We start from the raw sequence: 56390 nt of genomic DNA, 5'->3' as shown, positions 1-56390 counted from the left end.
AAATCTTTTTTGTTGCAGAAGAGGATAGAGAAATGGTTTGCGGAGAAACATCCGTCTCTTTGGGAGCCAACCTATTCCAGAGTTACATTTTCGCATAGGGCCTATGCAGAAGCGCTCGCGATTGGAGATTTTCAAGAACAGATTATGCAGGAAGTTATGAAAATGCCCAACATTGAAGCTCAATGGAACAGTCAAAAAGTGGAAGAGCAGATTTTACAACTCCTTCAAAGTGCCCCGGTTCCAAAGGTTTAAGGAGAATTTTTTCGCCTTATCTCCCTTTGTCTCATCGGCATACTATCTATAAGATCAAAAATAAGGATGGGTGCTACGGTAAAACGTTCTTTTAGTTTTATTCCTCCATCTTTGCCAAACAACAAGACTCCCTGAAAATCTTTATAAGGGATACCTTCTGGGTTGATAGCAATTACTTTTAAGTCCTTATCGCGGATAACTTCTCCATCGAACACCAAAATCACCAACTCTCTGGCTTTAATGTCCTCCTCAAAAGTACTTAAGAGTGCCAGTTGTTCTTTGGTGTTCACAAGATCTCCCTCGGATTCCATAAGGAGTAATAGGCGATTTTTCCAACGGAAGTCATTCAGGTCCTGTCCTTCTAATGTGGAGCTCATAAACAGAAAAATAAGTACATAAAACAGTATGCGGTACATCCCGGAAATATTTTAGCGCTTTCCTAAAGGTATAAAAAAAGGCCATCTATTTCAGATGGCCTTCTATGATAAGAATAAATTCATTTTAGATCTTGTCGAACATTTTGTGCATCTTCTGCTGCTCTTCTTCAGCCAGAACAGGATCTACCAGGATACGGCCACTGTGCTCGTCAGTGATGATCTTTTTCCTGGAAGCGATCTCAACCTGTACCTGAGGTGGTATTGTAAAGAAAGATCCCCCGGAGGCACCCCTTTCAATAGGCACCACGGCTAGTCCGTTTTTTACATTTACCCGAATTCTTTTATAGGCCTTAACTAAACGATCTTCTATTTGTTTTTCATAAATATCGGACTGTTCCAAGAGGGCCTTTTCTTCTTTTTCGGTTTCGGCAAGGATCGCATCTAATTCACTCTTTTTATGTTTAAGGTGCGATTCCCTTTCAGATAATCTTTCCTTGGTTTCTGCGATCACCTCTTTTTTCTGTTCGATCTGAACTTTGAATTCCTTGATATTTTTCTCAGCCAGTTGAATTTCCAATTCCTGGAATTCCACTTCCTTGGCAAGGGAGTTAAATTCCCGACTGTTTCTAACGTTCTTCTGCTGGTCAGCGTATTTCTTGATCAGGACCTTTGCCTCGTCAATAAGATTTTTCTTGGCGGTGATCTCGTAGTTGATGGTTTCCAAATCGGTCTTTAACTTATCCATTCTGGTTTTAAGTCCTAAAACATCGTCTTCGAGGTCTTCCACCTCTAAAGGCAATTCGCCGCGAACATTTCGGATCTCATCTACCCTAGAATCAATTAGTTGGAGATCGTACAAGGCTCTTAATTTATCCTCTACTGTAGCTTCTTTCTTTGCTGCCATATATTAAAAGTACTTAATGGGATTTGTTATGCTTTCTGATAAAGCGACTGCAAAATTAGGGATTTTTTTTGTAAGATAATCTACCAATAGGTTTTTTGTGTATTGTTCTGATTCATAATGTCCTATATCCGCAATGATCATCTTATTTTCAGCCTCGAAGAACTGGTGGTATTTTATATCGGCAGTCACGAATATATCTGCTCCCTGGGCCTTAGCCGCAGCTATGGCAAAAGCTCCACTGCCGCCAAGTACGGCAACTTTTTTAATTGGTTTCTTGAGCAAGTCAGAATGACGGATACAGGAAAGGTGCATGCTTTTTTTAAGATGTTGCAGGAAAGCTTCCTCCTCTTTAGGAGTAGCCAAATTTCCTATCATCCCCATTCCCAAATGCTGATGCTCATTGACAAGGCTGGTAAGTTCATACGCTACCTCTTCATAGGGGTGACTCCCAAACAAGGCTTTTAACATAGTACTTCTGAGTCTTTTTGGAAAGGTCATGTGCAATTGTACTTCCTCTTCAAAATGTGTTTCCTCCAACTTGCCAATTGCAGGTTGAGCCCCACTTTCTGGTCTGAAACTGCCTATTCCCTCCAGGGTAAAACTACAATGGCTGTAGTTTCCTATGCTACCACCACCGGCCGCAAAAAGGGCTCCTTTTACCTGTTCTATCGCATTTTTGGGGATATAGCTGGTTAATTTTAGGAGGGTCTCGGTTTTTGGAATTAATATTTGTGGTTCCAAAATGCCCAGCACCTCGCATATTTTGCCATTGACTCCTTCGGTTACATTGTCTAAGGCAGTATGCATGCTGTAAATGTTTATCCCGTGTTGGATGGCTTTGGCCACAACACGTTCCACATAGGTTTTTCCTGTGATCTTGGTAAGTCCCTTAAAAATTATTGGGTGAAAGCTAATGATAAGGTTGTAGTTTTTGGCGATGGCTTCGTCTACCACATTTTCCAAGGTATCTAGTGTAACTAGTATTCCTGTGACTTTTGCCTCCGGCGAACCAACCAATAGCCCTACATTGTCAAAGCCCTCGGCATTTGCCAAAGGCGCCAGTTCTTCCAGCAGATCCGCAACATCTTGTACAATCATTTTAAAAATCCCAAGGTTCAAAGATAAAATATTATATTTTCGTTCCGATGCAAGTCCTTAGAAAATTAGTATTTCCATTTTCCCTGCTGTATGCCTTGGTGGTTTATCTGCGGAATGTGTGTTATGATTATGGGATATTTTCTTCTAAAACCTTTAAAACACCCATTATTTGTGTGGGTAATCTCAGCACCGGGGGTACCGGTAAAACGCCCATGATAGAATGGCTCTTAGAGCAGATGTCCCCGCTTGGGAAAGTGGCAGTATTGAGCAGAGGCTACAAACGAGGGTCTACTGGCTTTCTCCGTGTAACGCCTGAACTAAATGCGGAGGAAGTAGGCGATGAACCTTTACAGATCTCTAAAAAATTTCCTGAGAATTTTGTGGCTGTAGATGCCAATAGGCAGCGGGGGATAGCCAAAATAGAGCATCAAATTTCTCCAAGGTATATTCTTTTGGACGATGCCTATCAGCATAGGAAGGTAATGGCGAGTATGTATATTTTGTTGACTGCTTTTAACGATCTATACATAGATGATTGGTATTTACCCACAGGTAATCTGCGGGATCACAAAAAAGAGGCCCGCAGAGCTCATGTGATCATCGTAACTAAATGTCCTCTTACCTTGAGCAAAGAGGTCCAGGCAGCGATAAAAAAGCGCTTAAAACCCTTAACCGGGCAACAACTCTTGTTCTGTGGATTTGAATATGAACAAAAGGCATATGGCCTAAAAGGCACTATAAACCTGAAAGATCTGGGGGATAACATTTTATTGGTAACAGGGATTGCAAATCCGGATCCCTTACTTCAGTTTTTGAGTGCACAGCATATTACCTATTCGCATCGGAGATTTCCGGATCATCATTTTTTTACGATGAAAGAATACGAAGAACTTTCTTTATTTCCTGTAATTCTGACTACAGAAAAGGATTTTACCAGAATGGGGGGAAGGCTGCCGAACGCTTATTTTATTAGTGTAAAACACGTATTTCTGGGCAATGGGAAAGATCTGCTCAATAAGGCGATCAAAAATTTATGAAGCCGATTTCTTTTGTTTGTGTTCAAAGAAATTCTCTCCTAATTTTTGATAGAACACCTCTGGTTTAAATGGTTTGGTTACTACATCATTACAACCGGCAGCATAGAAAGTTTCAAGGCTGTCATCCAAGGAGATAGCAGTTAGCGCTATAATGGGCGTTTCCCTGTCAAATTTGCGGATCTCAATGGTAGCTTCCACACCACTTATACCAGGCATATGTATGTCCATTAAAATGCCGTCGTACTGATTTCTGTTCGCGTGGTCTATGGCTTCCAGGCCGTTTTCAGCAATATCACAACTTACCCCGCGTTTATTGAGCATTTTTTTGGTGATGACCTGGTTGATCTTGTTGTCTTCAACCACCAGTACATGTAATCCATTTAGATCGTATTCTTTCTGTTCCATTTCAAAAGGTATATCATCTACTATATCGTCCTTAGACTTCAACACCAGTTCAAAGAAGAAAGAACTTCCCTTGCCTTCCTGACTACGCAATTGGATTTCACTGTCGAAAAGACCTAATAAGCTCTTTACAATGGTAAGTCCAAGTCCGGTACCCCCGTATTCACGATTGATCTGTATAGACCCTTGCTCAAAGCTGTCGAAGATATGTTGTTGTTGTTCATGAGAGATCCCAATTCCCGTATCTTTTACCTCAAAGTAGAGAGTAACATTCTCTTCTTCTTTTTTAACCAGTTTAGCGATCATGGTAACTTCTCCATTTTTGGTGAACTTGATGGAGTTTCCGATAAGATTGATAAATATCTGAGATAGTTTTAACGGATCACTCATCAAATGCTGAGGAATCTCATCGTCATAGTTGAGTGTAATTTTAGTCTTATTCTGTTTCGCACTTTGTTGCAAGGAATCGATCACTTCACTAAGGATCTTTTTCAGGTAAAAATCTATGCTGGAAGGCTCTAATTTATCGGCATCAATTTTATTGATCTGTAATATGTCATTAATGAAATTCAGCAGATAGTCGCCCGAAAACTTCAGGGATTTAAGATGTTCCTTCTGATTTGCACTCGGATTCTCTTCGAGCAGCAAGTGAGTGAGTCCTGTAACGGCATAGAGGGGTGTTCTAAGCTCATGACTTACCGTAGACAAAAAGTTGGTCTTGGCCTCCATGGCCTGTACGGCAGCATCCCTGGCAGCTTGTAATTCCTTATTTTTGGTTTGCAGCAGGTCATTGGTTTTTAATTTGATCTGGTTATTTCTGTAAAGAGAAACGGCCAGTAAAGAAATAATGGTCAGGAATGCGGAAGTTAAGATCGCGGTAATTTCAGATCTGTTCGCAGATTCGCTTAAAGCCGCAATACGTTCATCTTGCCTGTTGATCTCGGTCTTGGCCTCCTCCATAGCCAGTTTATCGGCCTTGTTGGTTTCTGCTTTCACCTTATCCAGGGTAAAGATGGAGTCTTTAATTTCAACAATACTTTCCTTGTACTTTAGTGCCAGTTTATAATTTTGGCGCAGTTCATTAGCCTTCGCCAGGTATTCTGTAGCCTGAAGTAATTCGATACTAAAGTTATTGGCCTTGGCCAGTGCAATAGCGCTTAAACCATTTTTTATGCTTTCCTCATAATCTTCTGTGCGAATATTTAGATCCGCCAGTCCCAGATGGGCTCTGGCAGTCAAATAGGCCTTTTCTATATCGTCTGTATTAACAATGAGGGAGTTAAAGCTTACTGCTGCCTTTTCGTAATCCTCAATGTTTATAAAAATAAGACCCTCTAAAAGCAGCATGTTATTCAGAAGGTTTCTGTCATTACTTAGGGTCTTGGCTTCCTCCAAACTTTTAATCGCTTGAAAATTAAGATCCGAATTATACAGCAGTCTTGCATTCACGTATTTATAGAAACCCTCTCCGGAAGGGTATGATTTATAGTCCTCTAAGAGTTTTGAGGCCCGAGCCAGGAAAAATTCCGCATTAGTGGTATCACCCCTCTGTAGATTTAATAGGGCGAACCGGTTATAGGTGTCAATAGTACCCTTTTCATTCAGGCTGTTTTCTGATAATTTTCTTGCTTCATCGAGGATGTCTAATGCCTTGTCTATCTTACCCTCGTTCTTGTAGGTGGTGTATTCCTTAAAATACTGCGCTAACTTCTCGTCTATGGTCTCTGAGCCTTGCGACCATAGGGGGTTTGCAAACCAAAAAAGCCCTAGCAGGGCTAATAAGTAAATACGATTATGATGTGGTTTTAAAAATATCAAAGGTATTTTTTATGTTCCAACATTTGTATTACATCAATAAGTCGGCTGCTGTACCCCGTTTCATTGTCATACCATCCAATCACCTTCACCATTTTACCAAGTACAGAAGTCATCTGAGAATCAAACGTACAGGAATAGTAACTATTGTTTATATCTACAGAAACTATAGGGTCTTTCGTAAAAAAAAGTACGTTTTTTAGCTCATTTTCAGCAACCTTCTCAAAAGTATCATTAATTTCCTTAATGGTGGTATCTTTTTTTAAGTTGAGGGTAATGTCTGTTAATGAGCCATTTGGAACAGGAACGCGTATCCCGCAACCTCCAATAACACCAGCTAAATCCGGGAAGATATGTGTAAGCGCCTTGGCGGCACCTGTGGTTGTAGGAATAATGGATTGGCTCGCAGCCCGGGCTCGCCTCAGATCCCTGTGTGGCCTGTCGTGCAGGCTCTGATCTGAGGTGTAGGAATGTACGGTTGTGATGTAGGCCTGTTCTACCCCCCAATGTTCATGCAACACCTTAATCATAGGGGCTGCATTATTTGTGGTGCAGGAGGCATTGGAGATGATGTGGTCTGAGGCAGTGAGGATGTCCTCATTTACACCAAAAACGATCATTTTGATGTCCTCATCACTTGGAGGAACAGTAAGCAGTACCTTTTTAGCTCCATTCTTTAAATGGTGTTCCAGGGACGAAACCGACTTAAATTTTCCGGTAGCTTCCACCACTACGTCTACCTTGCCCAAGCGCCAGTCAATGTCCTTTGGATGCTCCTGATGCTGCATTTCAATGACTTTCTTATTGACCACAATGGCATTTTCCAGATAACCTACCTCCTGTTGAAAAGGACCATGTATACTGTCGTACTTTAAGAGATGAGAAAGGGTTCTGGCGTCTGCAAGATCGTTGATGGCTGTGACCCTAATATAGGGATGTCCCTGTAGTAGTCGGAAGAGGGTTCTGCCTATACGACCAAATCCATTGATGCCAATATTTATTGTTCTCATAGGCCGTTAATACCAACTGTTCTGAAAAACCTAAGGTATGTATGAAAAAGATAGGTTTGTGATTGCTAAAGGATGTGTTTATGTGCTTTGTAAGATGAGCGAACAAGCGCTCCACTTTCTACATGTCTAAAGCCCATTTCCAGTCCCAGGGTTTCGTATTTTTTGAATTGTTCGGGGGTAATAAACTCCTTAACAGGCAAGTGTTTTTTTGAAGGTTGAAGGTACTGTCCTATGGTTACTACATCTACCTTGGCCTTTCGCAGATCGCACATGGTCTCTATGACCTCTTCCTCTAGTTCACCCAGGCCAAGCATAATTCCAGATTTTGTTCTGTTCACCCCTGCTTCTTTTAAGTATTCTAAAACGCCTAAACTTCGCTCATATTTGGCCTGAATACGAACTTCTCTGGTTAATCTCTTTACGGTTTCCATATTGTGAGACACCACTTCAGGAGCTACTTTTACGATCCTGTCCAGGTGTTTTTCTATTCCCTGAAAATCAGGGATAAGTGTCTCCAGGGTAGTCTCCGGGTTCATTCGTCTGATAGCCTTCACAGTTTCAGCCCAGATTATAGAACCCATGTCCTTTAGGTCATCTCTGTCTACCGAGGTAACCACTGCGTGTTTTATTCCCATGATCTTGATAGATCTGGCCACCTTTTCGGGTTCTTCCCAATCTACTTGTTCAGGTCGCCCGGTTTTAACTCCGCAAAAACCGCAAGAGCGGGTACAAACATTTCCCAGAATCATAAAGGTTGCTGTGCCTTCCCCCCAACATTCACCCATGTTGGGACAACTCCCGGAGGTACAGATAGTATGAAGATCGTACTTATCTACCAGGCTGCGCAATTGAGTATATCTTTTACCCGTAGGAAGCTTCACTCTCAGCCACTTGGGTTTTCCCTTTGGTATCGTTGTACTGGTTACAGTTTCTGGGTTCATAGAAATATTTTAAACAAATATACAAACAAAATTAATCCTAAAATTTGGGCTGTAGGCCAACTTCTCACTGCGCTTTAATGATTTCTGCAAGAAGCTTTTTAGCCCTGAGAATTTTAACTTTGATATTATTGATTGGCTCCCCCAATTCTTCAGCAATGGCCGCGTAGGAAAGTTCCCTGAAATAACGAAGGTTGATGACCTCCTGATAATGAGGCTTTAATTTCTTTATGTGTGCAAGAAGATTTGCGAGGTTCTGTTCTATTATTAACTGATCTTCGGCGGTAGGGGCATCATCCAGAAGCTTTTTAATGACCTCCTGATCTCTCGGTGAATTGTGTTCGAGGACATTTCTCCTTTTTTTTCTGATCAGGTCAACATGAAGGTTTTTAGAAATTGTAAATAGCCAGGTTTTGAATTCATACGCATCGTCATAACTTTGAATTTTATCGAATGCTCGTGAGAAGGTCTGTATGGTGATATCTTCTGCATCATTCTCATTCTTGGTGCGTCCAAGCTGAAAGCCATACACTTCATTCCAATAGGTATCCAGGAGATTACTAAAGGCAATCTGATTCCCTGCTTTGGCTTTTTCTATGGTTTCCTTCATTGAGTGGGATGAGGTTTCCAAAATGTGTTGCTGACTAAGGTAAGCGAATAGGTTTGTTCTGGATGGTAACTAACCGATGATTTCTTTCTGACAATCTTGTTCTTCCGGAAGTTTTCCACACATTCCACAAGGTTCTCCATTTTTATTTAAGAACGGACTTTGACTGGCACAGGTACCCGCAAATTTACCGTCTTTCTGAGTCCAGATCTTAACGGCGATCCCAGCAAATGCAATTGCTAGCAGCCCTATGGTCAATAAAACTAACTTCATGTTACAACTTTGTACAAAGATATAAAAAATAAGCCCCAACAAAGGGGCTTATAAATATTATCTGGGAGTATGTGTTTAATATGAAATGTTGGCGACAATGTTTTGCACCGTTGGACTATCATTGCCTCCCGTAGGCTCAATGGTGATATAACTTATGGCATTCTTTCCATAGGGTAGTGGCAACAAACGGTCCCTATCTTCAATTTTCTTGATGATACCTAAATTGACCATTTCCCCATTTACCTCTGCCCACATTTGATATACCTTATCTTGGGGAAGGTTTGGCAGACTTCGCACATTGATGTAGGATAATTTCTTAACGGGATTTACGTAAGCCACGGCTTTAAGGTCTTTTGCTTTCTCATTGCCGTTTACATAAAACTTCTTGGTCTGCGGATTATTCAGCACAATAAACTGATTTCTCACATCTTCCAATTGCTGCTTCATATCGGCTTCCAGGTTCTGGATCCGGTTGTTTACAATGGTATTTTCATTCTTCAGATTCTTGTTCTGATCCCAGAAAAAGTAAGAGGAACCGGCAAAAAGAAAGGCAGCAACACTTGCCGCAACTGCGAATCTTCTGAATTTTTTCCTGCCGAGGTCCTGAGATCTAATCCTTTGCAAGATCTTAGCTTTTAGTCCTTCAGGAGACCTCATCGTATGCAGGCGTGCAAAAATCTCCAGATTTTCCTGAAGTTCTTCAAAGTTTTTCCTCACTTCGGGATACATTACGATGTACCGTTCTACCCGGGCTGTTTCTTCCCCTGTTGTGGCACCTAAAAGGTATTTCTCCAAAAGGTCCGATTCTAAAAATGATATTATCTTGTCTTTCATGATACTAATGTTAATAGGGCTAACAGCGCGAGGGAAGATCCATAAATTTTCTTGAGTTCCCGTAATCCTATTTTTAATCTGGATTTTATGGTGCCCAAAGGAATATCTAATTCTTCACTGGCCTCTTGCTGAGTCATTCCCTGAAAGAAAAGTGCATCTAAGACTATTTGATACTTACTTTCAATCTTGTCAAGGTTCTCTTGAATGTCCATGAGCTCAGGCCTTATACTGTCCACTCCAATTTTATATACGTTAGAATTGTCAATTTGGATTTCCTTATCGGTTTTGGTTTTAACGCTTCGCAATTTGTCTATGGCCGTATTTCTGGTGATACGGAACAACCATGTAAAGAGTTTGGCTTTAGAAGGATCATAGGTATCAGATTTTTTCCAGATCTTCACAAAGCTTTCCTGTACAATGTCCTGGGCTAATTCTTCATCCTTTACCACCTTATAGGCAACTCCAAACAGGGTGTCGCCATAATGGTCATACAAAAGGGATATAGCCTTGTCATTGCGTTCTTGCAATAATTCAACAATATGTTTTTCAAGAAGTATGCTCATGATTGGATCGAGATATTAAAAAATACCCCCGGGGCATCCAAAAATATCATTTGTTGCGTATATAGTGGAAACGCTAATTTATAAAATTGATTCTTAAATTAACGTGATCTTACATTTAATTAGATAAATGTGCAACTGGTTATTGCGCATTTAGTTTTTGGTTAGTTTGGTTTGAAAATACCCTCGGACGCTCAAAGTTCGGGGGTAATTTTTTACTGGCTGAAGAGCAGGGTGAAAAGTGAAATTCCGTATGGAATGGTCTATAAGGATTTTCCCTTTTAAAGAATGTTTACCTCAGGTACGATGGGGATCCCAAAGGTTTTTTGGACCTTTTCCTGAATTTGTTCCGCAAGCTGCAGTATTTCAGCGCCCGTTGCCTCCCCGTAATTTACCAATACCAGCGCCTGGTGTTCATGTACGCCTGCGTCTCCTTTTCGGTAGCCTTTAAAGCCACAAGAATCGATCATCCATGCGGCAGGAACCTTGACATGCTTTTCTGAGACCTTGTAGGAAGGCATATCTGGATACTTTAACTGAAGTTTTTCATAGGTGGAAGTAGTAATGACAGGATTCTTAAAAAAGCTCCCGCTGTTACCCAGGATGGCAGGATCCGGAAGTTTTTGCTGTCTGATCCTTATAACAGCCCTTGAAATGTCTTGTATGGTAGGATGCAATACGCCGGAATTTCTTAATTCAGCGGCTATAGTGCCATATTCCGTGCGAAGCGTATGATTTTGGGTGCTTAATCTAAAACTTACCGAGCAGATCACGTATTTCCCCTTGCCCGCCTGTTTAAAATATGAATCTCTGTATCCAAATTGGCATTCTTCAAGAGAAAAGGTTTGAAGATGCTGAGTAGCCAACTCCATTGCCTCACAAGAAACGAAATGATCTTTTAATTCAACTCCGTAGGCGCCAATGTTTTGAATGGGGGCACTGCCAACGCTCCCCGGAATCAAGGAGAGATTTTCCAGCCCGCCAAAGCCGTGTTCTAGGCTCCAAAGTACCAATTCGTGCCAATTCTCACCCGCCATCACGCGAATTTCAATATGGTCTTCTTCTCTTTCTACAATCTCCTTTCCTTTCAGACTTATGAGGATGACCAGCGCATCCAAATCTCCTGTAAGTAACATATTACTCCCTCCACCCAGGATTAGCTTTTTTGGATAGGATCTTTGTTGCATTACCCAGCTTAATTCGTCTAGCGTCTTAACCTCTGCAAAATAACGGGCTTTGGCATTTATGCCAAAGGTATTATAGGGCTGTAAGGAAACATGTTCTTTAATTATCACGCCTTAGAATAAGTATTAAGTGCCTGTTTTAAAATCGCAACCGCGCTAATGAGTTGCTCTTTTTCCAGCACATAGGCTATCCGAATCTGATTTTTCCCCAATCCTTCGGTAGCATAAAATCCTGCTGCTGGAGCTACCATGACGGTTTTACCATTCACTTCAAATTTTTCTAACAGCCATTGGGCAAAATGGTCTGCATCTTTAATAGGAAGTTCAACTATACAATAAAAAGCCCCTTGTGGATTACCAACCTTGATCCCGGGGATCTTAGCGAGCTCCTCTAAGAGGATGTTCCTCCGTTCTACATATTCCTCTATGACCGCATCAAAATACGATTGCGGGGTTTCTAAAGCCGCTTCACTGGCTATTTGAGCATAGGTTGGTGGCGACAGTCGTGCCTGTGCAAATTTCAAAGCTGCCTGGATAACTGCTTTGTTCCGCGTAACAAGGAATCCAATACGGGCACCACACATGCTGTATCTTTTGGATACGGAGTCTACGACGATGGCGTGATCTTCCAATCCATCTTCCTGCAAAATGGAATAGTGTTGTGCTCCGTCATAGGCAAATTCTCTGTAAACTTCATCTGCGACCAGAAAGAGATCGTATTTTAGAACCAATTTGGCTAGTTTCTTAATCTCCTCCTTGGTGTATAAGTACCCTGTAGGGTTCCCGGGATTACAGATCAGTATGGCCTTTGTTCTGGGGGTTATACAGGCTTCAAAAGCTTCTATGGGAGGCAGGGCAAAATTGTCTTCAATGTTAGAAACCACAGGGACTACATTGACGCCTGCAGCCACGGCAAAACCGTTATAATTGGCATAAAATGGCTCGGGAATGATGATCTCATCCTCAGAATCTGCAATGCTACCCATGGCAAATGCAAGTGCCTCTGAACCACCTGTGGTTACAATGATGTCTTTATGAGTCACCTTTATATCATGCTTTGCGTAATAGTGCGCAATTTTCTTTCGGTATTGGTCTGTACCCTCCGTTCTGCTGTAGGACAAGACCTCAATGGTATTATTTTTCACCGCATCGAGTGCCACCTGAGGTGTCTTGATGTCGGGTTGCCCAATATTCAGGTGAATAACCTCAACACCTCTTTCTCTTGCGTCTTCTGCAAAGGGAACTAACTTTCTGATGGGGGATTCGGGCATGGAACGCCCTTTCTTTGAAATAGAAGGCATCGTGGATAAATTTTAAGCAAAAATGGGAAATCCCCATGGACAAAACAACAGGGAATTGTATTATTATTCTCTATCAAAGAGAATGTTAAAAGCAGGGCAACCCTTTAATATAATTTGTATCTTAGAGAAGTAATCGTTTAAACCACAATATTTTGCGAATCAGTTCCTGGTACATAGTAGCATTTTTCTGTTGCCTTCCTTTTGTAGGATTGACACAGAAATTTCAGTTACCCGAAGGAGTGAAGTCCCAAAAAGTAAGTTTTCAGCTCATCAATAACCTCATTGTTATCCCCTTGGAGATCAACAATGCAGAACTTAATTTTATCTTGGACTCCGGTGTAAGCAAGCCAATACTTTTTAACCTCTCCGATAAGGATTCTATTGAATTAAAAAATGTTTCTGAAATGACGATCAATGGGTTGGGAGCCGGTGAACCCATAAAGGCGTTAAATTCTATTGGGAATAGTTTCAGATTAAAGAAAATTAGGAATAACAACCAGCAGCTCTTTGTGGTGTTAGACAAGGATATAAATTTCTCTCCTACACTGGGTCTACCTATTCATGGGATTATAGGATTTGATCTTTTTCGCGATTTTGTAGTTGATATTAATTACGGAAAGAAATCGATCAGATTCATAGATCCGAAATATTACAAACCCAGGCGATCAAAGAACACGGAAACCTTACCTCTGGCCATTATAGACAGAAAAGCCTACATAGATGGAGAGGTGAGTTTTGATGAGGAAACAGACGTAGGTGTTAAATTGCTGGTAGATACAGGGAGTAGTGATGCTGTATGGCTGTTTCAGAACCTTGAAAAAGGTATTAATGTTCCCACTAAACACTACGTGGATTATCTGGGAAAAGGTCTAAACGGAAATATTTTTGGCAAACGGACCAAGGTACACAGTGTAAAACTCGGCAGTTTTTTATTAAAGGATGCCAAGGCTGCCTTCCCCGATATGTTCTCTTTTAGCAGTATAAAAGATCACGGAGACCGGAATGGAACCGTAGGGGGAGAGATCCTGAGAAGATTCAATATTGTCTTCAATTATCCGGGTAATGAGATACTCCTTAGAAAGAACAGTAATTTTAGTGCTCCTTTTAAATTTAATATGAGCGGGTTGGAATTGCAGCACAATGGGGTGCGTTATATTGCCGAACGAATTACAGACTCTCGTGGGGTAGTGAGAAACGATGAACGCTCCTTTGGGGATGTGCAAATCCTTATGGAGAACCGAACCCGACTAAGTCTGGTGCCGGAAATTATCGTATCGGGAATAAGAGCAGGCAGTCCTGCAGAGGAAGCAGGCCTGAAAGAGGGTGATATCATCCTGGCGGTAAACGGCAAACGTATTCACAAATATAAACTACAGGAAGTGCTGAATATGATCAATGAAAAAGAAGGTAAGAAAGTGCGCCTATTAATTGAACGATACAGCAAAGACCTAACATTTTCCTTTACACTTAAAGACGTATTCAAGAAAAAACCCTGACATTACTGCCAGGGTTTTTATTATATATAGTGTTAAGGACTATTTTCCATCCATTGCTTTTACTTCCCCCTTGATCTTTAAGACCTTTGTAGGAGTATCTGCATTCGATATAACCGTAATGGCCTTTCTGATAGGACCAACTCTGTTGGTGTCATATTTCACCTGAATTTCACCTGTTTTTCCAGGTAATATTGGCTCTTCTGGTTTTTTAGGGATGGTACATCCACAACTAGAACTTACTTTGCTTATGATCAAAGGAACCTCTCCTGTGTTTGTAAATTCAAATACACGAACACCGTCGCTTCCTTTTTCAATTATACCATAGTCTACTGTCTCGGCTTTAAATTGAATTTTTGCTATTTTTTCTTGAGCTTGTAGGCTAAAAGCCATAAGGCCCATAAACAATACTACTGCTATTTTTTTCATTACTTTACTTTTTGAGGAATCTCAAATGTAGCATATTTGCAACAACATCCAAAATTCTTTTGTTATCTACTAACGTTACTTATTTTTGTTTCGTATTTCAAAATTAGATTTTAGTCCCCTTTAACTATTGCTCGGGCCCTTATAATTCATGAAATTTACATTCACAATTAACTAGTCAAGAATCATACCAATTATGAATATCCCTTCAAAATATGAGCCTAAAAAGATAGAAGACAAATGGTATGCATATTGGTTAGAACACCAGTATTTCAAGTCGCTTCCCGATGACAGAGAGCCCTATACTATTGTGATACCACCCCCCAATGTTACAGGGATCCTACATATGGGGCATATGTTGAATAATACACTGCAGGATGTGTTGATCAGAAGAGCCCGACTACTAGGGAAAAACGCCTGCTGGGTGCCTGGGATGGATCATGCATCGATCGCCACCGAGGCCAAGGTTGTAGCTAAACTCAAAGAAGAAGGAATACTGAAGTCTGATCTGAGCAGAGAAGAGTTTTTAGAGCACGCCTGGGATTGGACCAATACCTATGGAGGGGTCATTCTGGAGCAACTCAAAAAATTAGGGTGTTCCTGTGACTGGGACAGGACAAAATTCACTATGGATGACGATATGTCTGCCTCTGTGATTAAGGTATTTGTGGATTTACATAAGAAAGGCCTTATTTACAAGGGGTATAGAATGGTGAACTGGGATCCTGAAGCAAAAACAACCTTATCCGATGAAGAAGTGATCTATGAAGAAAAACAAGGGCAATTATATTACCTAAACTATGCCATTGAAGGCAGCAAGGATTCACTTACCATTGCCACAACCAGGCCAGAAACCATTTTGGGAGATACGGCAATCTGTATTCATCCCGATGATGAGCGTTTTAACCATTTGCATGGAAAAAATGCTATAGTGCCGGTTTGCAATAGGGTAATTCCCATTATTCTTGACGACTATGTGGATATGGAATTTGGAACAGGTTGTCTAAAAGTTACACCGGCACATGACGAAAATGACTGGAAATTAGGAGAAAAACACGGCCTGGAGACCATTGATATCTTTCAGGAAGATGCAACTCTTAATTCGCACGGATTACACTACCAAGGGAAAGACAGATTCATAGTACGCAAGGAAATAGTCAAGGAACTGGAAAAGTTAGGAGCTTTGGCGAAGGTAGAGGCCTATACCAATAAAGTAGGGACTTCTGAGCGCACCAAGGCGGTCATTGAACCCAGGTTACTAGACCAGTGGTTCCTAAAAATGGAAGATCTGGTTCAACCTGCACTCAAAGCAGTTTTAGATACTCAGGAAGTTCGATTCTTTCCTAAGAAGTTTGAGAACACCTATCGTTTCTGGATGGAGAATATCCGGGATTGGAATATTTCCCGCCAACTGTGGTGGGGTCAACAGATACCGGTCTTTTATTACGGCAATGGGGCGGACCATGTGGTGGCCGAAAATGCTGAAGACGCTTTGAAATTAGCCAGGGAAAAATCCGGAAACTCCGTCTTACGCCTAAAAGATCTGCGTCAGGACGAGGATGTCCTGGACACCTGGTTTTCATCCTGGTTGTGGCCCATAAGTGTGTTTGGAGGTATTCTGGAACCAGACAACAAAGAGGTGAATTATTATTATCCAACGAACGACCTGGTAACGGGCCCGGACATTATTTTTTTCTGGGTTGCCCGGATGATTGTTGCCGGGTATGAATTCAGGAACAACAGACCCTTTGAGAATGTTTATTTCACAGGCCTGGTAAGGGATAAGGAAAGACGAAAAATGTCCAAACAGTTGGGCAATTCCCCCGATGCTCTTAAGTTGATGGAAAATTACGGAGCAGATGGGGTACGCGTAGGCCTGATGCTCAGTGCCGCTGCTGGGAACGATCTCTTGTTCGATGAGTCACTTTGTCAGCAAGGGAAAAACTTTGCCAATAAGATATGGAACGCTTTCAGACTGGTAAAAGGATGGGAAGTTAGCAAGCAATCACAGCCGGAAGCCGCCGCATTAGGTGTAGCATGGTACGAAGCAAAATTCAATGAGACCCTTGTTGAGATCGAAGATCATTTTTCAAAGTATCGGATCTCCGATGCCTTGATGGCTATCTATAAGCTCATTTGGGACGATTTTTGCTCCTGGTTCCTGGAGATCGTAAAACCAGCCTACCAGCAGCCTATTGATGAGGTTACCTATGGACAAGTGATCTCATTGTTTGAAAAGAATTTAAAGATCTTACATCCCTTTATGCCTTTTCTTTCAGAAGAAGTTTGGCAGTGTATGGCAGACCGGACCCCGGAGGAGGCGCTGGTAGTTTCCTCATGGCCCGAGATGAGCCCTGTTAACTCAAAACTTTTAAGCGAGTTTACCTACACCACTGAGGTTATTTCCAGTATCAGGACGATCAGAAAAGAAAAGAACATTCCTATGAAAGAGGCGCTGAACCTCGAATCCTTAAATCCTCAGGAAGTATCGTCTCGCTGGGATGCGGTCATAATAAAACTAGCCAATATTGAGGCCATCAAAGTTATTTCCAAAGCACCCGAAGGAGCTATATCTTTCAGGGTAAAAAGCAATGAATATTTTGTTCCGGTAACAGGAGCCATAGACGTAGCGGCAGAAATTAAAAAAATACAGGATGAATTAACCTATACCAGGGGATTTTTAAAGTCTGTAGCGAAAAAACTCTCCAATGAACGCTTTGTAAACAATGCTCCGGAACAAGTAGTGGCCATGGAAAAAAAGAAAGCGATGGACGCCGAAGAAAAAATTGAAACCCTTGAAAAAAGTCTGGCCGGTTTAGGAGAATCCTAAGGTTCTTTCTTAATATAAACCTAATAAACACTGCATTATCAGGTACTTGTAATATATTTACCTCAAAAAAAAGATGAAAAAGATAAACTACCTTGCAGCAATTGGTGTCTTCGCCAGCTTGCTTGGGTGCTCCAATGATGGAGAAACTTCAAACGATAATACTAACCCAATGCAACCAATCGCAAGGACGGTTATTGCAGATGCGGCCTTTGAAGAGGCATTGGTTGAGCTCGATATTGACGATGTGGTAGACGGCTCCGTAGTGACCGGCAGAGTAGAAATGGTGACCTCCCTGGTATTAAATGACAAAGGCATTACCAGTCTGCAGGGCATCACTGATTTTAGCATGCTTGAAAATCTAAGGGTAGATGATAATCAGATCAGTTCTTTAGATCTCTCCCAAAATACCCTTTTAAAATTCATTTTTGCTGAAAACAATGTACTTACCAGCATTAATGTGAGTAATTTGAACATCCTGGAAAAACTGGCTGTTACCAATAACAACCTAACCCAACTCGATATTTCAGATAACGGGGCACTTCAGGTATTGCAATTAGCAGATAATACCCTGGGAGCTATCGATATCTCCGGAATTCCAAATAATCTTCAGTTAAATACTTTTGCCGTTGAAAATAACCCTCTAACGTGCATTCAGGTAAACCAGGAGATACTGAATGATATTCCATCACAATGGTCCAAAGATGAGGCAGATACTTATGCCTTAAGCTGCAATTAAGCATTTTGAGTTTTTGAATCGATTTAATGCAGATCTAAAGCTGTTTTTCTATCTTTAAGGAAAGTAACAAACAATGAAACGACTATTCTTATTGATCGCCTTGCTACCATGCTATGTGACTTCTCAGGAAAACACTACCAAAATACTTCCCAGGGAAGTACAGATAAATACGGCTGTATTGCCCGTGCCCGAGGGTCAAAAAGATGCGGCCATGGTGTATGGGTATAATGCAAAAGGTGAGTTTGTAGTGCTTCGGGAAGGAACCAATAATCTGGTATGTATTGCAGATAATCCCAACAGAAAAGGCATAAGCGTAAGTTGCTATTCCAAAAGACTAGAGCCCTTTATGGCAAGAGGCAGGGAGTTAAACGCTCAGGGAAAAACACAAGAAGAACGCAATGAAATAAGGGGTCGGGAAATTGAATCAGGAGTTTTATCTATGCCAAAAGAACCCAGCATGCTCTATGTCTTATTTGGTACGGAAGAGGATTATGATACTTCTACCGGTGCCTTGCCAAATGGAAAGTTCCGATATGTGATCTATACCCCATTTGCAACCACAGAATCAACCGGACTGCCAGATAAGCCTCATGCCCCGGGAATGCCCTGGTTGATGGACCCTGGCACCCATAGGGCACACATTATGGTGGGGCCTTTTAATTAATTGCCTTTAATACATTTTATAGGTATTTCACTATCTTTAACCTATTGATCAGGACCTATGGAAACATACGCCAGAGCGCTCTTATTTGCAATTCCTTTTTTTATTCTTCTCCTTGTGGTTGAGATTCTTTACGGCCATTTTGTAAAGAACCAACAGCACAAAGTGCTCGATACCGTGAGCAGTATTAGTTCCGGACTCACCAACATTGTAAAGGATTCCCTGGGTCTCGGGGTGATCATAATCAGTTACCCTTTTTTATTGGAGCACCTGGCCGTAACATCTGTAAAAGCAACGTGGCTCGTATGGGGAATCGCTTTTCTTGCGATCGATTTTGCAGGATACTGGAATCATCGCCTCAGTCATCATATCAATTTCTTTTGGAATCAACATGTGATCCATCACAGTAGTGAGGAATTTAATCTGGCCTGTGCCCTGCGACAATCAATTTCTAATTTGTTGGGTTATTTCCCTCTCTTCCTTATTCCGGCGGCACTTTTTGGTGTACCGGCAGAGGTGATAGCCATTATTGCACCTATCCATCTTTTTGCCCAGTTCTGGTATCATACCCAGCATATTGGTAAGATGGGCTGGCTAGAATATATTATAGTAACGCCTTCACAGCACAGGGTACACCATGCGATCAATACGGAATATATTGATAAGAATTTAGGTCAGATCCTCTGCGTTTGGGACAGATGGTTTGGAACGTTTCAGGAAGAATTAGAAGATGTGCCACCGCAATACGGAGTATTAAAACCCGTACACACCTGGAATCCTATCCTTATTAATTTTCAGCATCTGTGGCGACTTATGCTCGATGCCTGGCGTACCCGAAGTATTCGCGATAAATTCAGGATCTGGTTTATGCCTACAGGTTGGCGCCCGGCCGACGTAAAGGATCTATACCCTTATGAGGTCATAGAAGATGTGTATGCATTTAACAGGTATCAAACAAAGGCATCCCCTTTTTTAAAAGGGTATTCAATCTATCAAATGGTGATTACCCTTTTGCTTATTCTCTTTATGTTCTATAATTATTCCGCCATAGGATTTGGAGGCTTACTTCTTTTCGGGGCGTTTATATTTCTGGGAATTTTTGGTTATACCAGTTTAATGGATCGTAAGACCTTTGCTTTTTATATTGAACTTTTCAGAGCCCTCGCCGGGATTATTCTTATTGGTTACACAGGGGATTGGTTTGGGGTAGATGCGTATTGGAGTTCTGGAAGTTTACTAATTGGCCTTTATTTTGTCACTACAGGAGTTGGAGGATTCTATTTTACCTTTATAGAACGTGCAGAAATACATCAGGAAATTGCTTATTAATAATGATCTTATGGCCATTAGACCTTATATCCTTGCCGAGACCAACTGGAAATCCCTTAAAAATGCCTCCTTTGAACTAGCTGTTTTGCCATGGGGCGCCACCGAAGCACATAATTACCATTTGCCCTATGCCACCGACGTTTACGAAGGAGAGGAATTGGCTTCTGAGGCCGCGAAGCATGCCTGGGAACAAGGGGGAAAGGTCATTGTCTTGCCTGCAATCCCCTTTGGGGTTAATACGGGACAATCCGATATCTATCTGGATATAAATCTAAATCCTTCTACCCAGTTCGCCATTCTTTCAGATATCCTTACAGTTCTAAACAGGCAGGGCATCAGAAAATTTATGATCTTTAACAGTCATGGGGGTAACAATTTTAAGGCGCTTGTGCGGGAACTGGGCTTAAAATTCCCAGAGATGTTCATATGTGTTTCAAATTGGACCAAAGTATTTGACAGAGCGACATATTTCAAGGAAACGGGGGATCATGCGGAAGAAATGGAGACCAGCCTGCTTTTGTATTTAAAACCAGATCTGGTACTGCCAAAGAAGGAGTGGGGGAAGGGTAACGCCAAGTCATTTAAAATCAAAGCTTTTACAGAAGGATGGGTGTGGGCAGAACGCAAATGGTCTCAGGTATCTGAGGACACAGGTATAGGAAACCCCGCTTTTGCAACCAAAGAAAAAGGTGAGCAATTCTTTAAGGATGTAACTGCTAAAATGGGAGAGATGATGCTCGACTTGTGTAGGGCAGATATATCGGATCTCTATGAATGAAAATTCTTAAAAATTACTTCTGCCAAATTCCTTTTTTACCAATACAATATACATTTCCATAGCCTCTTCAGGCTGTAGGTTCTGTGCCTGAATCAGGGCATTGGCCTTAAACGCATTGATCAGTGGGGTCTTACTTCCCGGATTGTTGTAGTTCTTATTGGCTATTTTGTAGTAGGCATATAGTTTCAGAAGCAGATCTGGCGGGAGGGGGTCGGTATAGTTACTCACAAAATTAACCGCTTTCTCAAATTCTGTATGTAAACTATCCTTCTCCATCTTCTATTTTTACGCTGGCAATACAGGTTATGGCTCCTTTTACTTTTTGATTTAGTTTTACCGCTATTCGTGCATCTAAAGGTAAAAATAAATCCACCCTGGAACCAAATTTTATAAAGCCGCTATCCTCACCCTGCTGAACACTTTCACCCTCTTCCGCATAATTCACAATGCGCCTTGCCATGGCACCTGCAATTTGGCGATACATAATGTCTCCGAATTTAGGTGTTCTTATCACGACGGAGGTGCGTTCATTTTCTTCGCTCGACTTTGGGTGCCAGGCGAAGAGGTATTTACCGGGATGATACTTTGAATACCGCACCACACCGCTTGCAGGATATCGGGTAACATGCACATTTACCGGTGACATAAAAATAGAAATCTGCTGTCTTTCGTCCTTGAAATATTCGTTTTCCGTGACGCGTTCAATGACCACCACTTTTCCGTCGACAGGAGCGTGGATTTCATTAAAGTTTTTGTTCGCTATTCTTTTAGGATTTCGAAAGAATTGTAGGATCAGGATAAGGATCACAATCGAAACTACTTGCAGGACTATCTTAATAGAAGGGTCCTGAATGTAAAAGTGCGCCAAAAGGATGATCACTGCTGTGATAAAAAAAGTAGATAGGATGATGGCACGCCCTTCTCTATGAAACATAGGTAAAAATATTTAAGGTCAAATATGCAAATGGTGCTGCAAATATAAGACTATCTAACCTATCGAGCATACCTCCGTGCCCTGGTAATATGGCACCGCTGTCTTTAACGCCTGCCTCTCTTTTAAGCTTAGATTCAACCAGGTCCCCAACACTGCCCATGATCACGATCACAGCTGCCAGAATGATCCATTGTGTTGGTTTTACAATAGGTTCGTAGTGCGCCATGATATAGGCTGCTATCATGGTAAAAATAAAACCGCCAATAGTGCCTTCAATGGTCTTTTTTGGAGAGACAGAAGGAAAAAGTTTTCTTTTTCCAATAGACTTGCCTACCAGGTAGGCAAATGAATCATTAACCCAAATAAGAATGAAGATACCCATTATCAACAATTTTGCAAATGCATCGTTTTTGTAAGGGATCATGGTCAAAAAGATGCAGCCTCCCCCAATATAGAAAAGCCCTACGAGAAACTTCTCATAGGCATGGTATATTTTTTTACGTGAAAAAAGAAAATAAATCAGAGCAATGTTTACGGTGATGGAGAGGAACATGAGCACGTTGATAAGCACTTCATCCCTGATGATATAAATAAATAACCACCATAATCCCAGATATGCTGCAAAAACATGGTAGCCCCTCAGACCAACTAATTTTTTGTATTCATAAAGACAGGCCAGGCCAAAGACCATAAAAAGAAAATCGAAAGCGTCAGAACTTAGAAAAACGGCGGAGAGCAGTAAAATAACATATACAACTCCTGTAAGTAAACGCCTTAAAAGTTCTGTCATCTTATAGGTCTTCCAATAGTATGAGGTATAAATGCTTAGAACTACTTCCGTATGTCAGAAAGTCATCCGCATTTTCATTGGTAGCCTGAAAGTGTTTTAGAGTGGTGATATTCGCCGGGATGCCTTTTTTGTATTTCTTTTTGATCGCCTTTAAGCCTTCCCCAATATTTTCCACTAATTGACTTGTAGTTGCAAAAACGATAACATTCTCGGGGAGTTCACTCAGTTTACTTTCTTTTAATTGATTGGAGCAAACCAAAATAGATCCGTTTTGGGCAATAAGGTGTTCACAAGTTGTAAAAAAGATCTCAGTGTCTGCCACTTTATGGCTGAAAACTATGTTCTCCTTGGAAAATTTTTCTTCCAATCTGGGGTCCATGCTATAGAATGGTAACTCTTCCCAATGGTTTTCTTCAATTATATTCTTTAGGGCTTCTGAGACTTCTGCAAATGAGTCGCAATACAAGAATTTCCCTCCGTTCTTCTTGAAATGAATAGTAAATTTTTCATCAATGGGAAGATTCAGGTCGGGCATGTGGACTCCTCTGGTCTCCATAATTGCCTTAGAGCCCTTCTTTTTTTTACCTCCCCCAAATAAGCTGGAAAATAGTCCCATTTCTTGAATTAGATCGTGATTAAAGTACTAATTTCTACAACAATTCAAGGAATTTATTTTTTATCCTTGGCTAGTTTTTTTGGTTTTTCCTTGTCCTCAGGCAGTTCTTTAGCCTTAGGTTCTTCCTTTTCTATGGTAATCTCTTGTCCTTTCTTATCGAAATGTTTTTCGAAAGGTCTTTTTCCAAATATCTTCTCAAGGTCTTCTTTAAAGATAACCTCTTTTTCTAACAACCTTTCTGCAAGTTCGGTCAATTTGTCCTTGTTCTTTTCTAAGACCTGTATAGCTCTGGCGTATTGGGCCTCAATAAGCTTGGAAATTTCCTGATCTATGGTCTGAGCAGTTTCTTCGCTATAGGGTTTGGTGAAACCATATTCATTTTGCCCTGATGAATCATAATAGGTAAGATTCCCTATCGCATCATTGAGACCATATATGGTTACCATGGCCCGTGCCTGTTTCGTAACTTTCTCAAGATCGCTTAAGGCACCAGTGGAGATCATGTTGAAAATTACCTTTTCTGCAGCCCTTCCTCCCAGAGTAGCACACATCTCATCCTTCATTTGTTCCGGTCTAACAATAAGTCGTTCCTCTGGCAAATACCAGGCAGAACCTAGGGATTGGCCTCTTGGGACTATAGTTACCTTTACCAGGGGTGCGGCATGTTCTAGCATCCAACTTACGGTGGCGTGCCCTGCCTCATGGTAGGCAATGGTCTTCTTCTCGTCCTGAGTAATGATCTTGTTCTTCTTTTCCAGTCCACCTACAATACGGTCTACTGCGTCCAGGAAATCTTGTTTTCCAACTGCCTTTTTCTCTTTTCTGGCTGCGATTAATGCTGCTTCATTACAAACATTGGCAATATCTGCTCCAGAGAATCCGGGCGTCTGTCTAGCAAGAAAGTCGAGGTCGAGCGTTTCTGCAGTTTTGATAGGTCTTAAGTGTACCTCAAAGATCTCCTTGCGTTCTCTGATGTCTGGTAAATCTACATAGATCTGCCTGTCGAATCTTCCTGCCCTCATCAATGCCTTATCCAGTACATCGGCCCTGTTAGTGGCTGCCAGTACTATGACATTGGTGTTGGTTCCAAAACCGTCCATTTCTGTGAGAAGCTGATTTAGAGTATTCTCTCGCTCATCATTAGATCCTGTGAAATTATTCTTTCCTCTGGCGCGTCCAATGGCATCTATCTCATCTATAAAGATGATCGCAGGAGCCTTATCCTTGGCTTGTTTAAATAGGTCGCGTACTCTGGAGGCTCCTACGCCTACAAACATTTCTACGAAATCTGATCCCGACAAGGAGAAAAACGGCACCTTGGCCTCGCCGGCCACTGCTTTAGCGAGTAAGGTTTTACCGGTACCCGGAGGGCCCACCAGCAAAGCGCCTTTAGGTATCTTTCCACCCAGGGATGTATACTTATCCGGATTTTTGAGGAATTCTACGATTTCCTCTATCTCTTCTTTTGCGCCTTCCAATCCTGCAACATCTTTAAAAGAGGTCCTGGTATCGGTTTTCTCATCAAAGAGTTTCGCCTTAGATTTACCTATGTTAAATATCTGTCCGCCTGCACCTCCTGCTCCTCCGCCAGACATACGCCGCATCAGATAGATCCAAATTCCAATTATAAGGACAAACGGGATGATGGTTATTAAAAGGTCCCCAAGTACGTTCGATTCTTTATCAAATTCTACGATAGTATTGAGGGAGTTCTCTTTCTTAATTTCTGTGATTTCATTTTGAAAGATCTGTAGATCACCATAATCCAGGACATATTGAGGGAGCTCTGCCGTTGTGGGAAAGAAGGGTTTATTGGCCACATCTTTATGCACATCTTTTGCCAACGCCTCTTCGGTCAGAAATACTTTGGCCTGGTTGGTGTTGGTAATGATTACGATCTTTGCAATATCACCAGTCCTCAGGTATTGTTGTAATTCAGAGGTAGTGGTCTTCCGGGTAGAAGTAAGACTTCCGCTCCCAAAAATATTAAAACCTATGAGTAAAACCGCAATCAGGCCATAAATCCACCAGGAGCTGAATTTTGGTTTTTTCTGCGGGGTACTATTATTTTCTTTAGCCATTTTTTATTGATTAAAACTGCTTTCTACCATGGTTACTTTCGCATCTCCCCATAGCCCTTCAATATCATAAAAGTCTCTTACCTGCTTTTGGAAAACGTGAACTACTACGTTTACATAATCCAGAAGCACCCATTCGGCATTTTCAGAACCTTCTACATGCCAGGGTTTATCTTTGATGCCTTTACTAACTGTTTTTTGAACTGAATTTACGATCGCATTTACATGCGTATTAGAGGTACCATTACAAATTATAAAGTAGTCGCAAACGGTATTTTCTATGTCTCTTAGGTCGAGTAGATTAATTTCAAGTCCTTTAACTTCTTCTATTCCGTGTAATATTAAAGCGATTAATTCATCTGCGCTAGCCTTCCGTTTCTGCATCCAAAGTTTTTAGTTTTTACAAAGTTATTATTTTTTTGTTTTCTTAACCATTGTTTTTAACATAACATTGTACCTGTAAAGGATCTTCCTCACCTTATGAAGTTAATCAAAGTTAGTGCCACGGATTCTACCAATCTGCATCTAAAAAGAATGTTGCAGGATACTCCGATGGAAGATTACACCGTATTGGTTGCAGAAAAGCAACTTCAGGGCCGTGGGCAAGGCGGGGCGTATTGGGCCTCTGAGGGTGGTAAGAACCTCACATTTAGCGTGTTAAAGTGTCATAAGGAGCTGCAGGCAAGGGACCAGTTTTTTGTTTCCATGGCGGTCTCACTCGGAATTTACAAAGCACTTTCATCACTGCAAATACCCGAACTTTCCATTAAATGGCCTAACGACATTCTGTCAGGCAGGAAAAAACTTTGTGGTATCCTGATAGAAAATATTGTTAAAGGCTCCTCGCTTAAAAATTCAATTCTTGGCATTGGGTTAAATGTGAATCAGGAATCCTTTGATTCTTTGCCTAATGCGGCCTCTTTAAAACAAATAACGGCCAAACATTACGATCCGGATGTATTGCTGATCGATATTCTCTTGAATATAAAAAAGCAGATGGAGTTTTTGGAGGTTAAGAAACTAAAGGTCCTGGAAAAGGAATATCAACAGCTGCTTTTCAGAAAGGATGTTCCTTCTGTCTATACGGTGAAGGGCATAGAGATCAAAGGCACCATTAGGGGGGTCAACAAGGCAGGCCAACTCCTTTTGGAACAAGAATCACGAGGAATAACAGCCTATGGTTTCAAAGAAATAGCGTATGGTTACTGAGAAGAAGCAGATCCCGTTAAGATCCTTATATTTTTTTGAGATTTTCCGATAGTGTTCCTATAAAATTGGTTATAGGATTTTTGATCATCATTGCCATCATGGCATTGAATTCGCCTTCAAAATTTAACATCACTTCGCTGGTATTGGCATCTATTTCAGAAATATGTGCACTGAGTGTAAACGGAAGTTTTTCACTTGCTGCGCCCAAGACAATACGTTCAAACGGAACTTGTTCTTTGCGTTTCAGCACTATTTGAGGCATGCCTTTCAGGGCAAACAGGAAGGTGTCATCATCTAAGATCTCAAACTTATCGATAGACTCTGGCATTAGTTTTTCAAAGTTCTTCAGATCTGTAAGAAATGTATAGACTGCCTCATTACTTTTCTCAACCGTCTTTTTGGGTGTTTCTATATGCATAGTGTTATGATTTCCAGAGTGAAGGATCCTTTTTCCACTCCATTAGCGTATGTAATTGTTCTTCTTTTATGTAGTTAGTTTCTGAGGCAAGTTGAATTAAGGTCTCAAAATCACTAAGCGTATGCAGCTCTATCCCCTTCTTTTTAAAATTCTCAGTGGCTAATTGGAAACCATAGGTAAAGATAGCAATCATACCTTTGATTTTTGCACCATTACCGGCAAGAGCGTCCACGGCATTTAAACTGCTATTCCCAGTACTGATGAGGTCTTCAATAACCACAACGGTCTGATCTTTTTCCAAAAGGCCTTCTATCTGGTTCTGCCTTCCATGCGACTTCGCTTCCGGTCTGACGTAAATAAACGGCAGTCCCAGGTATTCGGCAACTAAGACTCCAATACCAATAGCTCCTGTGGCCACTCCGGCTATGATATCCGGTTTCCCATAAAGGTCCTCAACTTGTTTTGCGATCTCCTCTTTGATGTAATTCCTGATCACCGGAAAGGAAAGCATAATTCTATTATCACAGTAAATGGGAGATTTCCATCCCGAAGCCCAAGTAAATGGATTTTCGGGTCTCAACTTAATTGCATTAATTTGCAGAAGTAGTTCTGCAGTTTTATTAGCAGTGTGCTTGTCCAAAATCATTTCGCAAATGTATAAAGTTTTTGTTAATGACGCCCCCTTAGTTTTAACAAACAAACTCTCAGAAACTGTTAATGGTGAATACTTCCTGCTAAACGAATCTGCAATCAATAACGCCATAGACGCCCTGGCTAAAAAGAAGTTGCAGGCTGCTTATATCTATCACCCCAATCATGAAGAAATTCTCAAGAAATTTACAAAGAAAATACCACTCGAAGTTGCTGCAGGTGGGGTAGTGACCAATAAGCAAGGCAAGGTATTGTTTATTTACAGGAATGATAAGTGGGACCTCCCCAAGGGCCGTTTAGACAAGGGGGAAACTCTTGAAGAATGTGCACTACGAGAAGTAGAGGAAGAAACGGGTGTGCAAGGGTTGAAGATCGAAAACTTTTTAAAGACCACCTACCATGTATTCAAAAAAGGAGGCACCTACAAGCTCAAAGAAGTGCACTGGTACGCCATGCAAACTTCCTATAAAGGCAAATTAGTGGGACAAAAAAGTGAGAAAATAGAAAAAGTTAAATGGAAAGGTCCGCATAAGATCAAAAAGGCCCTGGAGAATTCATACACTAATATCAGAATTCTTTTTGAAGGAGATAAATTTCACTAGGCAGCTTTCGTAATTTCCAAAATATCACTCTTCCGAATAGGCTTATTCTTAAATTCTAAGAGGTGATGGGTGGTAGCCTTAAAGCGCTCCCACTGTTGCCTGTCATACGGGTCAATAGAAGAAGTAACTATGTTGATCATTATTTTGGTATCTACCTTTAATGTGAGGAATTTTTCCAGAAACTGCCATCCATCCATTATAGGCATATTGATATCCAGAAATATCACTTCAGGTACCGGAGTGTTTTGTTCTATAATTAAGGTTATCTCATCAATTGCCTCTTTTCCGTTTACGTAGGTCTTGATTTCATCTGCGAGATCGAAAGAACTCAGCATTTTCTTGATCCCAAAAACAGTGATAGGATCATCATCTATGATGCAAATACTCTTAATTTTTTTCATTAAAGTATATTTTAAAGGTGGTGCCTTTACCAACCTCACTCTCTACAGTAACTTTACCATTCATCGCCTCAATCTGATTCTTGGTAATATATAAGCCAATTCCCCTGGCATCAGGGTTTTCGTGGAATGTCTTGTACATTCCAAACAATTTTTCTCCATGTTCTTCCAAATCTATTCCCAGACCATTGTCCTTGATAGACAGTATGGTATAGTTTTCATTGGTTTCTGCGCTTAAATGTACCACGGGTCTGCGCATCGGATCTTTGTATTTAATGCAGTTGGTGATAAAGTTCATAAGAATGCTTTCCACATAAGACGGCACAGCTTTCACTTCAAGAGATTTATCTACCTCATTAATTATCAGTGCATTACTATTCTTTAAAAAGGCAATTAGATTTTTTTCTACCGCTGTGATTTTCTCATTTAGATTGATGGATTTCTTATCCAGATTTATTTTGGTACTAATGGCCACTACCTCATTTAGATTTTCCAGTGTTTCCAGGAGATTGTCTGAGGCTTCCATCAGCATTTTAATGATCCTGTTCTTCTCCTCCGCATCTGTTTCACTAATGAGGAAGTCTAAGAGCATTGAAAAATTAGCGGTATGCGACCTTAAATTATGGGAAACTATATGCGCAAAGTTGATCAGTTTTTTATTCTGATGGGAGGTTACATTAATAAGATCGTGCAATTCCTCTTCCTTGCGTTTCAGATCCGAGATGTCCAGGCTAATCCCAATAAGTCCTTTTACATTGCCTTTATTACCTTTAAGTGGAATTTTCGAGGTGAGGAAAGTGGTGGTCGTACCGTCTTTCTTTACATTGATGGTCTCTACGCCCAGCATGGGTTCTCCAGACTGCATTACTCTAAGATCCTCTTCTCTGGAGATTTCAGCTATCTCTTTGTCGTATAGATCAAAATCATTTTTGCCGAGAACCTCTGCTTGATCCTTTATCCCCAAATAGTCTAATTCTGATTTATTGACCAAGATCTTGCGAGAGTCAAGGTCCTTGATAAAGACGTTCAGGGGTAAATTATCTATTAAGGTTCTTAATAATTCCTGTTCTTCTTTGAGTTGTATCTCTTTGAGTTTACTCTCTGAGATATCCTGTGCGGTGGACCATAATAATTTTCGCCCCTTTTTATTACCAACCAGGGAACCACTGACCAGGACCGAGAATTTGGTTCCGTCCTTTTTTATGTATTGTTGCTCCTCTGGTCCGAAGGTATTGTTTGTTTCGATCTCCTTTTTGATCCTGAGGAGTTGTGTTTTGGATACCGTCACTAAAATGTCGCTCACATGCAAAGTGCCAAGAGTATCTTTGTGATACCCTGTAGTCCTTTCAAAAGCGGTATTGAAATCGAGGATCTCGCCTGTGTCAAAATCACTTAGGATATAACTGGTAGGTGATAATTCATAAAGGGCCCGGAATTTTTGCTCACTGATCTTTAGTTTTTGACGTGCCGCCACCATTTCTTTGATCATACGGCCCTCAGCAAGCAGCGAAACCACCCTGTTATTATCATCGTAGACCGGAATTAAACTAAAATCTACCGGGATAGGGTTCTTGTCTTTATCGAGCACAACAATCTCGCTACGCATGGTTTCCCCTTGCGAAGCTGCCTTTATGATTTCCTTGAGTCCGTCCTTTACATACTCCGGAATAGGCCACCAGTAGGCGTCCCAGAATTTTTTATTGACTACTTCACTCTCTTGCAGGCCCGAAAATTGTAAGGCCGTATTATTCACCTCCAGAAATGTACCCTTGGTATCCAGAATACCTGTAAACTGGTAGGATGAATTAAAGATGGTCCGGAAGTGACGCTCTTGTTGGAGAGTCCTTATTTCAGATTCGAGTGTTGGAGTGATATCTTTGAAGATCCCTACAAGACCTATTAATTTGTCATCTTTAACTATTGGTTTCCCTTTGGCAATTACAGTAATTTCTTTCCCCTTTGCGGTTATGAGTTCGCATGTCTCTTCCCAGGGTTCACCTTTTTGAATAGCCCTGTCAACTGCCATTGCGATGGTATTCCTGCTGTAGCCTTCCTTGTAAAAATTAATTGCCGTATCGATATTGGGCTCATAGGTTGGAACTACTTCGTGTAACTTTTTTGTAGTGGGGCACCAATGCAGGGTGTTGCGTTCTATATCGAATTCCCAACTGCCAACATTGGTATCATCAGAATGGGTTTCTAAAATGATAGCCAATTTTTCGGCTTTGAGTTCTAAGCTAACCTTGTCAGTAACGTTCTCCGTTTGAAGGATAACCCCAATGACGTTTTCCTTTTCATCGTACCAGGGGATGTTCTGCCATTCAAACCAGCGCTCATTCTTTTCGTTATCAAAATAACGATGCAGGCTTTTTTGACTTATTTCTCCTTTCAGACATTTCTTAAGAACCTTTTCCCATTCTTCACTTATATCATCAAAAAGGGTATGGATAGATTGCCCAATAACACTTTTTTTGCTTAAATCGAAATCATTGATCCACTTGTCAGAAACAAATTCTACCTCAAGCTTTTTATTAATAAAAGCAGTTGCGGTTGGCAACTGTTTTATTAGGTATTCAAAGCTTACTGTAGGGGTACCACGCAACATTATGTCGTAATTTCTTACTAATGTATTCTGATTATTCAACATTATTTAATGATTGTTGTGAACCTGCTCATTCTAGTTGTGTGCGTACAATATTCCATGGAATATAGGTAAATACTACACTAAAGTAAGAAAAAACTTACATAAAATTAATAATTGAGGGAGATCGGAAATTATCTAGGAGGAAGATTTATACAAAGTGGGTGTTCTAAAGTATCATATTAGCTGCAATTCATTAAATCTTAACTGTGTCAGGAACCAGGGAGGTGTAATCACCACCATTGCGGATCACATCTCTCACAATTGAAGAACTGATGTAAGATTTTCCCGACGAGGTAAGCAGAAAGACTGTTTCAATCCCGGAGAGTTTTCGGTTTGTATGGGCAATGGCTTTCTCAAATTCAAAGTCGGCCGGATTTCTAAGGCCACGTAAAATAAATTGGGCATTTACTTTTTGACAAAAGTCGATGGTGAGGCCGGTGTAAGTATCTACCTTAATTTTCTTTTCTCCTTTAAAAGCGTCGGCTATAAAGGCCTTGCGTTTCTTTTCGGAAAACATATATTTTTTTTCCGCATTACTTCCTATAGCAATGATGATCTCGTCAAAGAGGTGAATTCCCCTTTCTATAATATCGTAATGCCCTAAGGTTATAGGATCAAAAGAACCCGGGAAAATGGCACGTCTCATAGCAAGCTATTTTATACAATTTTAAAGGTACTTATTTTTCGTTTAACGCTTCTTCAATGGCAGATTCAAAAAGTTCGGACAGGGACAGGCCTGCGGCTAAAGCCTGCTTGGGTAAAATACTCTGTTCCGTTAGGCCAGGTGTGGTATTCATCTCCAGCATATAAGGAATCTCATCTATCAAAATAAACTCACTGCGCGTATATCCCTTCATTTTTAGAACCTCGTAGGCCAGTTTGGCGTACTGTTCAACATGCGCTCTTTCTGTGTCTGAAATCCTGGCGGGGGTGATCTCTTGTGACTTTCCTTCGTATTTCGCTTCGTAATCAAAGAAGTCGTTTTCAGTGACGATCTCGGTGATAGGCAAAACTTTTGTTGCCCCCTTATAGGTAATAACACCTACAGACACTTCGGTCCCTTCTAAAAAGGACTCTATAATGATTTCATTGTCTTCTCCAAAGGCTTTTGTTATAGCAGGCTGTATTTCCTCCTTGGTATATACCTTGGAAATTCCAAAACTACTGCCGGCCTTGTTAGCCTTTACAAAACAGGGTAACCCAACTTTTTTAATGATCTCTTCCTCGTTTATCCTATCTCCTTCATTCAGATAGCAGGAGGGTGCAGATTTAATGCCGTAGGGTTTTAAGACGCTCAGAAGATCTCGTTTATTAAACGTTAAAGCAGCTTGGTAATACCCACAGGAAGTCTGTGGCAACCCCAGTAGTTTAAAGTAAGACTGCATTAATCCATCTTCCCCCGGCGTGCCGTGAATAGCATTGAATACACATCCGAAGGAGACCTTGTCATTACCAATCACTACCGTAAAATCTGCTTTATTTACAGGATATTCCTTGTCTGTATCGTCTAAACAGACCCATTTTTCCGTAGATATTACGACGCGGTAGGGGGTATATTTTTCCCTGTTCAACTGTACGTAAACATTCTGGCCGCTTAGTAAGGAGATCTGATGTTCGCTGGAAAAGCCTCCCATGATAATGGCAATATTCACTTTCATATTTGCTAGCACGAGGTTTGGTTCAAGAACGAGTCACGGTTGATAACAGAATCAAAGTAAAGAAAAAAGCATTCGGTTTCCTATCTTTGCCAGGTTATAAAGTAAACTTATGAGGAATTTTTTGAATTTTCTTCGCAGCAAAACACTGCTGATAAATCTCGGTCTTGCTTTGGTAGCCGTATTGGTGATCTCCTGGGGTGCGTTGCAATGGCTCAAGGGATCTACACATCACGGAGAACTGGTTGAGGTGCCTAGTCTTTCTAAAATGTCTGTGACAGACATGCGAGAGACCCTGGAGAGCGCCAACCTTCGCTATGAGGTACTGGATTCTGCCAATTATGATCCAGATTACCCCAGGTTCTCTATCATAGAACAGAACCCACCAGCCGGGAACATGGTTAAGGAGAATAGGAAAATATATATAACTATCAATCCTTCGGGCTATAAAAAAGTTACCGTTCCCAATATTGTACAGGTAACCCAGCGCAATGCGGCTTCTATGTTAAGAGCCGTAGGATTAGATGTGGAGAGAATTACCTATATAGACGAACTGGGCAAGGATATGGTGTACTATGCCAAATTTAAGGGGAAGAGTATCAGCCCCGGAGATAAATTGCCAAAGACCTCGAAAATTGAGCTTATCTGTGGGAATGGTACTATTCCTGGTCAGGCCAGAATAAAAGCCGACGCACAATAACCCTATGGATGACTACCAGGTTGCCGATCCTTCTGAAGATGATCTTTTTGAACATCATCGATTTACTGCCTCAAAAGGGCAGGAACCTCTGCGTGTAGATAAGTTCTTAATGAACTTTATTGAAAATGCTACCCGGAATAAAATTCAACAAGCTGCTAAAGGTGGAAATATCTGGGTTAATAACCAGGTAGTTAAACAGAATTACAAGGTAAAAGCAGGAGATGAGGTACGGGTCCTATTTGAACACCCCCCTTATGAATACCTCCTAACACCCGAAGATATTCCCTTAGACATCGTTTACGAGGATGAGACCGTACTGGTTGTAAATAAACCTGCAGGGATGGTAGTGCATCCCGGACATGGAAATTATTCTGGTACCTTACTTAACGCCCTGGCTCATCATATCAAGGATCTTCCTGAGAATTCGAGTGGCCGACCAGGACTCGTCCATAGAATCGATAAAGATACTTCTGGCTTATTGGTAATTGCCAAGACCAATGAAGCCATGACGCATCTGGCCAAACAATTCTACGATAAGACCAGCGAACGGCAATACGTAGCTCTGGTTTGGGGGAATATTGATGAAGAAGAAGGAACTATTGAAGGTAATATTGCCAGAAACCCAAAGAACCGACTCCAAATGCAGGTATTTCCTGAAGGAGAGCAGGGGAAGGAGGCCGTAACGCATTACAAGGTACTAGAACGCCTCGGATACGTTACCCTGGTAAGCTGTGTGTTGGAAACCGGCAGGACACATCAGATCAGGGTACATATGAAACATATTGGTCATACCCTGTTCAATGATGAGCGTTATGGGGGTAATAAGATCTTGAAAGGAACCACCTTTACAAAATACAAGCAATTTGTAGATAATTGTTTTAAAATTTTGCCCAGGCAGGCACTGCATGCCAAGACCTTAGGATTTATTCATCCTGTAAGTGGTGAAAAAGTACAGTTCAATACCGAACTTCCTGAGGATATGTCTTTGTGCATTGATAAGTGGCGGCATTATTCCAAGCATAGCCGGTAGTATAAATACTTTCAATAGACGTATTGGAAACAATTAGAATTCGCCGCCCCGGTTTCCCAATTTTCCTTCTTATTTTCGTTGAAAAGTGTTGTTTATGAAGATTGTAATTTCTCCTGCTAAATCGCTCGACTTTGAATCTAGTGTTCCTACCTCACAATATTCCATGCCCGCATTTCTCAAAGAATCGGAACGGATCAATAAGATACTGGCCAAAAAGAGCCCAAGGTCGCTTATGAAATTGATGGAAATTTCTACTCAATTGGCAGAAGTTAACTGGGAGCGAAATCAGCAATTTAAGTTACCCTTCTCCCCTGATAATGCCAGGCCGGCAATCTACGCCTTTAATGGAGATGTATACCAGGGCCTGGATGCCTATAGTTTGTCCGAAGATAAAGTTTTGGAATTGCAGCAAAGCCTTAGGATCTTATCTGGTCTCTACGGAATTCTTAAACCCTTAGACCTTATTCAGCCTTACAGATTAGAGATGGGTACCTCTCTTAAAATAGGAAGCAATAAGAATTTGTACGAATTTTGGAGATCTACCCTAACCAATGCCCTGAATGAAGAGTTAGAAGAAGGTGAAATGTTGGTGAATCTGGCTAGTAATGAGTATTTCACTGCTCTGGACACCAAAAAAATAAAGAATCCCATAATTACCCCAATTTTTAAAGATTGGAAGAATGATAAGCTTAAGGTGCTCAGCTTTTTTGCAAAAAAAGCAAGGGGTTCTATGGTGCGATACCTTGCAGATAGTGGGGCCCGAACCCTGGACGATATTCGAGGATTTACTGGTGATGATTATCAATTCAGTAAAGAACACACCCTGAAGGATCACCAACCGGTATTTGTCCGATAGAATATTTTCCTCTTCCGATCGTTTTAATCGTATAACATCACTTACAATACGCAGCTATGAAACGATTGATCATTTTATGTATGAGCTTGGGATTAATGACCATGGCCTGTTCTGACAGGGACGATGATATTACCTCCATCAATATCCGGATAAACAATAAGAGTTCCCTAGTCTTTGATGAGGTGCTCGTTGGAGATGAGGATCATATCTACGAAGCCCTAGATCCCGATACCTATTCCGAATATAAGGAATTTGAAACAGCTTATTCCTATGCCTACATAAGGATCACTTCCGGCGAAGAGGTATACGTTTTGCAGCCTATCGACTTTGTTGGGGAAGAAATACTCCCAATTGGGCTATATACCTATGAATTAGATATAGATACTGAGGGCCAAGTTACTTTAGAATTTAGTATCGATTAAGTCTTCCCTTTTAAATTGATTTTTTCCTCCAGCGTAGGTCTCTTTTTTATCTTACGAGGCCTGCGGGTCCCATACGATTTATTAGCAATCTTGCCTCGCTTACTGCTCTTATCTCCTTTTCCCATGTGTATATTTTACTTTAAGATATAAAAAGTAGATGAAAAGAACAAGGAAGCAAGGGCCTGGCTTTTGAGAACCAGGACTAAAAATAGTACCTTGCCTTTATTGAAGCCTGTCCATTGTTCAACCATGCCCACCCATACGAGCCGTTCCTTTTTCCCGAGGCCACCAAAATGATCGTTGGTACCTTACCACCGCCCAGGTTTACCATAGGGGCGTTAAAGCATGGCGATGTGAATTTCTGCTACGGCAGTAAGGACGGTCAGCTTTGGCCAATTCTGGATCGAATTTTTAGTCTTTCCCTCCACTATGAAACTACCCAAAGCGCCATTGAAGAACGGATGGCTTTCTTGCGGAAGCGAAAGATCGGAATTTGCGACATTGTAGCTAGTGCCCAGAGAACTAAGGTAGATGCCTCCGATCTGGGCATGAAAGATATACGTCTAAGAAATATTTTAAACTATTTACATCATTTTCCAAACATCCATACGCTTTTGTTTACCGGAGGGAACAGTCTTAACGGTCCCGAATACCTTTTCCGAAAACAACTGAAAGAACACGGAATTTCTCTGCGATGTATCTCAGATGAAGTGCCCAGAATTCATCAGTTTTCGTTAAAATCTTCTACCAGAGAGATCAGGACGGTGTCTTTAACGGCACCTTCGGGAGCGGCAAACCGGGCTATAGGGAGTATGGATAGTTATAAGGAACTTAAAAACGAGAATCCCACTTTCACGACCTTCGATTTTAGAGTCTTGCAATATAAGCCGTTCTTTTAATGAAATTAAAAAAGGGCCTTGTCGCAGAACAAGACCCTTTTACGAGAACACTATATGAAAATGAAAAACGGTTATTTATTAATTACATAGGCAATATACCAGAGAACTCCCGTAAAAAAGAATCTATGTTGTAAACTGTGTTAGTTTTGTTGTCAGGATAGATTATTTTGTTATTTAGGTCTTTAGAAGACCAGTCTTCAGGAATAATACAGATATTTATACCTGATAGGAAAAAAGATTTTTATTATCCTTTTTCTCAACTTGAAGAGAATATACATATGCCAGGAACCAAACGTTTAGAAGAATTCAAGAAATTGGTCACCAACAAGTTCTATATCTACAATAGCTTGTTTTTAAACCTTCCGTATCAAAACATAGAAAATGTTGGGATGCTTATCCCACTGTTAACTCACCAATGTGAGAAGGGATTACAGTCTGGTCAAAATCCGCAGCAGATCATGGACCATTTCTTTGCCAACTATGCGGAAATAAGTGATGATCAGGAGAAGATAGATTTTATGTTTCGCATCATTCAGTATGTAGAACGCCAGGTAGTATTGTATGATAGTGTTGAGGATGCCGCGTTTCCAAAATTACATGAATTAAGTACCTCCCGAACCATCAAGGATTACTTTCAATTGGTAAATAAAACCAAGAAATGGAACGATATTTCCAGGCAATTGGAGACATTTAGTGCGCGTATCGTCCTAACGGCACATCCGACTCAGTTTTATACTCCCGCAGTGCTAGATATTATTGAGGAATTAAGACAGCTGATCCTTGAGGATAAGATAAACGACATTGATGTTGTCTTGCAGCAACTCGGTCTTACCTCACTCATCAATTCAAAAAAGCCTACTCCTTTAGAGGAGGCTAAGAATATCATTTATATTCTCAGGAATATTTACTACGATGCAGTGGGGGAGCTGTACAGTTATATCAAGGACAATATCCGGAAAGAAAATTTTGAAAATTACAATATCTTAAAACTGGGGTTTTGGCCCGGAGGGGACAGAGATGGCAATCCGTTTGTGACGGCAGCTATCACAAAGGATGTTGCCGATGAACTGCGAATTACCTTAATGAAGTGCTATTATAACGATTTAAAAAAATTACGTAAGAAATTAACTTTTAAAGGGCTGCAGCAACCACTGAACCATCTTCAGGATCAATTGTACACCGCCATGTTTAATGTAGATAAGTTCTTGGCTTATGAGGAGATCATAAGCCTCCTGACGGGAATTAAGGAAACATTGGACGAAAGATACCAGGGCCTTTACAGTAAAGATCTGGAACAGTTAATGGATAAAGTTCGCATTTTTAAAACCCATTTCGCTACCCTCGACATCAGACAGGATCACAGCAAACACGTTCAACTCATAGAAGCGACCCTTAAAAACAACAGGTTTATTCAGGATTCACTCTCAGAATTAGATGATGAAGAACTCACAAGGATACTGTTGCATGAAAACCTTCAGCTAAAGGCCGAGGATTTTGAGGATGAAATATTACAAGACACCATTGTAAATATTAAACAGCTAAAGGAGATCAAAGAAAAAAATGGGGAAGATGGTTGTAACAGGTATATCATCAGTAATTCTGAAGATATATTTTCTGTGCTTTTTGTCCATGCCCTTTTTAGATGGTGTGGCTATGCACCCGGAGATATTTCATTCGACATAGTACCTCTTTTTGAGACCATGGTAGGGATGGAGCGGTCAGAGGCCATTATGAACACTTTGTTCTCACTTCCCGAATATCAACGTCATCTGCAACAAAGAGATCAGAAACAAACCATGATGCTTGGGTTTTCTGACGGCACAAAAGATGGGGGTTACTTAAAAGCCAACTGGTCTATTTTTAAGACCAAAGAAACGCTATCCAAGGTCTGCTCTAAACATGGCATTAAAGCGTTGTTTTTTGATGGCAGGGGAGGTCCTCCGGCACGTGGGGGAGGTAAAACCCACAGATTTTATGCCTCCCAAACCAAAGAGATTGCCAATAATGAGATACAGCTCACTATTCAGGGTCAAACCATCACCAGTACCTATGGTACCAAAGATCATTTTATCCATAATTCCGAACAACTTCTCACAGCAGGCCTGTCTAACAATTTGTTTGGGAAGGAAAATGTGATCAGCACAGAATCGAGGAAATTACTGGAAGAATTGTCCTTATTGAGTTTTGAAAAATACGATGCCCTTAAACAGCATCCCATGTTTATTCCGTATCTGGAGAACAGGAGTACCTTAAAATATTACACCAAGGCCAACATTGGGAGCAGACCCGGGAAAAGGGGGCAGAAGGCGAAGCTAGAATTAACCGATCTAAGGGCAATTTCCTTCGTAGGCTCATGGAGTCAACTCAAACAAAATGTTCCGGGATATTTTGGTATAGGTACCGCCTTACAGGCCCTTGCGGAACAAGGAAGATTAAAGGAGATCAAAAAATTGTACAGGGAAGTACCCTTCTTTGAGGCCCTAATGCTCAACAGTATGATGTCGCTCTCCAAATGCTATTTTGAACTTACCGCCTATATGAAGGATGATCCGGAATATGGCCCTTTTTGGCAGATTCTTTATGACGAATACCTGTTGTCCAAAAAAATGTTATTAAAAATCAGTAATTTTAAGATCCTTATGGAAAATGAGGCCGTTTCCAGGGAGTCCATAAAGATAAGGGAGAATATTGTACTGCCCTTACTGGTTATCCAACAATACGCCCTGCACAAGATAGGCCAGAACAATAGGGATAAAGAAGTATATGAGAAAATTGTAACACGTTCTCTTTATGGAAATATAAATGCCAGTAGGAATTCTGCGTAATGCAGCTTCACTTTTTACAATCATTTGGTAATGAATCAAAAAGTCTATCAACTCACCTATCGATCGAAAGCCCTCCCCAGTATAAAGACTGAACAGATCATGGAGATCGTAGACACTGCCATTGCATTTAACAGGCAGGCGGGGATTACAGGTTGTCTGATCTATGACAGAGGTCATTTTATCCAAATATTGGAAGGAGAACAAGACCCGGTAGATGAATTGTTCAAAAAGATTAAAAAAGATGCCCGGCATACTAACACAGAGATCCTTTCCACCGGCTGGACTAAAAACAAGATTTTTAATTCCTGGAACATGGGCTATATTGAACTACCCGAGGAAATTAAAGGGGAAAAAGAAGAATTGGCCAAAAAGGCAAAAGAGGAATTGGCTAATATTTCTACCATGAACGATTTTACCTCCAAGGTTTTTTGGTATAACATCCACTCCCTTTTAACGGAAACCAAGTTCTACAAATAACATACACAGCCTAACCACCCTTATCTATTGGCTTCTAACAATTCCCTTCGCAACACTATAAAGGACTGCTCAGGAGGGTGTAAAAGGTCTTAATGCCATAAGCAATCTGGCCTATGCGCAGGTTTTCGTTTGGACTGTGCTGATTGTTGTCCGGGTTTACCATGGGCACAATGAATGCAGGGATCTTTAATTCATTTATAAAAGGAGCAATGGGAACCGTGCCTCCCATGATACGTATCTGTACCACAGGTTCCTGAAATGTTTCTCCCAGTACACGCACTAAATAATTTCCATATTCATTATTGAGATCCGTACGGAATGCATCGGTCACAGAGCCCTCTCTTAAGGTAAGTACTTTTGAATGTGCCATTCGTTCCTCACGGGTTGGGATAGTATCGGTAATATAAAATCCTTCTTTCTGAATATAGGATCGTACCAGCTTTTTTAGCCGTGTACCATCAGATTCGGGTACCAACCGAAGGTCTAGCTCGGCCGTGGCTGTAGCAGGTACAATGGTTCTGGCTTTCTCACCGATCCAGGCAGATCCAAGTCCTCTGATGTTTAAAGAAGGATATTGTAAGGATTCCTGATAGAAGTCCCCTACTTTTTCCGGCGTTTTAATGGCAAGATGTGCATTGATGGCTGTGGCATCATCAGGGACACTTTTCAGGATGTTCATGGTGGCATCATCTATGTTGATCCCATCGTAATACCCCGGAATGCTCACCCTTCCTTCGGAATCTTTCATGCTAGCCAGAAGTTGGGCCAATTGAAATCCCGGATTAGGGGCATAATTTCCGTAATGTCCGCTGTGCTGCGGAAACTCCGGGCCGTAGGTGGTGAGGCTAAGGGAGGTAATTCCCCTGCAACCATACACCACGGTGGGTTTTCCTGAAGGATGCACCGGCCCGTCATTGATCACTAAAAAATCGGCCTCCAACAGATCCTTGTACACCTTTACAGCTTTTGGCAGGGGTTTACTGCTTTTCTCTTCCTCCCCATCCAGAATTACCTTAAGGTTAAACGGTATCTGCTTGTTTTCTTTCTTTAAAAGATCAATGGCGTTCAGGAACATAACAATCGGACCTTTATCATCCGAGGTAGACCGTCCGAAAAGTCGCCAGTCATAGTCAATATCTTCTTTTAATTCTTCAAAAGATCTGGTAATAAAACCATCCGCTTCGGGCGACTTTAGTACTACTTTATAAGGATCTGGCTGATCCCATTTAGAAGGATCCACAGACTGTCCGTCGAAGTGCATATAGAATAGTACGGTAGGCTTTTCATCTTCCATGGGCAGTGCCGCGAAGAATAAAGACTGACCCTCTGTGGGCAATACTGAGGTATTAAAACCACGTTTGTTGAATTCTTGTGTTAGCCAATTGAGATTGCGATTAATATCTGCTGTTTGAAGTGCATCGTTGGGGATTGCCACAAATTGGACCAATTCATCTATGGCATGTCTTACCTGCGATTTTAAATCAATATCCACCTGTGGATAGGCAATTGTGCCAATACAAAAAATGGAAATAAGTGTAAAAAGCTTCTTCATGGTATCAAAGATCTATTATGGAATAAATGTAAACAATTCTCAACTCTGTAGCCTAGGGGTTCTTAATTTAATAATTACTACTCGAAGCAATAATAAAAATGGTGTGCCGTGCAGTAGGAGATCAAACCAGTCCATATAAGCCATTCCAACAGCACCGCCTGCCACCCATTTAAGTTTGCCCCAGAGATGGGGTTCCGGAAAATATGGCGCAAGGCCCAGAGTAAGGCAGAGCAAGAGTACCAATTTCCAGTTATCCAGCAGTTTCATATTGACGGTTTTATGGATGTAACAAAAGAGTCGATTCCCTTAGTTCCCTTTTCGGTCAGCATTTTGATAAAGGCAGAACCAATAATAGCACCTTTTGCGTTTTTGGTAGCTTGGTTAAAGGTCGCAGCATTGCTGATCCCAAAACCAACAATCTGTGGATTTTTCAACTTCATGTCCGAAATTCGTTTAAAGTATGCATGTTGTTCTTCCCCAAGGCCATGCTTTGCTCCGGTGGTACTGGCAGAGCTAACCATATAAATAAATCCGTCTGATCCCCGGTCTATTTGATGAATTCTTTCATCACTGGTCTGTGGGGTTATAAGGAAAATATTGAGTAGTCCATGTGCCTTAAATATTTTTTCGTATTCGTCCTGATACACATCGAGGGGAAGATCTGGCAAGATAATCCCGTCAATACCTATTTCCTCACATTTCTTACAAAACGCCTCCACACCATATTGCAGTACAGGGTTAAAATACCCCATGATAACAAGGGGCACAGATACTTTTTTCCGAACATCCTTTAATTGTTCAAAAAGTACCTCTGTGCGCATCCCGTTGCGTAAAGCGGCTGTAGAACTTGCTTGTATGGTAGGGCCGTCTGCGAGGGGGTCGCTAAATGGTAATCCTATTTCTATCATGTCTACTCCTGCTTGTTCTAAGGCCATAAGGATTGGCACGGTATCTCCTAATGACGGGTATCCTGCCGTAAAATAAATAGACAGGAGTTTTTTGTCTTCCCTAATTTTTTGCTGAATTCTGTTCATCCTTTTGTTGTGCTTTTATGGAGCGATACGAGTTTTTTACAATTTAAAATAGTCAATATAGGTTTGTAGGTCTTTGTCGCCCCTTCCTGATAAATTGATGACTATCACTTCATCCCGATCGAATTTTCTATGATCGAAAATTGCAAAGGCGTGAGATGTTTCTATGGCCGGAATGATTCCTTCCAACTTGGAAACCATCAATCCCGCCCTCATGGCCTCATCGTCTGTAATAGAAATAAATTCACCCCGCCCGCTGCGGTATAAATTGGCATGCATTGGCCCCACCCCGGGGTAGTCTAGTCCGGCAGATATAGAATACGGTTCAGTGATCTGCCCGTCTGTTGTCTGCATAAGTAAGGTTTTACTTCCATGGATGATGCCTACTTTTCCCAGGGCTGAGGTAGCTGCACTCTCCCCGGTATGGATCCCTTTTCCGGCAGCTTCTACCGCAATAATCCCTACCTCCTCGTTATCCAGAAAATGGTAGTAGGCTCCGGCAGCATTACTCCCGCCTCCAACACATGCTACCACATAGTCCGGGTTTTCCCTTCCTTCTTTTTCTAACAGCTGACTTTTAATTTCTTCGGAGATGACAGACTGAAACCTCGCCACCATATCGGGGTAGGGGTGAGGCCCCACCACCGAACCAATAATATAATGCGTATTCACAGGATTATTGATCCAATCTCGGATAGCTTCGTTGGTGGCATCTTTCAGTGTGCGGCTACCCGAAAGGGCAGGTCTAACCTCTGCGCCCAACATCTTCATACGGGCAACATTAGGAGCTTGTCTTGTAATGTCTTTTTCCCCCATGTACACAATACATTCTATGCCCATCAAGGCACAAACAGTAGCTGTTGCTACTCCGTGCTGACCTGCACCGGTCTCTGCGATGATCCTATTCTTCCCCAGTTTCTTTGCCATGAGGATCTGCCCAATGGTATTGTTTACTTTATGAGCCCCCGTATGACATAGGTCCTCTCTTTTCAGGTAGATCTTAGTCTGGAATTTTTCTGAAAGCCTATTGGCAAAGTATAATGGCGTTGGTCTTCCAACATAATCTTTTAACAGATGCTGAAATTCTGCCTGGAAGGAAGGATCCTCCATGATCTTGACATAGTTAAGACGAAGTTCTTCTGTATTTGGAAAAAGCATTTCAGGGATAAAAGCCCCTCCAAATTCACCGTAATATCCTTTTTCGTTTGCTTGATATGTATTCATAACAATGGTATTAATTTTCTAGTCTAATTTTTTTCAAAAAGTTTTGTAAATCCTCCGTATTCTTCAATCCGGGACGTATTTCAAATTTGCTGTTCACATCAATCGCATGGCATTTCTGTGCCATGGGAGAAGAAAGGAAATCTGTGAGTTGAGGAACATCCTCAAGACCTATGCCCCCACTTAAAAAGAAAGGAATGTCCGAATTGTAGGCGCTTAAAAGTTCCCAGTTAAACCGAGATCCATTACCACCCGGCATAGGCCCCTTGGTATCAAATAAAAAGTAATCGCAATACGGTTCATAGGCGTGCAAGCTATCAAAGTTAAAACTAGATCCCACGCTGAAGGCTTTTATTATTTTGCAATTCGGGGTAGACTTTTGAAGCTCTGTAGGTTGCAAGGCGAGTTTCTCACGAAGCTGTGCGCAGTAATGAACAGATTCTGTGCCGTGAAGCTGAATGAGATCTAGCGGCATTTGTATCGCTTTCTCTAGTATATCCCCTACCGAAGCATCCACAAATACCCCTACCCGTAGAATTTCTAGAGGTAAGGCGGGTATACTACCCTGGAAATAACGTTTGGAAGGTTCCCAGAATATAAAACCCATGTAGTCTGGTTTCAAAGCTGCCACCTTCTCTATATTTTCCAATGCTCGCATTCCGCAGACCTTTACCTTCATGCGCCTAATTTTTTAATAAAAGCAGTTGCACTCAATCCAGGATCTGCTGAAGCCATAAATGACTCCCCTATCAGGAAACCCTGATAACCTTCCTTGCGCAAACTAAGAACAGCCTCGCTATTGCTAAGACCACTCTCGGAAATTTTTACAAATTCATCCGGAATCATGGAAGCAAGATGCCTGCTGGTGTCCAGGGAAACTTCAAAGTTCTTAAGGTTGCGATTATTTACACCAATCATACTGAGTCCGGGCATTAGGGCATGTTCTAATTCTTGTTCATTATGTACCTCCAACAATACTTCTAATTGCAGTTGGTTTGCCAAGTCCAAGAATTTTTTGATTTCTTCTCTGCTAAGAACAGATGCTATGAGTAAGACAACATCGGCACCATATGCCTTGGCTTCAATCAGCTGAAATTCATCAATAATAAATTCCTTTCGTAACAAGGGCATGTTTACAGTTGCCCTGGCCAAAAGCAGGTCTTCCAGGCTACCTCCAAAAAAATGGCCATCTGTTAGTACAGACATGCCACAAACTCCTGCGGCCGCGTATCCCTGGGCTACTTCCTGCACCGTACTTGTAGAATTGATCACAGATTTAGAGGGAGATCTGCGTTTAAATTCTGCAATGATCCCAGAATTACTGTTCTTCAGGGCATTCGAAAGGGATGTAGTTTCACGGTTGAAGAGCACAGAAGCTTCAAGCTGAGAAGTTGGGAGCAGTGACTTTTTAAGGGCCACTTCCTTTTTTTTCTGTAGTACTATTTTATCTAGTATATCCATTATCTGCTAAGTTCTTGTAAGGTTCGAAAGGCTTTGAGACCCTTTTGACTTTTAAGAGATTCCATTGCAATTTCGAAGCCTTCTCTTGGTAAAAGTTCTTTTGCCGTGGCAATGGCGATTCCCGCATTAGCACAGACCACATTGTTTTGGGCCTCTGTACCTTTACCTTGCAGTATATCCATAAAGATCTGTGCAGATGCTTCAATAGTATTACCTCCTGTAATATCTTCTGCCCTTATAGCTTTTACCCCAAAGTCTTCCGGGACCAACATGGTCTCAGTAGCGTTCGAAATGGTTTTTGTGCGGCCGGTCAACGAAATTTCATCATAGCCATCAAGCGCATGTAGAATGGTATACTTTTTATCTGTATTCTGATAGAGGTAGCCATACATTCTGGCCAGCTCCAGATTAAAAACCCCCACGATCTGATTTTTTGGAAAGGCCGGATTTACCATAGGCCCCAACATGTTGAAAAATGTTTTTACGGCCAATTCCCGACGTATCGGGGCCACATTCTTCATGGCCGGATGAAACAGTGGTGCATGCAATACACAGATCCCGGAAGTCTCGATACATTTTCTTAGAAAATCTGCATCATTGCTGAATTTTATTCCTAAAAATTCCATCACATTGCTGCTGCCACAGGTGGAAGAAACTCCGTAATTTCCATGTTTGGTTACATGAATTCCTGCTCCTGCGGTTACAAACGATGCCAGGGTGGAGATATTAAAAGTATCCTTCCCGTCACCACCGGTGCCGCATAGGTCTATGGGATCAAATTCTTCGAGATCTACTGCCAGGCAAAGATCCAATAAGGCATCACGGAACCCCTCCAATTCTTCAATAGTAACACTCCGCATCATATATACGGTAAGGAATGCAGCGGTCTGCCCGGGATTATAAGCCCCCTTGGCCATATTGATCAATATATACTTGGCATCTTCCTTGTTCAGTATCTCCTGATTGATGAGTCGGTTTAGTATTTCTTTCATGGTGTAGAATGTATCCAGTTCTCTAATATTTTCTTCCCATGTGGCGTCAGTACAGATTCTGGATGAAATTGTACTGCACTCACATCGTATTCCTTGTGTCTTAGAGACATTAATTGTCCTTTGGCATCAAAAGAAGTAGCGATTAACACTTCAGGGAGATCCGGATCTACTACCCAGGAATGGTATCTGCCAACTTCTAAAGTATTGGGAAGACCTTTAAAAATTGGATCGTCCTTTACGATCTCTATAGTAGTGGCTACCCCGTGAAAAACCTCATCCAGGTTAATTAATCGGCCCCCAAAGACTTCTCCTATGGCCTGTTGTCCTAAACAAACCCCAAAGATGCTTTTAGTTGGGGCATAGGCTGCAATGATCGCTTTTAACAATCCTGCCTCCTCTGGGATACCCGGACCAGGTGAAAGAACTATCTTCTCAAAGGCATCTACCTCTTCCAGGCTTAATTTATCGTTCCTCTTAACAACCACTTTGCAATCCAGGGCCTCCAGATAATGCACCAGATTGTAAGTAAAACTATCGTAATTATCAATCACCAGTACTTCCATCATTGCTAAAGTTCTTCTGCTATTTCAAGGGCTTTTGTCAAGGCTCCTAGTTTATTATATGTTTCCTGCAGTTCATTCTCAGCGTTTGAGTTGGCAACAAGTCCGGCGCCGGCCTGGTAATACAGGGTATGATCCTTACTGAGGAAGGTTCGGATCATTATGGCATGGTTAAAATTTCCCTGAAAATCCATAAAGCCAATAGCACCGCCGTAATATCCTCTGTTGGTGGGCTCATAGGCCTCAATGAGTTGCATGGCCCGGTGCTTTGGGGCACCGCTTAATGTGCCGGCAGGAAAAGTATCTGCTACCACTTTAAGGGTAGGGATCTCTTTTTTCTTTTGCCCGGTAACCTTGGATACCAGATGGATCACATGAGAGAAGTATTGTACTTCGCGATAATTTTCCACTTTTACCATGTTTCCGTTCCGGCTGAGGTCGTTCCTTGCCAGATCTACCAGCATTACATGTTCGCTGTTTTCTTTGGCATCTTCGGTAAGCTTTTTTGCAAGTATGGCATCTTCTTCATCATTGCCGGTCCTTTTAAAGGTTCCTGCAATGGGATGGATCTCTGCTTTTCCATCTTTCACAATAATCTGTGCTTCCGGGGAACTTCCGAAGATCTTAAAATCACCGTAATCAAAATAGAATAGATACGGGGATGGATTTACAGATCTCAAGGCTCTGTACACATTAAAGTCATCGCCTTTAAAAGCCTGTGAAAATCTTCGGGACAGTACCAATTGAAAAACATCTCCTCTATGGCAGTGTTCTTTTGCAAGTTTTACATGTTCCTTAAATTCTTTATCCTCTAAGTTGGTGGAAGGTGTTCCTTGTTTTTCGAAATTATAGGAGGAAAAATTACGAGAGTTTAGCAGCTGTTCTATGTATTCAATATTGCTTTCCTGATCATAGCAATGCGCAAAGATATAGGCCTCATTCTTAAAATGGTTTATCGCAATTATGTTTTGATAGACCGCGTAATAAACATCGGGTATCGGAACTGAATTTTCTTTTTTGTTGATTTCGATATCTTCAAAATACCTCACCGCATCATAGGCGATATATCCGAATAGCCCATTGTTTATAAATTTGAAATCTTTTTGAATTGCTTCAAATTTTCCTGCAAAGTTGTGTATTTCCCTAGCTACATCCGTGGTATTGTCTATAGATAGTTCCTTTTTTTTGCCATCGGGAAATTGCTCTAGGATCCTTTCATTTTCGATGGTAATAGAGGCAATGGGGTTACAGCAGATATAGGAAAAGGTATTATCATTGGCCCGGTAATCACTACTCTCCAATAAGATACTATTGGGAAATTTATCTCGTATCTTGAGATAGACACTCACAGGAGTAATGGTATCTGCCAGGATCTTCTTAAAATGTGTCTTTAGTTTATAACGCATTGGATCTTCACTTTTAATCTTGCATGTTTAATTTTCAGGGGATAAAAACAAAAAGGCTTGTCGTGATAGACAAGCCTTTTCGTACAGTAGTACTTCAATGTGCTTCGCTCACGACATAGGACGTAAGTGATACCACCACCAAGTATTTACTGAATTTCTTTTCATTGCTCCAAAGATAGGAAGGAATTTTATATTTACAAATCAAATTACCCGAATCTTAAACGATTGTGGGGGTCAATAAAAAATTGAGGACATGCTAATACTTTAGTTCCATGCGCTCGGAACGGTACAGGATATCTGTTTGCCCCCAGGAACTCGTTTTATTTCCATTTTTACTTTTAAAATACAAGCTGGCCTCAAAGACAACCTTACCCGACTCGTAATCTACTTCCACAATTTTTCCTAACAAGTTTGAACCTTTTTTGATGTATCCGGAGGTGACCAAAACATTATTTGCAGCAGGCAGGAAATCAACATCACTCACAATGGTTGAAAAGAATTCCTGTCCTCGTTCTTTTCCGTACTGCCAAACCTGACTCACCGTTTTCTCGTCTTCGTCTATAAGGTATTCTACGGCACGGGAATATTGATTTTTATTCTCAAAATTTCGGTAGGTGCCATTGTCAAAAGCCAGCAGATTGCCATCAGGCATATAAACAGGAGCGTGTGGCCCCCAAGAATAATCGAATGAATCGCTACTTTCTACGCCTTCCTGTACCAATTTTGGATAAGGCCTGCCAAGAGAATCAATAGCGGTTAAAACAAACGGGGCTGTTTCAGATCCGCTGCCATCCCTGCCGGCTTTACCCCAGCTCTTGTTGGAAGCCAGGATCCACTGTAATTTGTTATTCCAGGAGATTTTAAACAGGCCCTGATTTTTTCCTGAGACAACAATAGAATTATCTCTTTCGTCAAATGCCAACCCATTCATATGAAGCCAGTCCCCAGGCCTGTAAAAGTTGAGGTCGTCCCTACTCACGTCCAAAACTTTGGCCACATCCCACTCCCTGATGATCTTGGATTTTTTTCGATCAAATAAAATGATAAAGTCACTGTCCGACACTTCAAATTGTTCGTTCAGGGTAATAAAATTATTCTTTTTCCCCACGCAAATAAGCAGCTTGCCGTCGGGGATTTCTACCACATCGTGGTGCATCCCGTAATTTGGATTTATATCTGTCTTTTTTAAAGGTTTTCCCAGCATATCAAATTCATAGATGGTATTACGGGTAACCATGAGGAGGGTTCCATCTCTAAGACGTTGAAACGGACTTACCATTTCTGCAGCAAAACTCAGATCCAGGTACCAGCGTACTTTTCCTTCATCGTCAAAAATAAACGGACCGGAATTAAAGGATCCCTTATTTGCAAAGTGGATGTCGCAGGCATGCATTCCCTTATCCATGTTGTTCCGATCTATAGTATCGATCACTATGTTTGGGAAATGGGAAGGGAGTGTTGCGGTAATAATTTCCAGGGTATCTTTTACCATGCCGCCCTCATATTCCAATGTAACTACTACCTTATTAATGGCATTGGGGTAAAGCCCAACTACCGGGACCTCTAAATTAGTGGATCTGGCATCAAATTCCTGTTCAAGGGGAATGCTACCCAGTACGTTTACAGTGGCCTTCACAGGTTTTTCTGCTTCTATATGTAAACTAGCCGTCAAAGGAGCAATTTTATGGGGGTTAAGCGTAGTTTCTATGGAATAGTCAAACCCCGAATTACAACCGGTGAGGAAGAGACAAAGGATAATATAGAACGACAATGGGCGAAGGGATTTTTGAAAAGCCATGTTGAATATTTTTTCAAAAATAATGGATTACCCAAACTTCTTTGCCATCAAAGAGCTCAGAATAAAAAAAATCCCGGATATATTATATATCCGGGATCGTATTTAGGGGTTTACTTCTTAGAAAACAAGATCTACAACCAGGTCAAATTCATCATAGATGGTTTTGTCTCCCAGGTTGTCAAAGAAACTTCCAGATCCGTAACGCACATTGTAATTGGCTCTGTCTACTTTTACAGCGGCGGTTGCTTTGCTGCCGTAGATTGATAGATCAAAAGTTACGGGCTTAGTGATGCCTTTGATAGTTAGGTTTCCCGTTACCTCGTAGGAGTTTTTGCCGGTCGACTTTACCTCTGTAAATATCAGGGTAGAAGATGGATGATTTTCCACTCCGAAGAAATCATCAGACTTTAGGTGTCCTTCTAGTTTTGCTTTGGAACCGCCCTCCAGATCTGTGGCAATAAGGCTGGTCATATCAACTGCGAAATTTCCGCCAATAAGCATGTCCTCCTCAAAAGTTAGGGTGCCTTCTGTTAGTTGTACAACTCCGGAATGAGACCCGGTAACCTTATAGGCTTTCCACATGACAGAGCTTTCTGTTATTTTAACTTCTTTTGTTACAGGCTCTGTTGCTAAAGCAGGACTTGCAGAAGCTATTGCTCCAAAAACGATGGCAATGGCCAAACTCAATACATTTCTTTTCATAATAATCTTGTTACTTTTTAATAATAATTGTTTAACTGATGGATTTATATATGTGTAAATAAACTTTCCTTTGTTTTTCTTACTTTTTTGTAATGTTGGGTTTCATCATCCTTTGATCTGTATCCCAATGCCACTACTACGGCAGTTGTTAGTCCTTTAGCATCCAGACCGAGTATAGAATCGTAATCTTCAACTTCAAATCCCTCCATAGGACAGGCATCGACTTCCATGGCTCCGGCGGCAGACAATAAATTTCCTAAGGCGATATAGGTTTGCTTGGCGGTCCAGTTTTCTTTAACATCGGCAGGCAGATCCACTAACTTCGACTTCATAAAGTCGCCATAGCCTTTCAGCCCATCCAGAGGAACTTCTCTTACTTCACTCACGTCACTTAGGTAATTGTCTATGAGTTCTGGTCCAAAATTCTTCTTATTCGCAAAAACTATTAAGTGTGATGCATCTGTGATTTGAGATTGTCCCCAGGAAACTTCTTTTAAGGATTTTCTGATCTCAGCATCGGTGATAACAAAAACGTGATAAGGTTGCAGACCAAAAGAGGATGCACTTAAACGCGTTGCTTCTAATAACAGCTCCAGGTCATTTTGTGAGATATTCTGTGTACTGTCAAACTTTTTGGTGGCGTAGCGCCATTCGAGACTTTTAATATAATCGTTCATAAGGTTTTTAAAATTTATCTAATAAAGAATTCAATGTTTGTAAATCCTGTTCTGTGAGTTCTTCCACCAGGTCAGATTCTGTTTTTTGCATCACAATATCCATGTCACTTAAGACTTTCAGGCCCTTCTCAGTGATCGTAATCTCTATCTTTCTTCGGTTTTCTTCACACACGGATCGGTCCACAAAACCTTTGATCAACAATTTATCTACCAATCTTGTGGTGTTGCTCATTTTACTAACCATGCGCTCATTCAGGGTAGTCAGGTTAGCCGGAGTATTTCCCTGACCCCTTAATATTCTCAGTACATTAAATTGCTGTAAGGACACCCCGTATGGTTTTAAGGCAGTACTAATAGTCTCATTCACTTTATTGTTAACTAACATTAAATGAATAAGTGTTCTGCTTTTCAACGGAATGGTTTTTTTTGTTTTTATTATTTCCTCTACATTCATGTAACTACAACAATTGTATATACAAATGTATGCAATAAAAAATAAGTTTATTCATCGCCTTATGCTAAAAAGGTGTTAAATAATTATACCTGTCTTATACTCCCCTCGGGTCAAAAAGGGGGTCATGGCATAGTAGATTATTGGGAAGTATTTTTATTTTTGCACCTTAAAGCGAGAAACTATGGCAGATCTATCACAGGAAGAATGGGCATTACAGCTAAAGGAAGACCCTAAGGGCATTGTACTGGACGTTCGTACCCCGGAGGAAGTGGAGGAAGGGATAATTGGCGAGGCAATACATCTCGACATATATACAGGTCAGGCATTCGTAGATGCGATACAGGAATTGGATAAGACCAAGAATTACTACGTTTATTGCCGCTCTGGTAACAGAAGTGGACAAGCCTGTGCCATCATGAACAGCTTGGGTTTTGCCAATGCCTATAATCTCAAAGGGGGCATTCTGGAATGGGAGGGAAAACTTTCCTAGCCGCTGTTAAAAAAATATACGCCTGATTCCCGCTTGCAGCGGGAATTTTTATTTTGTGAGAATGAGAGAGGCCATTCTACATTTTATTTGGCAGGGACAAAAATTTCCAGTAAAGGAGTTACGCACAACGTTGGGCCTACCCATCAGCGTGCTAGATACCGGAAGGCCTAACACTTTATCGGGTCCGGATTTTCTCAATGCCCATATTCGTATAGACAATCAGCAATGGGTGGGCCATATTGAACTTCATGTTAAAGCCTCTGACTGGTATGTACATCAGCATCAGAGGGATGCCGCTTATGAGAATGTTATTCTTCATGTGGTATGGGTGGCAGATACCCCAGTGACTCGCAAAGATGGCTCAAACATCCCCACGCTGGTGCTAAATGAGTATATCCGGGAAGAGGAGATGACAAAATTTTGGCATCTGTTTTTCAATAAAAAAGAACACAGCTTGATCTGTGAAGCAGATATCGGGAAGATAGATGCTACCATCCTTAGTCCATGGATAGATAAGTTGTTTCAGCGCCGAATAGCCCATAAAGTCAGGCTTATTCAGGAATGGCTACTGGAAAGCGGTCAGGATTGGGAACAGGTTTTTTTTATGGCCCTTCTCAAAAGTTTTGGCCTGAATATAAACGGTGCCACTTTCCTAAGCCTTGGAAAGGCACTTAATTACAGTATTATCAGAAAGAACGCACACAATGCTTTTTTGTTGGAAAGTATGTTCTTTGGTATGACAGGCTTATTAGTTACGGATAAAATATCTGATCCTTACTACCTTCAATTAAAATCGGCCTACAAGTACCTGCAGACTAAATATAAATTAAGGGATGAGTCTGTCTTTCAACCAGAATTCTTTTCGCTGAGGCCCTATAATTTTCCTACCCTAAGACTGTCTCAGATCGCAAATCTTTACCACCATAATCCTGCCTTGTTTATGGCTGTTGTCAAAGCTACTTCTCTTAAGTCGCTCAGAACCTTACTTCAAACGAATGCCAGTGCCTATTGGGACACCCATTATGTCTTTGGCAAAACAACAGCCTGTAACCCCAAGAAAATTAGCAGGCAATTTACGGACCTTCTCATTTTAAATGCAGTACTTCCCATTAGGGAAGCGTACCATCAGAATAAGGGCAGTTCAGATTTAAATTTCTTAACTTCCGTTGCTCAGGAGCTGAGTGCTGAAAGGAATAAAATTATACGTCTCTTTCAAACAAACGGAGTACAAGCATCCAATGCTTATCAAACTCAGGCCCTCTTGGAATTGTACCATCAGTATTGCACAAAAAATAAGTGCTTACATTGCACCCTGGGAAGGCATTTATTGTACGAAAAATAGTAATTTTAGTGCATGAATGTCTTTTATCAACTTTTGTATTTTTTTCAAAAGCGAGGTTTTGAGGTGTCCCGCCGAATTGCAGAACGATTGGGAATCAGAGCAAGGGTTGTTCGCACCACCTTTATCTATCTCACCTTTGTTACCCTTGGTTTTGGATTTGCACTGTATTTATTTTTGGCCTTTTGGCTTAAGATCAAAGATCTTGTTTACACAAAACGAACATCTGTTTTTGACCTCTAACTATGATTAGACTTTTTCGTTCTAAAATCTATCTTGCCATAGCCCTTATGGTAGCTGTTTTGACAGTTGGCGTATTTGGTTTTCGCTTTATTTCTAATTACAATTGGTTAGACGCTTTTTATATGACGATCATTACAGTGTCTACCGTAGGATTCGCAGAAGTCCGCCCGCTTGACGCACATGCCAAAATATTCACGGCCTTACTAATCGTTAGTAGTGTCATAATTTTTTCCTTCGCCATTTCAGTAATCACAGAATACATACTAAGCAGAAATTCCTTACAACTCTTAAAAAAGAAAAAAGTGAAAAACCAGATCCAAAACTTATCCAATCATGTAATTGTATGTGGATATGGTCGCAACGGGATGCAGGCGGCCGAAAGGCTCAAGGCGTATAAACAGCCGTTCATTGTTGTTGAAAGAGAAAAAGAGATCATAGAGAAATATGAAGACTCGGTCCTGTTCATGGAAGGAGACGCCAATGATGACAATGTCTTAATAGAGGCAGGTGTTGAGCGGGCCAGCTATTTGATTGCGGCATTGCCAGATGATGCAGAGAATTTATTTGTGGTTTTATCTGCCAGGCAATTAAATAAGTCACTTTTTATCATATCAAGGGCTTCCAAGGTTACTTCTCAAAAGAAGCTCTTATTGGGAGGGGCCAATAAAGTGATCATGCCCGATAAGATTGGGGGAGATCATATGGCATCTCTGGTGGTGATCCCGGACCTTATTACCTTTATGGACAAATTATCGATGGAAGGGGAGCACACAACCAACCTTGAGGAAGTGGCCATCGAAGACTTTTCAGATCAGGTAGAATGCAATTCCTTGCGAGATCTCGATTTACGAAGGAAAACCGGTTGCACCATTATAGGTTATATAGAACCCAACGGGAACTATATTATCAATCCAGAGGCCGATTTGCCACTCCAACCCAATAGTAAGGTAATTGTATTGGGAAGACCGGAACAAATCCGCAAACTGAATGAAATGTTCCATATCAGAGCTTGATATTTGGGAAAGAATATTTGATTGCGTTGATATTTTTTAGGATATTGCCCGCCATGATATCCGTCCATCCTTAATTTTAATCCAAAACAAAATATGAAGACATTTATTTACTGCATCTCATTACTTTTCAGTATTTCAGTATGCTCACAGGGTCTTGAAGTAAAAGGCAAAACAGTAAATCCTTCAGATAATATAAATGACGGTGTAATACAACTAGAAGTTGAAGGTGGAACCCCGCCTTATTCCTATAAATGGAGCAATCAACAAACCCCGTTAAGTTCTCCAACATCGAGTGGATTGGTGGAAGGCATTCCGTATACCGTAACAGTTACAGATGCCGCAGGGCAATCTGTGACTCAGGAGTACAAAATAGAAACCCAATCGATCACCGAAGTTTTTAATGGCACCATGACGCCTGCCGTAAGCGCGCTGGGAAGTATTCTTTTCTGGGATCCTTTTGAAGCAACTGGCATATATGATCCGGTAGTTTATGCAGATATGAAGCTGGTGGCCACTCCGGGATGGTCCGCAACCGTAGAGGATAAGTTTGTACTAAAAAAATGGTTGCTAATAGAAGGAACAGAAGTAGCTAAAGGAGAAAGCATAGCACTGGTAAGCAGCAAAGATGGATCGGTTGATACCGTTATGGCCACTGCAGCCGGGAAACTAAAATACCTGGTAGCAGAAGGTTCCGTGATCTATAATTCTGATAATAAGGAGCACGTTATAGAGCAAGGCGCCCATTATTTAGCTGAAATTCAGTACGATAGCCCCGAAATTATAAGACACCCCAATGGTGATCCTATTACCAAGCCTATTCCTTTCATCGTTATTTGGCTGGTTCTTGGAGCTACATTTTTCACTCTTAGAATGGGTTTTATAAATATTCGCGGATTTCGCCATTCTATAGATCTTGCCAAAGGGAAATATGATGATCCTGAGGCACCCGGACAGGTAACTCATTTTCAGGCCTTGGCAACCGCCGTGTCTGGGACCGTAGGACTAGGGAATATTGCAGGGGTAGCGGTAGCCGTTTCTTTAGGAGGCGCAGGAGCCACTTTCTGGATGATCGTTTGTGGATTACTAGGGATGTCTTCCAAATTTGTAGAATGTACCCTGGGCGTAAAGTACAGGGATATCTTGCCAGATGGCCGTGTTTTTGGAGGACCTATGAATTATCTGAGATATGGTCTTGAAAAAAGAAATCTAAAGGGCTTTGGAAAAGTACTGGCCGGAGTATTTGCCGTGCTAGCTGTAGGAGCATCTTTCGGAGGGGGAAATATGTTTCAGGCCAATCAGTCCTTTGAGCAATTGGCAGGTCAGTTTACCATGTTAGAGGGCAACGGATTCTGGTTTGGAATCATTACCGCCATCCTGGTTGGAGTGGTCATCATTGGGGGTA

General features: G+C 41.2%; 61 protein-coding genes (1 of these 61 running past the window's edge). 22 read left to right on the top strand and 39 right to left on the bottom strand.

From position 1 onward, the window contains the following. Positions 1-252 carry the 3' portion of an FAD-dependent oxidoreductase gene (locus WBM49_RS10930; RefSeq protein WP_424372087.1) on the top strand. 1113 nt of this gene lie to the left of the window's left edge, so only the last 252 of its 1365 coding nucleotides appear in the window; its start codon lies off the left edge, out of view; its stop codon occupies positions 250-252. Here WBM49_RS10930 and WBM49_RS10925 read toward each other — a convergent pair. The 3 genes from WBM49_RS10925 to WBM49_RS10915 all read right to left on the bottom strand — a co-directional run bounded on the left by WBM49_RS10925 (position 249) and on the right by WBM49_RS10915 (position 2631). Continuing rightward, positions 249-629, bottom strand: coding sequence for a DUF4174 domain-containing protein (locus tag WBM49_RS10925; RefSeq protein WP_424372086.1), 381 nt, complete (start codon positions 627-629; stop codon positions 249-251). The two genes, WBM49_RS10930 and WBM49_RS10925, sit on opposite strands and share 4 nt — an antisense overlap. A gap of 124 nt (positions 630-753) precedes the next feature. After that, positions 754-1533: a zinc ribbon domain-containing protein gene (locus tag WBM49_RS10920; RefSeq protein ID WP_424372085.1), complete on the bottom strand. Its 780-nt coding sequence runs from the start codon at positions 1531-1533 to the stop codon at positions 754-756. Positions 1534-1536: 3 nt separating this feature from the next. Next, entirely contained in the window at positions 1537-2631 is a 1095-nt protein-coding gene (locus WBM49_RS10915; RefSeq protein WP_424372084.1) for a Nif3-like dinuclear metal center hexameric protein, read from the bottom strand. Between the two features lie 47 nt (positions 2632-2678). On the opposite strand from WBM49_RS10915, the gene lpxK reads away from it, so the two are divergent. Next, positions 2679-3668, top strand: coding sequence for a tetraacyldisaccharide 4'-kinase (gene lpxK / locus WBM49_RS10910; RefSeq protein ID WP_424372083.1), 990 nt, complete (start codon positions 2679-2681; stop codon positions 3666-3668). On the opposite strand, the gene WBM49_RS10905 is transcribed toward lpxK, so the two are convergent. From WBM49_RS10905 to WBM49_RS10865, 9 genes are all read right to left on the bottom strand, one after another. Continuing rightward, a complete protein-coding gene (locus WBM49_RS10905) occupies positions 3663-5888 on the bottom strand; it encodes a response regulator (RefSeq protein WP_424372082.1) in 2226 nt (741 codons plus the stop codon). The genes lpxK and WBM49_RS10905 overlap by 6 nt on opposite strands. Then, entirely contained in the window at positions 5885-6895 is a 1011-nt protein-coding gene (gene gap / locus WBM49_RS10900; protein ID WP_424372081.1) for a type I glyceraldehyde-3-phosphate dehydrogenase, read from the bottom strand. Before gap ends, WBM49_RS10905 begins: the two co-directional genes overlap by 4 nt. A gap of 65 nt (positions 6896-6960) precedes the next feature. Then, positions 6961-7836, bottom strand: a complete 876-nt coding sequence (lipA, locus tag WBM49_RS10895; protein ID WP_424372080.1) for a lipoyl synthase — start codon at positions 7834-7836, stop codon at positions 6961-6963. Positions 7837-7900: 64 nt separating this feature from the next. Further along, positions 7901-8443, bottom strand: a complete 543-nt coding sequence (locus WBM49_RS10890; protein WP_424372079.1) for an RNA polymerase sigma factor — start codon at positions 8441-8443, stop codon at positions 7901-7903. A 69-nt stretch (positions 8444-8512) separates the two neighbouring features. Continuing rightward, positions 8513-8713, bottom strand: coding sequence for a membrane or secreted protein (locus WBM49_RS10885; protein WP_424372078.1), 201 nt, complete (start codon positions 8711-8713; stop codon positions 8513-8515). Between the two features lie 75 nt (positions 8714-8788). Then, on the bottom strand, positions 8789-9547 hold the full coding sequence (locus WBM49_RS10880; protein WP_424372077.1) for an anti-sigma factor domain-containing protein: 759 nt from the start codon (positions 9545-9547) through the stop codon (positions 8789-8791). Beyond that, a complete protein-coding gene (locus tag WBM49_RS10875) occupies positions 9544-10110 on the bottom strand; it encodes an RNA polymerase sigma factor (protein WP_424372076.1) in 567 nt (188 codons plus the stop codon). Before WBM49_RS10875 ends, WBM49_RS10880 begins: the two co-directional genes overlap by 4 nt. Positions 10111-10388: 278 nt before the next feature. Next, on the bottom strand, positions 10389-11402 hold the full coding sequence (gene murB / locus WBM49_RS10870) for a UDP-N-acetylmuramate dehydrogenase (protein ID WP_424372075.1): 1014 nt from the start codon (positions 11400-11402) through the stop codon (positions 10389-10391). After that, entirely contained in the window at positions 11399-12592 is a 1194-nt protein-coding gene (locus WBM49_RS10865; protein WP_424372074.1) for a pyridoxal phosphate-dependent aminotransferase, read from the bottom strand. The genes murB and WBM49_RS10865 overlap by 4 nt, the downstream gene beginning before the upstream one ends. A gap of 152 nt (positions 12593-12744) precedes the next feature. Here WBM49_RS10865 and WBM49_RS10860 point away from each other — a divergent pair, with 152 nt between their 5' ends. Continuing rightward, positions 12745-14088: an aspartyl protease family protein gene (locus tag WBM49_RS10860; RefSeq protein WP_424372073.1), complete on the top strand. Its 1344-nt coding sequence runs from the start codon at positions 12745-12747 to the stop codon at positions 14086-14088. 39 nt (positions 14089-14127) lie between these two features. Here WBM49_RS10860 and WBM49_RS10855 read toward each other — a convergent pair whose 3' ends face one another. Further along, positions 14128-14514: a DUF1573 domain-containing protein gene (locus WBM49_RS10855; RefSeq protein ID WP_424372072.1), complete on the bottom strand. Its 387-nt coding sequence runs from the start codon at positions 14512-14514 to the stop codon at positions 14128-14130. Positions 14515-14707: 193 nt separating this feature from the next. Between WBM49_RS10855 and WBM49_RS10850 the strand changes: the two genes are divergently transcribed. The 5 genes from WBM49_RS10850 to WBM49_RS10830 all read left to right on the top strand — a co-directional run bounded on the left by WBM49_RS10850 (position 14708) and on the right by WBM49_RS10830 (position 20845). Next, a complete protein-coding gene (locus WBM49_RS10850) occupies positions 14708-17341 on the top strand; it encodes a valine--tRNA ligase (RefSeq protein ID WP_424372071.1) in 2634 nt (877 codons plus the stop codon). Between the two features lie 73 nt (positions 17342-17414). Further along, a complete protein-coding gene (locus WBM49_RS10845) occupies positions 17415-18077 on the top strand; it encodes a hypothetical protein (protein WP_424372070.1) in 663 nt (220 codons plus the stop codon). Between the two features lie 73 nt (positions 18078-18150). After that, positions 18151-18741, top strand: coding sequence for a hypothetical protein (locus WBM49_RS10840; RefSeq protein WP_424372069.1), 591 nt, complete (start codon positions 18151-18153; stop codon positions 18739-18741). 57 nt (positions 18742-18798) lie between these two features. Further along, a complete protein-coding gene (locus WBM49_RS10835; protein ID WP_424372068.1) occupies positions 18799-20067 on the top strand; it encodes a sterol desaturase family protein in 1269 nt (422 codons plus the stop codon). Between the two features lie 10 nt (positions 20068-20077). Continuing rightward, the gene (locus WBM49_RS10830) at positions 20078-20845 is read left to right on the top strand and encodes a creatininase family protein (protein ID WP_424372067.1); all 768 of its coding nucleotides are present in this window, start codon (positions 20078-20080) and stop codon (positions 20843-20845) included. 6 nt (positions 20846-20851) lie between these two features. Here the strand turns inward: WBM49_RS10830 and WBM49_RS10825 are convergent, their stop codons facing one another. Genes WBM49_RS10825 through rsfS form a run of 6 tightly spaced genes read right to left on the bottom strand, consistent with a single transcriptional unit; the run spans position 20852 to position 25647 of the window. Further along, on the bottom strand, positions 20852-21121 hold the full coding sequence (locus tag WBM49_RS10825) for an acyl-CoA-binding protein (RefSeq protein ID WP_424372066.1): 270 nt from the start codon (positions 21119-21121) through the stop codon (positions 20852-20854). After that, a complete protein-coding gene (locus tag WBM49_RS10820) occupies positions 21108-21779 on the bottom strand; it encodes a phosphatidylserine decarboxylase family protein (protein WP_424372065.1) in 672 nt (223 codons plus the stop codon). Before WBM49_RS10820 ends, WBM49_RS10825 begins: the two co-directional genes overlap by 14 nt. Further along, positions 21769-22569 (bottom strand): phosphatidate cytidylyltransferase, encoded by an 801-nt coding sequence (locus tag WBM49_RS10815; RefSeq protein WP_424372064.1) that lies wholly within the window; start codon positions 22567-22569, stop codon positions 21769-21771. Before WBM49_RS10815 ends, WBM49_RS10820 begins: the two co-directional genes overlap by 11 nt. Before the next feature lies 1 nt (position 22570). Next, entirely contained in the window at positions 22571-23185 is a 615-nt protein-coding gene (locus WBM49_RS10810; protein WP_424372063.1) for an LUD domain-containing protein, read from the bottom strand. A gap of 53 nt (positions 23186-23238) precedes the next feature. Continuing rightward, positions 23239-25266: an ATP-dependent zinc metalloprotease FtsH gene (ftsH, locus tag WBM49_RS10805; RefSeq protein ID WP_424372062.1), complete on the bottom strand. Its 2028-nt coding sequence runs from the start codon at positions 25264-25266 to the stop codon at positions 23239-23241. A gap of 3 nt (positions 25267-25269) precedes the next feature. Further along, positions 25270-25647, bottom strand: a complete 378-nt coding sequence (gene rsfS, locus WBM49_RS10800) for a ribosome silencing factor (RefSeq protein ID WP_424372061.1) — start codon at positions 25645-25647, stop codon at positions 25270-25272. Between the two features lie 96 nt (positions 25648-25743). On the opposite strand from rsfS, the gene WBM49_RS10795 reads away from it, so the two are divergent. Next, positions 25744-26472 carry a biotin--[acetyl-CoA-carboxylase] ligase gene (locus WBM49_RS10795; protein WP_424372060.1) on the top strand — a complete coding sequence of 243 codons (729 nt, stop codon included), beginning with the start codon at positions 25744-25746 and terminating at the stop codon, positions 26470-26472. 25 nt (positions 26473-26497) lie between these two features. Here the strand turns inward: WBM49_RS10795 and WBM49_RS10790 are convergent, their stop codons facing one another. Continuing rightward, positions 26498-26890, bottom strand: a complete 393-nt coding sequence (locus WBM49_RS10790; RefSeq protein ID WP_424372059.1) for an SRPBCC family protein — start codon at positions 26888-26890, stop codon at positions 26498-26500. Between the two features lie 4 nt (positions 26891-26894). Then, positions 26895-27536: an orotate phosphoribosyltransferase gene (pyrE, locus tag WBM49_RS10785; RefSeq protein ID WP_424372058.1), complete on the bottom strand. Its 642-nt coding sequence runs from the start codon at positions 27534-27536 to the stop codon at positions 26895-26897. A 7-nt stretch (positions 27537-27543) separates the two neighbouring features. Here pyrE and WBM49_RS10780 point away from each other — a divergent pair, with 7 nt between their 5' ends. Next, positions 27544-28143 (top strand): NUDIX hydrolase, encoded by a 600-nt coding sequence (locus tag WBM49_RS10780; RefSeq protein WP_424372057.1) that lies wholly within the window; start codon positions 27544-27546, stop codon positions 28141-28143. Here the strand turns inward: WBM49_RS10780 and WBM49_RS10775 are convergent. The 4 genes from WBM49_RS10775 to WBM49_RS10760 form a co-directional block, all read right to left on the bottom strand. Then, a complete protein-coding gene (locus tag WBM49_RS10775) occupies positions 28140-28544 on the bottom strand; it encodes a response regulator (protein ID WP_424372056.1) in 405 nt (134 codons plus the stop codon). The genes WBM49_RS10780 and WBM49_RS10775 overlap by 4 nt on opposite strands. Continuing rightward, positions 28531-31188, bottom strand: a complete 2658-nt coding sequence (locus tag WBM49_RS10770) for a PAS domain S-box protein (protein WP_424372055.1) — start codon at positions 31186-31188, stop codon at positions 28531-28533. The genes WBM49_RS10775 and WBM49_RS10770 overlap by 14 nt, the downstream gene beginning before the upstream one ends. A gap of 190 nt (positions 31189-31378) precedes the next feature. Then, the gene (gene coaD / locus WBM49_RS10765; RefSeq protein WP_424372054.1) at positions 31379-31831 is read right to left on the bottom strand and encodes a pantetheine-phosphate adenylyltransferase; all 453 of its coding nucleotides are present in this window, start codon (positions 31829-31831) and stop codon (positions 31379-31381) included. Positions 31832-31862: 31 nt separating this feature from the next. Continuing rightward, the gene (locus tag WBM49_RS10760; protein WP_424372053.1) at positions 31863-32843 is read right to left on the bottom strand and encodes a D-alanine--D-alanine ligase; all 981 of its coding nucleotides are present in this window, start codon (positions 32841-32843) and stop codon (positions 31863-31865) included. Between the two features lie 109 nt (positions 32844-32952). On the opposite strand from WBM49_RS10760, the gene WBM49_RS10755 reads away from it, so the two are divergent. The 4 genes from WBM49_RS10755 (at position 32953) to WBM49_RS10740 (ending at position 35848) form a co-directional block, all read left to right on the top strand. Beyond that, positions 32953-33540 carry a PASTA domain-containing protein gene (locus WBM49_RS10755; protein ID WP_424372052.1) on the top strand — a complete coding sequence of 196 codons (588 nt, stop codon included), beginning with the start codon at positions 32953-32955 and terminating at the stop codon, positions 33538-33540. A 4-nt stretch (positions 33541-33544) separates the two neighbouring features. Then, positions 33545-34570, top strand: coding sequence for an RluA family pseudouridine synthase (locus WBM49_RS10750; RefSeq protein WP_424372051.1), 1026 nt, complete (start codon positions 33545-33547; stop codon positions 34568-34570). 94 nt (positions 34571-34664) lie between these two features. Beyond that, positions 34665-35426, top strand: a complete 762-nt coding sequence (gene yaaA, locus WBM49_RS10745; RefSeq protein ID WP_424372050.1) for a peroxide stress protein YaaA — start codon at positions 34665-34667, stop codon at positions 35424-35426. Between the two features lie 56 nt (positions 35427-35482). Then, positions 35483-35848, top strand: a complete 366-nt coding sequence (locus WBM49_RS10740) for a hypothetical protein (RefSeq protein ID WP_424372049.1) — start codon at positions 35483-35485, stop codon at positions 35846-35848. Here the strand turns inward: WBM49_RS10740 and WBM49_RS10735 are convergent. Then, on the bottom strand, positions 35845-35973 hold the full coding sequence (locus WBM49_RS10735; RefSeq protein ID WP_424372048.1) for a 30S ribosomal protein THX: 129 nt from the start codon (positions 35971-35973) through the stop codon (positions 35845-35847). The genes WBM49_RS10740 and WBM49_RS10735 overlap by 4 nt on opposite strands. Before the next feature lie 114 nt (positions 35974-36087). On the opposite strand from WBM49_RS10735, the gene WBM49_RS10730 reads away from it, so the two are divergent. From WBM49_RS10730 to WBM49_RS10720, 3 genes are all read left to right on the top strand, one after another. Continuing rightward, a complete protein-coding gene (locus WBM49_RS10730) occupies positions 36088-36747 on the top strand; it encodes a uracil-DNA glycosylase family protein (RefSeq protein ID WP_424372047.1) in 660 nt (219 codons plus the stop codon). A gap of 278 nt (positions 36748-37025) precedes the next feature. Then, positions 37026-39572, top strand: coding sequence for a phosphoenolpyruvate carboxylase (locus WBM49_RS10725; protein WP_424372046.1), 2547 nt, complete (start codon positions 37026-37028; stop codon positions 39570-39572). Between the two features lie 30 nt (positions 39573-39602). Then, positions 39603-40049, top strand: coding sequence for a BLUF domain-containing protein (locus WBM49_RS10720; protein ID WP_424372045.1), 447 nt, complete (start codon positions 39603-39605; stop codon positions 40047-40049). A gap of 55 nt (positions 40050-40104) precedes the next feature. Here the strand turns inward: WBM49_RS10720 and WBM49_RS10715 are convergent, their stop codons facing one another. The 13 genes from WBM49_RS10715 to WBM49_RS10655 form a co-directional block, all read right to left on the bottom strand. Continuing rightward, positions 40105-41601 carry a M20/M25/M40 family metallo-hydrolase gene (locus WBM49_RS10715; protein ID WP_424372044.1) on the bottom strand — a complete coding sequence of 499 codons (1497 nt, stop codon included), beginning with the start codon at positions 41599-41601 and terminating at the stop codon, positions 40105-40107. Between the two features lie 39 nt (positions 41602-41640). After that, the gene (locus WBM49_RS10710; RefSeq protein WP_424372043.1) at positions 41641-41868 is read right to left on the bottom strand and encodes a hypothetical protein; all 228 of its coding nucleotides are present in this window, start codon (positions 41866-41868) and stop codon (positions 41641-41643) included. After that, a complete protein-coding gene (gene trpA / locus WBM49_RS10705) occupies positions 41865-42635 on the bottom strand; it encodes a tryptophan synthase subunit alpha (protein WP_424372042.1) in 771 nt (256 codons plus the stop codon). The genes WBM49_RS10710 and trpA overlap by 4 nt, the downstream gene beginning before the upstream one ends. 36 nt (positions 42636-42671) lie before the next feature. Next, positions 42672-43856: a tryptophan synthase subunit beta gene (gene trpB / locus WBM49_RS10700; RefSeq protein WP_424372041.1), complete on the bottom strand. Its 1185-nt coding sequence runs from the start codon at positions 43854-43856 to the stop codon at positions 42672-42674. Between the two features lie 10 nt (positions 43857-43866). Then, the gene (locus tag WBM49_RS10695; protein WP_424372040.1) at positions 43867-44532 is read right to left on the bottom strand and encodes a phosphoribosylanthranilate isomerase; all 666 of its coding nucleotides are present in this window, start codon (positions 44530-44532) and stop codon (positions 43867-43869) included. Continuing rightward, positions 44529-45314: an indole-3-glycerol phosphate synthase TrpC gene (trpC, locus tag WBM49_RS10690; protein ID WP_424372039.1), complete on the bottom strand. Its 786-nt coding sequence runs from the start codon at positions 45312-45314 to the stop codon at positions 44529-44531. Before trpC ends, WBM49_RS10695 begins: the two co-directional genes overlap by 4 nt. After that, the gene (gene trpD / locus WBM49_RS10685) at positions 45314-46306 is read right to left on the bottom strand and encodes an anthranilate phosphoribosyltransferase (protein ID WP_424372038.1); all 993 of its coding nucleotides are present in this window, start codon (positions 46304-46306) and stop codon (positions 45314-45316) included. The genes trpC and trpD overlap by 1 nt, the downstream gene beginning before the upstream one ends. Continuing rightward, positions 46303-46872: an anthranilate synthase component II gene (locus tag WBM49_RS10680; protein ID WP_424372037.1), complete on the bottom strand. Its 570-nt coding sequence runs from the start codon at positions 46870-46872 to the stop codon at positions 46303-46305. The genes trpD and WBM49_RS10680 overlap by 4 nt, the downstream gene beginning before the upstream one ends. A 2-nt stretch (positions 46873-46874) precedes the next feature. Continuing rightward, on the bottom strand, positions 46875-48272 hold the full coding sequence (locus tag WBM49_RS10675; RefSeq protein ID WP_424372036.1) for an anthranilate synthase component I family protein: 1398 nt from the start codon (positions 48270-48272) through the stop codon (positions 46875-46877). 256 nt (positions 48273-48528) lie between these two features. Next, positions 48529-50070: an aryl-sulfate sulfotransferase gene (locus tag WBM49_RS10670; RefSeq protein WP_424372035.1), complete on the bottom strand. Its 1542-nt coding sequence runs from the start codon at positions 50068-50070 to the stop codon at positions 48529-48531. A gap of 117 nt (positions 50071-50187) precedes the next feature. Further along, the gene (locus WBM49_RS10665; protein WP_424372034.1) at positions 50188-50772 is read right to left on the bottom strand and encodes a YceI family protein; all 585 of its coding nucleotides are present in this window, start codon (positions 50770-50772) and stop codon (positions 50188-50190) included. Positions 50773-50816: 44 nt separating this feature from the next. Further along, positions 50817-51449, bottom strand: coding sequence for an NAD(P)H-dependent oxidoreductase (locus WBM49_RS10660; protein WP_424372033.1), 633 nt, complete (start codon positions 51447-51449; stop codon positions 50817-50819). 7 nt (positions 51450-51456) lie between these two features. Continuing rightward, a complete protein-coding gene (locus WBM49_RS10655; protein ID WP_424372032.1) occupies positions 51457-51861 on the bottom strand; it encodes a MarR family winged helix-turn-helix transcriptional regulator in 405 nt (134 codons plus the stop codon). A 223-nt stretch (positions 51862-52084) separates the two neighbouring features. Between WBM49_RS10655 and WBM49_RS10650 the strand changes: the two genes are divergently transcribed. From WBM49_RS10650 to WBM49_RS10630, 5 genes are all read left to right on the top strand, one after another. Continuing rightward, positions 52085-52393, top strand: a complete 309-nt coding sequence (locus WBM49_RS10650; RefSeq protein WP_424372031.1) for a rhodanese-like domain-containing protein — start codon at positions 52085-52087, stop codon at positions 52391-52393. A 61-nt stretch (positions 52394-52454) separates the two neighbouring features. Then, a complete protein-coding gene (locus WBM49_RS10645) occupies positions 52455-53735 on the top strand; it encodes a DUF2851 family protein (RefSeq protein ID WP_424372030.1) in 1281 nt (426 codons plus the stop codon). A gap of 12 nt (positions 53736-53747) precedes the next feature. After that, complete coding sequence (locus WBM49_RS10640; protein ID WP_424372029.1) at positions 53748-53975, top strand: PspC domain-containing protein; 228 nt, start codon at positions 53748-53750, stop codon at positions 53973-53975. A gap of 2 nt (positions 53976-53977) precedes the next feature. After that, positions 53978-54988 (top strand): potassium channel family protein, encoded by a 1011-nt coding sequence (locus tag WBM49_RS10635; protein ID WP_424372028.1) that lies wholly within the window; start codon positions 53978-53980, stop codon positions 54986-54988. Between the two features lie 93 nt (positions 54989-55081). Continuing rightward, positions 55082-56390: alanine:cation symporter family protein (locus WBM49_RS10630; RefSeq protein WP_424372027.1), on the top strand; the 1309-nt coding region annotated here is incomplete at its 3' end.

The organism is Muriicola sp., assembly GCF_049669965.1.
In the GTDB taxonomy this organism is placed as follows: Bacteria; Bacteroidota; Bacteroidia; order Flavobacteriales; family Flavobacteriaceae; genus Muriicola.
This window is presented reverse-complemented; position numbering and strand designations above follow the sequence as displayed.

What these genes read in the sequence shown, in the direction of transcription:
- WBM49_RS10925 (WP_424372086.1), bottom strand. Translation starts at nt 629, where the DNA reads ATGAGCTCCACATTAGAAGGACAGGACCTGAATGACTTCCGTTGGAAA.
- WBM49_RS10920 (WP_424372085.1), bottom strand. Translation starts at nt 1,533, where the DNA reads ATGGCAGCAAAGAAAGAAGCTACAGTAGAGGATAAATTAAGAGCCTTG.
- WBM49_RS10915 (WP_424372084.1), bottom strand. Translation starts at nt 2,631, where the DNA reads ATGATTGTACAAGATGTTGCGGATCTGCTGGAAGAACTGGCGCCTTTG.
- lpxK (WP_424372083.1), top strand. Translation starts at nt 2,679, where the DNA reads ATGCAAGTCCTTAGAAAATTAGTATTTCCATTTTCCCTGCTGTATGCC.
- gap (WP_424372081.1), bottom strand. Translation starts at nt 6,895, where the DNA reads ATGAGAACAATAAATATTGGCATCAATGGATTTGGTCGTATAGGCAGA.
- lipA (WP_424372080.1), bottom strand. Translation starts at nt 7,836, where the DNA reads ATGAACCCAGAAACTGTAACCAGTACAACGATACCAAAGGGAAAACCC.
- WBM49_RS10890 (WP_424372079.1), bottom strand. Translation starts at nt 8,443, where the DNA reads ATGAAGGAAACCATAGAAAAAGCCAAAGCAGGGAATCAGATTGCCTTT.
- WBM49_RS10885 (WP_424372078.1), bottom strand. Translation starts at nt 8,713, where the DNA reads ATGAAGTTAGTTTTATTGACCATAGGGCTGCTAGCAATTGCATTTGCT.
- WBM49_RS10880 (WP_424372077.1), bottom strand. Translation starts at nt 9,547, where the DNA reads ATGAAAGACAAGATAATATCATTTTTAGAATCGGACCTTTTGGAGAAA.
- WBM49_RS10875 (WP_424372076.1), bottom strand. Translation starts at nt 10,110, where the DNA reads ATGAGCATACTTCTTGAAAAACATATTGTTGAATTATTGCAAGAACGC.
- WBM49_RS10865 (WP_424372074.1), bottom strand. Translation starts at nt 12,592, where the DNA reads ATGCCTTCTATTTCAAAGAAAGGGCGTTCCATGCCCGAATCCCCCATC.
- WBM49_RS10855 (WP_424372072.1), bottom strand. Translation starts at nt 14,514, where the DNA reads ATGAAAAAAATAGCAGTAGTATTGTTTATGGGCCTTATGGCTTTTAGC.
- WBM49_RS10850 (WP_424372071.1), top strand. Translation starts at nt 14,708, where the DNA reads ATGAATATCCCTTCAAAATATGAGCCTAAAAAGATAGAAGACAAATGG.
- WBM49_RS10845 (WP_424372070.1), top strand. Translation starts at nt 17,415, where the DNA reads ATGAAAAAGATAAACTACCTTGCAGCAATTGGTGTCTTCGCCAGCTTG.
- WBM49_RS10840 (WP_424372069.1), top strand. Translation starts at nt 18,151, where the DNA reads ATGAAACGACTATTCTTATTGATCGCCTTGCTACCATGCTATGTGACT.
- WBM49_RS10835 (WP_424372068.1), top strand. Translation starts at nt 18,799, where the DNA reads ATGGAAACATACGCCAGAGCGCTCTTATTTGCAATTCCTTTTTTTATT.
- WBM49_RS10830 (WP_424372067.1), top strand. Translation starts at nt 20,078, where the DNA reads ATGGCCATTAGACCTTATATCCTTGCCGAGACCAACTGGAAATCCCTT.
- WBM49_RS10825 (WP_424372066.1), bottom strand. Translation starts at nt 21,121, where the DNA reads ATGGAGAAGGATAGTTTACATACAGAATTTGAGAAAGCGGTTAATTTT.
- WBM49_RS10820 (WP_424372065.1), bottom strand. Translation starts at nt 21,779, where the DNA reads ATGTTTCATAGAGAAGGGCGTGCCATCATCCTATCTACTTTTTTTATC.
- WBM49_RS10815 (WP_424372064.1), bottom strand. Translation starts at nt 22,569, where the DNA reads ATGACAGAACTTTTAAGGCGTTTACTTACAGGAGTTGTATATGTTATT.
- WBM49_RS10810 (WP_424372063.1), bottom strand. Translation starts at nt 23,185, where the DNA reads ATGGGACTATTTTCCAGCTTATTTGGGGGAGGTAAAAAAAAGAAGGGC.
- ftsH (WP_424372062.1), bottom strand. Translation starts at nt 25,266, where the DNA reads ATGGCTAAAGAAAATAATAGTACCCCGCAGAAAAAACCAAAATTCAGC.
- rsfS (WP_424372061.1), bottom strand. Translation starts at nt 25,647, where the DNA reads ATGCAGAAACGGAAGGCTAGCGCAGATGAATTAATCGCTTTAATATTA.
- WBM49_RS10795 (WP_424372060.1), top strand. Translation starts at nt 25,744, where the DNA reads ATGAAGTTAATCAAAGTTAGTGCCACGGATTCTACCAATCTGCATCTA.
- WBM49_RS10790 (WP_424372059.1), bottom strand. Translation starts at nt 26,890, where the DNA reads ATGCATATAGAAACACCCAAAAAGACGGTTGAGAAAAGTAATGAGGCA.
- pyrE (WP_424372058.1), bottom strand. Translation starts at nt 27,536, where the DNA reads ATGATTTTGGACAAGCACACTGCTAATAAAACTGCAGAACTACTTCTG.
- WBM49_RS10780 (WP_424372057.1), top strand. Translation starts at nt 27,544, where the DNA reads ATGTATAAAGTTTTTGTTAATGACGCCCCCTTAGTTTTAACAAACAAA.
- WBM49_RS10775 (WP_424372056.1), bottom strand. Translation starts at nt 28,544, where the DNA reads ATGAAAAAAATTAAGAGTATTTGCATCATAGATGATGATCCTATCACT.
- WBM49_RS10770 (WP_424372055.1), bottom strand. Translation starts at nt 31,188, where the DNA reads ATGTTGAATAATCAGAATACATTAGTAAGAAATTACGACATAATGTTG.
- coaD (WP_424372054.1), bottom strand. Translation starts at nt 31,831, where the DNA reads ATGAGACGTGCCATTTTCCCGGGTTCTTTTGATCCTATAACCTTAGGG.
- WBM49_RS10760 (WP_424372053.1), bottom strand. Translation starts at nt 32,843, where the DNA reads ATGAAAGTGAATATTGCCATTATCATGGGAGGCTTTTCCAGCGAACAT.
- WBM49_RS10755 (WP_424372052.1), top strand. Translation starts at nt 32,953, where the DNA reads ATGAGGAATTTTTTGAATTTTCTTCGCAGCAAAACACTGCTGATAAAT.
- WBM49_RS10750 (WP_424372051.1), top strand. Translation starts at nt 33,545, where the DNA reads ATGGATGACTACCAGGTTGCCGATCCTTCTGAAGATGATCTTTTTGAA.
- yaaA (WP_424372050.1), top strand. Translation starts at nt 34,665, where the DNA reads ATGAAGATTGTAATTTCTCCTGCTAAATCGCTCGACTTTGAATCTAGT.
- WBM49_RS10740 (WP_424372049.1), top strand. Translation starts at nt 35,483, where the DNA reads ATGAAACGATTGATCATTTTATGTATGAGCTTGGGATTAATGACCATG.
- WBM49_RS10735 (WP_424372048.1), bottom strand. Translation starts at nt 35,973, where the DNA reads ATGGGAAAAGGAGATAAGAGCAGTAAGCGAGGCAAGATTGCTAATAAA.
- WBM49_RS10725 (WP_424372046.1), top strand. Translation starts at nt 37,026, where the DNA reads ATGCCAGGAACCAAACGTTTAGAAGAATTCAAGAAATTGGTCACCAAC.
- WBM49_RS10720 (WP_424372045.1), top strand. Translation starts at nt 39,603, where the DNA reads ATGAATCAAAAAGTCTATCAACTCACCTATCGATCGAAAGCCCTCCCC.
- WBM49_RS10715 (WP_424372044.1), bottom strand. Translation starts at nt 41,601, where the DNA reads ATGAAGAAGCTTTTTACACTTATTTCCATTTTTTGTATTGGCACAATT.
- WBM49_RS10710 (WP_424372043.1), bottom strand. Translation starts at nt 41,868, where the DNA reads ATGAAACTGCTGGATAACTGGAAATTGGTACTCTTGCTCTGCCTTACT.
- trpA (WP_424372042.1), bottom strand. Translation starts at nt 42,635, where the DNA reads ATGAACAGAATTCAGCAAAAAATTAGGGAAGACAAAAAACTCCTGTCT.
- trpB (WP_424372041.1), bottom strand. Translation starts at nt 43,856, where the DNA reads ATGAATACATATCAAGCAAACGAAAAAGGATATTACGGTGAATTTGGA.
- WBM49_RS10695 (WP_424372040.1), bottom strand. Translation starts at nt 44,532, where the DNA reads ATGAAGGTAAAGGTCTGCGGAATGCGAGCATTGGAAAATATAGAGAAG.
- trpC (WP_424372039.1), bottom strand. Translation starts at nt 45,314, where the DNA reads ATGGATATACTAGATAAAATAGTACTACAGAAAAAAAAGGAAGTGGCC.
- trpD (WP_424372038.1), bottom strand. Translation starts at nt 46,306, where the DNA reads ATGAAAGAAATACTAAACCGACTCATCAATCAGGAGATACTGAACAAG.
- WBM49_RS10680 (WP_424372037.1), bottom strand. Translation starts at nt 46,872, where the DNA reads ATGATGGAAGTACTGGTGATTGATAATTACGATAGTTTTACTTACAAT.
- WBM49_RS10675 (WP_424372036.1), bottom strand. Translation starts at nt 48,272, where the DNA reads ATGCGTTATAAACTAAAGACACATTTTAAGAAGATCCTGGCAGATACC.
- WBM49_RS10670 (WP_424372035.1), bottom strand. Translation starts at nt 50,070, where the DNA reads ATGGCTTTTCAAAAATCCCTTCGCCCATTGTCGTTCTATATTATCCTT.
- WBM49_RS10665 (WP_424372034.1), bottom strand. Translation starts at nt 50,772, where the DNA reads ATGAAAAGAAATGTATTGAGTTTGGCCATTGCCATCGTTTTTGGAGCA.
- WBM49_RS10660 (WP_424372033.1), bottom strand. Translation starts at nt 51,449, where the DNA reads ATGAACGATTATATTAAAAGTCTCGAATGGCGCTACGCCACCAAAAAG.
- WBM49_RS10650 (WP_424372031.1), top strand. Translation starts at nt 52,085, where the DNA reads ATGGCAGATCTATCACAGGAAGAATGGGCATTACAGCTAAAGGAAGAC.
- WBM49_RS10645 (WP_424372030.1), top strand. Translation starts at nt 52,455, where the DNA reads ATGAGAGAGGCCATTCTACATTTTATTTGGCAGGGACAAAAATTTCCA.
- WBM49_RS10640 (WP_424372029.1), top strand. Translation starts at nt 53,748, where the DNA reads ATGAATGTCTTTTATCAACTTTTGTATTTTTTTCAAAAGCGAGGTTTT.
- WBM49_RS10635 (WP_424372028.1), top strand. Translation starts at nt 53,978, where the DNA reads ATGATTAGACTTTTTCGTTCTAAAATCTATCTTGCCATAGCCCTTATG.